The 55375-nt window shown below is 64.0% G+C and carries 55 protein-coding genes and 3 pseudogenes (1 of these 58 only partly in view); 35 read left to right on the top strand and 23 right to left on the bottom strand.

Features of this window, described 5'->3' with window-relative positions; all coding sequences use genetic code 11:
* The first annotated feature begins 47 nt into the window (after window positions 1-47).
* Both ABIA45_RS01815 and ABIA45_RS01810 read left to right on the top strand, forming a co-directional pair.
* The gene (locus tag ABIA45_RS01815) at window positions 48-1334 is read left to right on the top strand and encodes an NRAMP family divalent metal transporter (RefSeq protein WP_404650947.1); all 1287 of its coding nucleotides are present in this window, start codon (window positions 48-50) and stop codon (window positions 1332-1334) included.
* A 139-nt stretch (window positions 1335-1473) separates the two neighbouring features.
* Window positions 1474-2688, top strand: a complete 1215-nt coding sequence (locus ABIA45_RS01810; protein WP_404650946.1) for a mandelate racemase/muconate lactonizing enzyme family protein — start codon at window positions 1474-1476, stop codon at window positions 2686-2688.
* Between the two features lie 183 nt (window positions 2689-2871).
* Here ABIA45_RS01810 and ABIA45_RS01805 read toward each other — a convergent pair whose 3' ends face one another.
* Window positions 2872-3150, bottom strand: coding sequence for a hypothetical protein (locus ABIA45_RS01805; RefSeq protein WP_036007648.1), 279 nt, complete (start codon window positions 3148-3150; stop codon window positions 2872-2874).
* Window positions 3151-3444: 294 nt separating this feature from the next.
* Window positions 3445-3654 carry a hypothetical protein gene (locus ABIA45_RS01800; protein ID WP_036007651.1) on the bottom strand — a complete coding sequence of 70 codons (210 nt, stop codon included), beginning with the start codon at window positions 3652-3654 and terminating at the stop codon, window positions 3445-3447.
* A gap of 332 nt (window positions 3655-3986) precedes the next feature.
* Between ABIA45_RS01800 and ABIA45_RS01795 the strand changes: the two genes are divergently transcribed.
* Window positions 3987-4403: a hypothetical protein gene (locus tag ABIA45_RS01795; protein ID WP_404650945.1), complete on the top strand. Its 417-nt coding sequence runs from the start codon at window positions 3987-3989 to the stop codon at window positions 4401-4403.
* A gap of 263 nt (window positions 4404-4666) precedes the next feature.
* On the opposite strand, the gene rocF is transcribed toward ABIA45_RS01795, so the two are convergent.
* A complete protein-coding gene (rocF, locus tag ABIA45_RS01790) occupies window positions 4667-5644 on the bottom strand; it encodes an arginase (RefSeq protein WP_404539373.1) in 978 nt (325 codons plus the stop codon).
* A 261-nt stretch (window positions 5645-5905) separates the two neighbouring features.
* Here rocF and ABIA45_RS01785 point away from each other — a divergent pair, with 261 nt between their 5' ends.
* The 5 genes from ABIA45_RS01785 to ABIA45_RS01765 all read left to right on the top strand — a co-directional run bounded on the left by ABIA45_RS01785 (window position 5906) and on the right by ABIA45_RS01765 (window position 8424).
* The gene (locus ABIA45_RS01785) at window positions 5906-6166 is read left to right on the top strand and encodes a hypothetical protein (protein WP_036007657.1); all 261 of its coding nucleotides are present in this window, start codon (window positions 5906-5908) and stop codon (window positions 6164-6166) included.
* Between the two features lie 183 nt (window positions 6167-6349).
* Window positions 6350-6610: a hypothetical protein gene (locus ABIA45_RS01780; protein ID WP_271544247.1), complete on the top strand. Its 261-nt coding sequence runs from the start codon at window positions 6350-6352 to the stop codon at window positions 6608-6610.
* 68 nt (window positions 6611-6678) lie between these two features.
* Window positions 6679-7050, top strand: a complete 372-nt coding sequence (locus ABIA45_RS01775; RefSeq protein WP_404650944.1) for a hypothetical protein — start codon at window positions 6679-6681, stop codon at window positions 7048-7050.
* 612 nt (window positions 7051-7662) lie between these two features.
* Window positions 7663-7878: a hypothetical protein gene (locus ABIA45_RS01770; RefSeq protein WP_036046393.1), complete on the top strand. Its 216-nt coding sequence runs from the start codon at window positions 7663-7665 to the stop codon at window positions 7876-7878.
* A 342-nt stretch (window positions 7879-8220) separates the two neighbouring features.
* Window positions 8221-8424, top strand: a complete 204-nt coding sequence (locus tag ABIA45_RS01765; protein ID WP_271544240.1) for a CsbD family protein — start codon at window positions 8221-8223, stop codon at window positions 8422-8424.
* A 54-nt stretch (window positions 8425-8478) separates the two neighbouring features.
* Here ABIA45_RS01765 and ABIA45_RS01760 read toward each other — a convergent pair whose 3' ends face one another.
* Window positions 8479-8604 (bottom strand): hypothetical protein, encoded by a 126-nt coding sequence (locus tag ABIA45_RS01760; protein WP_404650943.1) that lies wholly within the window; start codon window positions 8602-8604, stop codon window positions 8479-8481.
* A gap of 563 nt (window positions 8605-9167) precedes the next feature.
* On the opposite strand from ABIA45_RS01760, the gene ABIA45_RS01755 reads away from it, so the two are divergent.
* Window positions 9168-9410, top strand: a complete 243-nt coding sequence (locus tag ABIA45_RS01755; protein ID WP_051056887.1) for a hypothetical protein — start codon at window positions 9168-9170, stop codon at window positions 9408-9410.
* Between the two features lie 110 nt (window positions 9411-9520).
* Here the strand turns inward: ABIA45_RS01755 and ABIA45_RS01750 are convergent, their stop codons facing one another.
* The 3 genes from ABIA45_RS01750 to ABIA45_RS01740 form a co-directional block, all read right to left on the bottom strand.
* Complete coding sequence (locus ABIA45_RS01750; RefSeq protein ID WP_057028635.1) at window positions 9521-9715, bottom strand: hypothetical protein; 195 nt, start codon at window positions 9713-9715, stop codon at window positions 9521-9523.
* A gap of 502 nt (window positions 9716-10217) precedes the next feature.
* The gene (locus ABIA45_RS01745) at window positions 10218-12959 is read right to left on the bottom strand and encodes an EAL domain-containing protein (protein WP_404650942.1); all 2742 of its coding nucleotides are present in this window, start codon (window positions 12957-12959) and stop codon (window positions 10218-10220) included.
* 44 nt (window positions 12960-13003) lie between these two features.
* The gene (locus ABIA45_RS01740) at window positions 13004-14236 is read right to left on the bottom strand and encodes a FecR domain-containing protein (protein ID WP_404650941.1); all 1233 of its coding nucleotides are present in this window, start codon (window positions 14234-14236) and stop codon (window positions 13004-13006) included.
* A 131-nt stretch (window positions 14237-14367) separates the two neighbouring features.
* On the opposite strand from ABIA45_RS01740, the gene ABIA45_RS01735 reads away from it, so the two are divergent.
* Together ABIA45_RS01735 and ABIA45_RS01730 are read left to right on the top strand one after the other, a co-directional pair.
* Window positions 14368-16164, top strand: coding sequence for a ShlB/FhaC/HecB family hemolysin secretion/activation protein (locus ABIA45_RS01735; RefSeq protein ID WP_404650940.1), 1797 nt, complete (start codon window positions 14368-14370; stop codon window positions 16162-16164).
* A gap of 334 nt (window positions 16165-16498) precedes the next feature.
* Window positions 16499-16816, top strand: coding sequence for a cytochrome c (locus ABIA45_RS01730; protein ID WP_157283860.1), 318 nt, complete (start codon window positions 16499-16501; stop codon window positions 16814-16816).
* 284 nt (window positions 16817-17100) lie between these two features.
* Here ABIA45_RS01730 and ABIA45_RS01725 read toward each other — a convergent pair whose 3' ends face one another.
* Together ABIA45_RS01725 and ABIA45_RS01720 are read right to left on the bottom strand one after the other, a co-directional pair.
* A complete protein-coding gene (locus tag ABIA45_RS01725; protein ID WP_157283861.1) occupies window positions 17101-17442 on the bottom strand; it encodes a phasin in 342 nt (113 codons plus the stop codon).
* Between the two features lie 133 nt (window positions 17443-17575).
* Window positions 17576-17761, bottom strand: a complete 186-nt coding sequence (locus ABIA45_RS01720; RefSeq protein WP_036007684.1) for a hypothetical protein — start codon at window positions 17759-17761, stop codon at window positions 17576-17578.
* A 567-nt stretch (window positions 17762-18328) separates the two neighbouring features.
* Here ABIA45_RS01720 and ABIA45_RS01715 point away from each other — a divergent pair.
* On the top strand, window positions 18329-18685 hold the full coding sequence (locus tag ABIA45_RS01715) for a hypothetical protein (protein WP_157284176.1): 357 nt from the start codon (window positions 18329-18331) through the stop codon (window positions 18683-18685).
* 45 nt (window positions 18686-18730) lie between these two features.
* On the opposite strand, the gene ABIA45_RS01710 is transcribed toward ABIA45_RS01715, so the two are convergent.
* Window positions 18731-19306 carry a hypothetical protein gene (locus ABIA45_RS01710; protein WP_271544220.1) on the bottom strand — a complete coding sequence of 192 codons (576 nt, stop codon included), beginning with the start codon at window positions 19304-19306 and terminating at the stop codon, window positions 18731-18733.
* 45 nt (window positions 19307-19351) lie between these two features.
* Window positions 19352-19888, bottom strand: a complete 537-nt coding sequence (locus ABIA45_RS01705) for a GcrA family cell cycle regulator (RefSeq protein WP_271544218.1) — start codon at window positions 19886-19888, stop codon at window positions 19352-19354.
* A gap of 155 nt (window positions 19889-20043) precedes the next feature.
* Here ABIA45_RS01705 and ABIA45_RS01700 point away from each other — a divergent pair, with 155 nt between their 5' ends.
* Window positions 20044-20652 (top strand): S24 family peptidase, encoded by a 609-nt coding sequence (locus ABIA45_RS01700; protein WP_036045323.1) that lies wholly within the window; start codon window positions 20044-20046, stop codon window positions 20650-20652.
* A 100-nt stretch (window positions 20653-20752) separates the two neighbouring features.
* Entirely contained in the window at window positions 20753-21028 is a 276-nt protein-coding gene (locus ABIA45_RS01695; RefSeq protein ID WP_271544216.1) for a hypothetical protein, read from the top strand.
* A gap of 84 nt (window positions 21029-21112) precedes the next feature.
* Here ABIA45_RS01695 and ABIA45_RS01690 read toward each other — a convergent pair whose 3' ends face one another.
* Window positions 21113-22087 carry a quinone oxidoreductase gene (locus ABIA45_RS01690; RefSeq protein ID WP_275500678.1) on the bottom strand — a complete coding sequence of 325 codons (975 nt, stop codon included), beginning with the start codon at window positions 22085-22087 and terminating at the stop codon, window positions 21113-21115.
* A 223-nt stretch (window positions 22088-22310) separates the two neighbouring features.
* Here ABIA45_RS01690 and ABIA45_RS01685 point away from each other — a divergent pair, with 223 nt between their 5' ends.
* From ABIA45_RS01685 to ABIA45_RS01675, 3 genes are all read left to right on the top strand, one after another.
* Window positions 22311-22511, top strand: a complete 201-nt coding sequence (locus ABIA45_RS01685; RefSeq protein WP_036007702.1) for a hypothetical protein — start codon at window positions 22311-22313, stop codon at window positions 22509-22511.
* A 147-nt stretch (window positions 22512-22658) separates the two neighbouring features.
* On the top strand, window positions 22659-23606 hold the full coding sequence (locus ABIA45_RS01680) for a MoxR family ATPase (RefSeq protein WP_036007771.1): 948 nt from the start codon (window positions 22659-22661) through the stop codon (window positions 23604-23606).
* A 5-nt stretch (window positions 23607-23611) separates the two neighbouring features.
* Window positions 23612-24991, top strand: a complete 1380-nt coding sequence (locus ABIA45_RS01675; RefSeq protein ID WP_157283865.1) for a VWA domain-containing protein — start codon at window positions 23612-23614, stop codon at window positions 24989-24991.
* 19 nt (window positions 24992-25010) lie between these two features.
* Here ABIA45_RS01675 and ABIA45_RS01670 read toward each other — a convergent pair whose 3' ends face one another.
* Complete coding sequence (locus tag ABIA45_RS01670; RefSeq protein ID WP_192893126.1) at window positions 25011-25187, bottom strand: hypothetical protein; 177 nt, start codon at window positions 25185-25187, stop codon at window positions 25011-25013.
* 350 nt (window positions 25188-25537) lie between these two features.
* Between ABIA45_RS01670 and ABIA45_RS01665 the strand changes: the two genes are divergently transcribed.
* The 3 genes and pseudogenes from ABIA45_RS01665 to ABIA45_RS01655 all read left to right on the top strand — a co-directional run.
* Window positions 25538-25759: a hypothetical protein gene (locus tag ABIA45_RS01665; RefSeq protein ID WP_404650939.1), complete on the top strand. Its 222-nt coding sequence runs from the start codon at window positions 25538-25540 to the stop codon at window positions 25757-25759.
* 135 nt (window positions 25760-25894) lie between these two features.
* Window positions 25895-26908: a formamidase gene (locus ABIA45_RS01660; protein ID WP_404650938.1), complete on the top strand. Its 1014-nt coding sequence runs from the start codon at window positions 25895-25897 to the stop codon at window positions 26906-26908.
* A 29-nt stretch (window positions 26909-26937) separates the two neighbouring features.
* A pseudogene (locus tag ABIA45_RS01655) lies at window positions 26938-27075 on the top strand (C4-dicarboxylate transporter DctA); the annotation flags it as partial.
* Between the two features lie 10 nt (window positions 27076-27085).
* On the opposite strand, the gene ABIA45_RS01650 reads toward ABIA45_RS01655, so the two are convergent.
* Both ABIA45_RS01650 and ABIA45_RS01645 read right to left on the bottom strand, forming a co-directional pair.
* Window positions 27086-28459, bottom strand: coding sequence for a hypothetical protein (locus ABIA45_RS01650; protein WP_404650937.1), 1374 nt, complete (start codon window positions 28457-28459; stop codon window positions 27086-27088).
* Window positions 28460-28566: 107 nt separating this feature from the next.
* Complete coding sequence (locus ABIA45_RS01645) at window positions 28567-29823, bottom strand: allantoate amidohydrolase (protein ID WP_404655599.1); 1257 nt, start codon at window positions 29821-29823, stop codon at window positions 28567-28569.
* 397 nt (window positions 29824-30220) lie between these two features.
* On the opposite strand from ABIA45_RS01645, the gene ABIA45_RS01640 reads away from it, so the two are divergent.
* The 10 genes from ABIA45_RS01640 (at window position 30221) to ABIA45_RS01595 (ending at window position 41163) form a co-directional block, all read left to right on the top strand.
* Window positions 30221-31333: a BMP family ABC transporter substrate-binding protein gene (locus tag ABIA45_RS01640; protein WP_404650936.1), complete on the top strand. Its 1113-nt coding sequence runs from the start codon at window positions 30221-30223 to the stop codon at window positions 31331-31333.
* Window positions 31330-32442 carry an ABC transporter permease gene (locus tag ABIA45_RS01635; protein WP_404650935.1) on the top strand — a complete coding sequence of 371 codons (1113 nt, stop codon included), beginning with the start codon at window positions 31330-31332 and terminating at the stop codon, window positions 32440-32442. The genes ABIA45_RS01640 and ABIA45_RS01635 overlap by 4 nt, the downstream gene beginning before the upstream one ends.
* Before the next feature lies 1 nt (window position 32443).
* Complete coding sequence (locus ABIA45_RS01630) at window positions 32444-33370, top strand: ABC transporter permease (RefSeq protein WP_036045297.1); 927 nt, start codon at window positions 32444-32446, stop codon at window positions 33368-33370.
* A gap of 17 nt (window positions 33371-33387) precedes the next feature.
* Window positions 33388-34071: a cysteine hydrolase family protein gene (locus ABIA45_RS01625; RefSeq protein ID WP_063688390.1), complete on the top strand. Its 684-nt coding sequence runs from the start codon at window positions 33388-33390 to the stop codon at window positions 34069-34071.
* Window positions 34068-35600, top strand: coding sequence for an ABC transporter ATP-binding protein (locus ABIA45_RS01620; RefSeq protein WP_225182870.1), 1533 nt, complete (start codon window positions 34068-34070; stop codon window positions 35598-35600). The genes ABIA45_RS01625 and ABIA45_RS01620 overlap by 4 nt, the downstream gene beginning before the upstream one ends.
* Window positions 35601-35611: 11 nt before the next feature.
* On the top strand, window positions 35612-36097 hold the full coding sequence (locus ABIA45_RS01615; RefSeq protein WP_271544196.1) for a nucleoside deaminase: 486 nt from the start codon (window positions 35612-35614) through the stop codon (window positions 36095-36097).
* A gap of 359 nt (window positions 36098-36456) precedes the next feature.
* Window positions 36457-38028: an ABC transporter ATP-binding protein gene (locus tag ABIA45_RS01610; protein WP_404650934.1), complete on the top strand. Its 1572-nt coding sequence runs from the start codon at window positions 36457-36459 to the stop codon at window positions 38026-38028.
* Window positions 38012-39106 carry an ABC transporter permease gene (locus ABIA45_RS01605; RefSeq protein WP_271544192.1) on the top strand — a complete coding sequence of 365 codons (1095 nt, stop codon included), beginning with the start codon at window positions 38012-38014 and terminating at the stop codon, window positions 39104-39106. The genes ABIA45_RS01610 and ABIA45_RS01605 overlap by 17 nt, the downstream gene beginning before the upstream one ends.
* On the top strand, window positions 39093-40010 hold the full coding sequence (locus ABIA45_RS01600; RefSeq protein ID WP_404650933.1) for an ABC transporter permease: 918 nt from the start codon (window positions 39093-39095) through the stop codon (window positions 40008-40010). Before ABIA45_RS01605 ends, ABIA45_RS01600 begins: the two co-directional genes overlap by 14 nt.
* A 76-nt stretch (window positions 40011-40086) precedes the next feature.
* Entirely contained in the window at window positions 40087-41163 is a 1077-nt protein-coding gene (locus ABIA45_RS01595; RefSeq protein WP_404539327.1) for a BMP family ABC transporter substrate-binding protein, read from the top strand.
* Between the two features lie 109 nt (window positions 41164-41272).
* Here ABIA45_RS01595 and ABIA45_RS01590 read toward each other — a convergent pair whose 3' ends face one another.
* Window positions 41273-42622: an 8-oxoguanine deaminase gene (locus ABIA45_RS01590; RefSeq protein WP_404650932.1), complete on the bottom strand. Its 1350-nt coding sequence runs from the start codon at window positions 42620-42622 to the stop codon at window positions 41273-41275.
* A 146-nt stretch (window positions 42623-42768) separates the two neighbouring features.
* Here ABIA45_RS01590 and ABIA45_RS01585 point away from each other — a divergent pair, with 146 nt between their 5' ends.
* The 3 genes from ABIA45_RS01585 to ABIA45_RS01575 are packed head-to-tail and all read left to right on the top strand — an operon-like array spanning window position 42769 to window position 47738.
* Window positions 42769-43596, top strand: coding sequence for an FAD binding domain-containing protein (locus ABIA45_RS01585; protein WP_271544185.1), 828 nt, complete (start codon window positions 42769-42771; stop codon window positions 43594-43596).
* Window positions 43593-46316, top strand: coding sequence for a molybdopterin-dependent oxidoreductase (locus ABIA45_RS01580; RefSeq protein WP_404650931.1), 2724 nt, complete (start codon window positions 43593-43595; stop codon window positions 46314-46316). The genes ABIA45_RS01585 and ABIA45_RS01580 overlap by 4 nt, the downstream gene beginning before the upstream one ends.
* Window positions 46317-46340: 24 nt before the next feature.
* On the top strand, window positions 46341-47738 hold the full coding sequence (locus ABIA45_RS01575; protein ID WP_404650930.1) for a nucleobase:cation symporter-2 family protein: 1398 nt from the start codon (window positions 46341-46343) through the stop codon (window positions 47736-47738).
* 64 nt (window positions 47739-47802) lie between these two features.
* On the opposite strand, the gene uraD is transcribed toward ABIA45_RS01575, so the two are convergent.
* From uraD to ABIA45_RS01555, 4 genes are all read right to left on the bottom strand, one after another.
* Window positions 47803-48690 (bottom strand): 2-oxo-4-hydroxy-4-carboxy-5-ureidoimidazoline decarboxylase, encoded by an 888-nt coding sequence (uraD, locus tag ABIA45_RS01570; RefSeq protein WP_404655598.1) that lies wholly within the window; start codon window positions 48688-48690, stop codon window positions 47803-47805.
* A gap of 4 nt (window positions 48691-48694) precedes the next feature.
* Complete coding sequence (puuE, locus tag ABIA45_RS01565) at window positions 48695-49630, bottom strand: allantoinase PuuE (protein WP_404650929.1); 936 nt, start codon at window positions 49628-49630, stop codon at window positions 48695-48697.
* A complete protein-coding gene (locus ABIA45_RS01560) occupies window positions 49631-50044 on the bottom strand; it encodes a DUF3830 family protein (RefSeq protein ID WP_036045261.1) in 414 nt (137 codons plus the stop codon). It lies immediately after the preceding gene.
* Window positions 50045-51494: 1450 nt separating this feature from the next.
* Window positions 51495-52151, bottom strand: coding sequence for a hypothetical protein (locus ABIA45_RS01555; RefSeq protein WP_404650928.1), 657 nt, complete (start codon window positions 52149-52151; stop codon window positions 51495-51497).
* A 46-nt stretch (window positions 52152-52197) separates the two neighbouring features.
* On the opposite strand from ABIA45_RS01555, the gene ABIA45_RS01550 reads away from it, so the two are divergent.
* Window positions 52198-52449: a DUF2798 domain-containing protein gene (locus tag ABIA45_RS01550; RefSeq protein WP_157283880.1), complete on the top strand. Its 252-nt coding sequence runs from the start codon at window positions 52198-52200 to the stop codon at window positions 52447-52449.
* Window positions 52450-52455: 6 nt separating this feature from the next.
* Here ABIA45_RS01550 and ABIA45_RS01545 read toward each other — a convergent pair whose 3' ends face one another.
* The 3 genes and pseudogenes from ABIA45_RS01545 to ABIA45_RS01535 form a co-directional block, all read right to left on the bottom strand.
* A complete protein-coding gene (locus ABIA45_RS01545; RefSeq protein WP_128263305.1) occupies window positions 52456-54243 on the bottom strand; it encodes a chloride channel protein in 1788 nt (595 codons plus the stop codon).
* 12 nt (window positions 54244-54255) lie between these two features.
* Entirely contained in the window at window positions 54256-54909 is a 654-nt protein-coding gene (locus ABIA45_RS01540) for an L-fuculose-phosphate aldolase (RefSeq protein WP_275511486.1), read from the bottom strand.
* A gap of 140 nt (window positions 54910-55049) precedes the next feature.
* Window positions 55050-55133 (bottom strand): annotated as a pseudogene (locus ABIA45_RS01535) (MarC family protein); the annotation flags it as partial.
* Window positions 55134-55175: 42 nt separating this feature from the next.
* Between ABIA45_RS01535 and ABIA45_RS01530 the strand changes: the two are divergent.
* Window positions 55176-55375: pseudogene (locus ABIA45_RS01530) on the top strand (gamma-glutamyl-gamma-aminobutyrate hydrolase family protein) (its annotated part continues 718 nt past the right edge of the window); the annotation flags it as partial.

The raw sequence follows: 55375 nt of genomic DNA, 5'->3' as shown, positions 1-55375 counted from the left end.
GATTCGCATTTGCTAAAGACGACGTCCGCACCCGTTCGAGCCCGTTCATGAGCGACAGCGCCCTCACCCCGACGAAATCCGCGCCGACGCTGTTGCAACGGCTGGGGCCCGGCCTCATCACCGGAGCTGCCGACGACGATCCGTCGGGTATCGCCACCTATTCGCAGGCCGGCGTGCAATTCGGCTTCGGTCTGTTGTGGACCGTGTTTCTGACCACGCCGTTCATGATCGCGATCCAGCTCGTCAGCGCGCAGATCGGCCGCGTCACCGGCAAGGGGCTCGCCGCCAACGTCATGCGCGTCGCGCCGCGCTGGGCGGTGCTGGCGCTGGTGTCAATGCTGGTCGCCGCGAACACGTTCAACATCGCCGCCGACATCGCCGCGATGGCCGAGGCGCTCTCGCTCGTCATCGGCGGCCTCAACCACGAGCACGCGCTGATCTTCGCGGCCGGCTCGACCCTGCTGCAGGTGTTCGTGCCCTATCGCCGCTATTCGCCGGTGCTGAAATTCCTCACGCTGGCGCTGTTCGCCTATGTCGCGACCGCCTTCACGGTGCAGATTCCCTGGAGCACGGCGCTGCTCGCCGCGGTCTGGCCGAAGCCGAATGTCAGCGCCGACTATCTCCTGATGGTCGTCGCCGTGCTCGGCACCACCATCAGCCCCTACCTGTTCTTCTGGCAGGCCTCTCAGGAGGTCGAGGAGATGAACCAGGGCGAGCGCGACGAGCCGCTTCGCCAGCTCAAGCGCGGCGGCGACCACGAGCTCGACCGCATCAAGACGGACACCATCTCGGGCATGCTGCTCTCGAACTGCATCGCCTTCTTCATCATCCTGACCACCGCATCGGTCCTGCACGCCAACGGCATCACCAATATCGGCTCGGCGACGGAAGCGGCCGAAGCGCTGCGGCCGCTGGCCGGCGATTTCACCTTCGCCCTGTTCGCGGCCGGCATCATCGGCACGGGCCTGCTCGCCATTCCCGTGCTGGCGGGCTCGGCGGCCTATGGCGTTGCCGAGATCTTCGGCTGGCGCGCCACGCTGGAGGCCAAGCCGGACGAAGCGGCCGGCTTCTACACCATCATCGCCGCGGCAACCCTGATCGGCTTCGGCCTCGGCTTCACCGGCATCGACTCGATCAACATGCTGGTGTGGAGCGCGGTGCTCAACGGCATCGTCGCCGTCCCGATCATGGCGATGATGATGCTGATCGTCTCGAACCGCACCATCATGGGCCGCTTCAGGGCCCGCTCCTGGCTGATCGCGCTGGGCTGGCTCGGCACCGCAGTCATGGCGCTCGCCGTCCTCGCCCTGCTTGGCTCGTCCGTGATCGGCTGACGAGAAGCGCCGCTTCGGACGCGCTACCGCGCCGCATCTCTGCATCTTCCCGCCGCCCCGCGCTTGGCTTAACAATGCGGGCCGGGCCCGGCTCAAGATCGGGCGACAAGAAAAGCCCGGCCGGACGACAGGGAGCGACATGACCAAATCATCAAAAGCAACGAGCCTCGAGATCCTCGCCTGCGATGCCGGCTGGAGAAACTATCATTTCGTCAAGCTGACGACCGAGGACGGCATCGTCGGCTGGAGCGAATTCGACGAAGGCTTTGGCTCGCCCGGCGTCGGCGCGGCGATCCAGCGCCTCTCGGCGCGGGTCATCGGGCAGAACGTCTTCCAGCACGAGCGCATCTTTGCCGAATTGTTCGCGGCGACGCGTCCTGCGGCCGGCGGCGTGGTGGCGCAAGCGCTCGGGGCGATCGAGAATGCGCTGCTCGATGCCAAGGCGAAATCGCTCGGCATTCCCTGCTATGAGCTGCTCGGCGGCAAGATCCGCGACCGCGTCAGGGTGTACTGGTCGCATTGCGCTACGTGGCGCATCAACCACCCGTCCTGGTACAAGCCGGCGATCGAAACGCTCGACGGCGTCAAGGCGATGGGGCGCGAGGTGCGCGAGAAGAAGTTCACCGCGCTCAAGACCAACATCTTCTCCTATGACGAGGGCAAGCCGACCGGCTGGCGCCCCGGCTTCGGCTCGCCCTTCGCGCCCGAGATCAACGTCGACCGCAAGATCCTGCGCGACCTGCGCATGCATCTGGAAGCGATCCGCGACGGCGCCGGCCCCGACGTCGACATCCTGCTCGACTGCAACTTCAACGCCAAGACCGAAGGCTACTTGAAGATCCTGCGCACCATTGCCGACCTCGACATGTTCTGGGTCGAGATCGACAGCTTCAATCCGGAAGCGCTCGGCTATATCCGCCAGCAGAGCCCGCACCCGATCTCGTCGTGCGAGACGCTGCTCTCCTTGCGTGAATTCCTGCCCTACTTCCACGCGCAGGCCATGGATGTCGCGATCATCGACACGCCCTGGAACGGGGTCTGGCAGTCGATGAAGATCGCCGCGGCGGCCGAAGCCTTCGAGGTCAACGTCGCCCCTCACAATTTCTACGGCCATCTCTGCTCGATGATGAACGCGCATTTCTGCGCCGCGGTGCCGAACCTGCGCATCATGGAGATCGACATCGATCGTCTGTCCTGGGATCGCGAGCTGTTCACGCACGAGCCGGAGATCGAGAACGGCCATCTCATCATCCCGAACCGGCCCGGCTGGGGCACCGAGCCGAACGAGGAAGCTTTGCGGGCCCATCCGCCGAAGACGAGTGGCGGGCTCCTCAACTACGGCCGCAAGAGCTGAGAAGCTGGAGCATGATCCAGACTCGGAGGGCCGCGTTAGCGCAAAGTGCGTAGCGGTTTTCCGAAAAGATCATGCTCAAACAAGAACCTCAAGCGGAATGGCTTCAGGTCGAGCCGATTGCCGCGGGCTCTCACCTCTCCCGCTTGCGGGAGAGGGGGCGCGCCTCCCTAATCGCATCGCGCTTTAGGGCGTCACGGGATTGACGGTTGGAGACGTCTTCGGCCGCTGCGGCTCGATCGGCGATTTCGGATCGGTCGGGAGCACCAGGGCGCCAGCGGCCCGTGCCGCTTCGCCTGTGGTCGCGTACATCGCGACGTGGGCCGGCTGTGTCTTGGCCCGGCTCCACGGGCCGTGGTCGACGATCAGCATGGCCGCAATCGTCACGCCCGCCACGATCAACGCCATCACGCCGGGGTGACGCAGGGCTCTGGACATGGAGTACGCGAAGCGACCGTTTGCCATCGAAGGGTCCGCAATTTTCCTATCGCAGGTTAATTCGGTTGAGCCCCCTCCGGTTCCCCTCCTGTTGCGGCTCGTAGCGCTGGTCGATGCCGCGCCGGTCGTGGTCTCGCGCGAGGCGACGGGTTGCTGGATGGAGTTCCCGGCTCGGGCACTCCGGGCGCAAGCTCTATCCCTCGCACACGACGCGCAAAACCGTCACGATGGTCGCCGAGATGAGACATGAAATCGCAAGCAGGGTCCAACTCGGCCTCGTGCTCGTGCGGGCCACGCGGACAACGAGCATCTTCATGCACGTCAACATTCATCCCTGGGAAGGCGGTGCAGGTAGGCTATCCCGAAAGAGGCGAGCTCTTCGGTATCGCTTGGGTGCTCTTCCCACCTCCTCTGCAGATGGCGTTCCAGCAGACAGCGCCTTGTGTCGTGGGCGGCGACCTCGGGGTGTCGCGCCCGGTACACCGTCCAGGCGGTGTCCGCGGCGTTCTTCAAGACCATGTCGTCGTCCATGCCTGCTCTCCGGAAATCCGAACCTCGTGGCGTCCCAACTTAAGGACACGCTCCAAAGTTTCCGGTCTTTCCCGGTATTCGACCATTTAATGATTCAAGGCGATTTGATCGGATTCTTTCTCGGCGCGCCGCGCGCCGCTCGGGGCAGTCCCGAACCTCTTGGAGGCACTTGGCCGAACTGATGGGAGCGGCGGGCGTCGCCGTCCAGGCCCGAATTCTCGGTGACGCTGTCCCGACGCCGAGCACCCATTGGCTCTCGCCACCGGACAGCAGCAACCATTGCTTATTCTTCCCGTTATTCCCTAAGGCAATGTGATGTGAGAGGTATGTTGATGAAGAAGATTGCAATGTCAGCCTTGATGGCCGGCGCTCTAGGCCTGAGCTCGATCGCAGCAACGTCTCCCGCCAAAGCCCATTGGCGAGGTTGGGGACCTGGCATCGCCGGCGGCCTGGTCGCAGGCGCCGTCATCGGTGGCCTTGCCTCCTCCGCCTACGGCTGGGGACCCGGCTATGGCTACTATGGCGGACCCCGCTATTACAGTGCCGGTTACTACGGCGGCCCCTACGCCTACGACTACGGATACGACGAGCCCTATCGATGGGGCGGTGGCTACACCACCACCTACTACACGGCGCCCGTTTCCTACGGCTATCGCTATCGGCGCGTCGTGCGCCCCGCCTACGCCTATTACGGTGGGTCCTATCCGGTCGTTCGGCATCACTGGCATCGGCACCACCGCCATTGGTGAGAGCAGCCGATCAGGCGCCCCGAGAGCCGCGCTCGGACATGGGCGCGGCCTTTCGCTTGCAGGCCGGGCTAACGCATCTGAGAGTCTTCCCCGCGGCCATCCTTCGAGACGCCCGCTTTAAGCGGGCTCCTCAGGATGAGGACGGAGTGCGCGGCGGCAGTTTCAACGAGCGCTAATGCCAAATAGCCTCATCCTGAGGAGGCGCGAAAGCGCCGTCTCGAAGGACGAGGCGTGCGCACAGGCCGCCGTCTCAGACGCGCGCTTCACTCGCCTGGTGCGATGGCATTGCTCGGCGTCGGACGGTCGGTGATCTGCTGGCCGAACAGGCTGCCGATCAATTCGACCGCCGTGCGCGCGGTCCGACCGCGTTCGTCCAGGAACGGATTGAGCTCGACGATGTCGACCGATCCGACGACGCCGGAATCGTGCAGCAGCTCCATGATCAGGTGCGCCTCGCGATAAGTGGCGCCACCCGGCACGGTGGTGCCGACGCCCGGCGCCACGGAAGGATCGAGGAAATCGACATCGAAGCTGACATGCAGCACGCCATTGCTGGCCTTGACCCGTTCGATGACGCGGCGGATCAGGACAGCCACGCCGAACTCGTCGATCTGGCGCATGTCGACGATCCGGATCCGGCGCGTGCGCATCAGCTCTTTCTCGAGCTTGTCGATCGAACGCGCACCGAAGAGATCGAGCTTGTCCGGGCCGATCGAGGCGCGTGGATCGTCGCCGAGCAGGCCGTCGAGCCCGGGCTCGCCGCACAGAAACGCGGCTGACATGCCGTGCATGTTCGCGGTGATCGTCGTCTCCGGCGTGTTGTAGTCGGCATGGGCGTCGAGCCAGAGCACGAACAATTCGCGGCCGCGCTCCTGCCAATGCCGCGCCATCGCATTGACCGACCCCATCGACAGCGTGTGGTCGCCGCCGAGAAAGATCGGCAGCGCACCTGATGTCGCGATCTCATAGCCTCTGCGGCTCAGGGCGCGCGTCCAGCGCTGGATTTCGCGGTAGTGATTGGCCTGTTCGGGCGGCCGGTCGGTGAGCTCCCGGACTTCGGCTATGGACAGATCGCCATAATCGACGACCTCGAAATCAAGGCTTTCCAGCAATGTCGCAAGGCCGGCGGTGCGCAGCGCCGCAGGCCCCATCAAGGTGCCGCGCTGCGAAGCCCCCATGTCGATGGGAGCGCCAAGCAAGGCGATGTGCCGGGCTCGATCCGTCATGGTCCGGTCGGTCACGGCTGTCTCCTGACGTCAGCAAGGTTCACTTTAGCCTAACAGAGATTCGCACCCGTCGTTTCCCGGGGAGCCCGCAGGTGGCCGCATATCTTCCGGAACAATATCCCGCGCGCTGAATTGCTCATCCAAGGCCGGCACCCGCCGTCAATCACGGCGCCTGTCGCGGATAGCCAAAGGTCACCAGACCCGCTGTTCAAAACGAGCGCTCGCGCGGATAGCCAAAGGTGCCGGCTTCGATCATCACGCCAGGAGGTCGCGTCCTTGAGCACGGAGATACCGCAATCCTCGTCCCAGCCCGGCATGGCCGAGCGTGCCATCGATACGGCCGCGGACGTCTCCCGCACCATCGGTGAAGTCGCCGGAGGCCTGCACGCAGCGGTCGATCGCCTCACCTCCGCAGTCGAGGAATCGCGCAAGCCCGGCGGGGCACTCGCGACGGTTTCCGCGATCACGCGCGAAGCACCGCTTGCGAGCCTGTTCGTCGCCTTCCTTTTTGGCGTCGCGGTCGCGCGCCGAAGGTAGCTGTTCTGCGACCGCCCCTAGTGAGACCGTCCTCCGTTGACTCGCTCGGCGCTGCGGTTCGGTCCCGGAGCCGATCTGAAGGCACCCCCCCCCGCGGTGGCACTTGCCAACGGAAATCTTCACCTTAAGGGTCAAGCGCTGAGCCCGGTCGCGCACGGCGGGCTTGTACAAGCGGTCGTAGCGATGCCGGCCGTGCTGCTGTTGACGAACCTCAGCCCTCCAGCGTTGGTCATGACAGCGTCGGCGGCCGTGCTGTTGTTTCAAGACGGCCGCATTCATATCGAGAAGATCAGTGCAACGTTTCCTTACCAGCTTAAGGCCGGCGCCACAGAGTTTGGCGCTGGCATCGTCTATGCGGTCGAGAAGGGCTGGCTGATGCTTCACGAAAGCGGAACTTGCGTGAAGCTGCTCGCCCCCGGCGAAGATCTCCTCGCTTCACAATAGGAACATCTCCGTTCCGGATGCTTTCTGGAAATCGACGAGCCGGAGCTGGCGAAGCCGGAGGCGCGACCATGAAGCGCCACGCCATGAGCAAGTATTTCGGAAATGGGACTGGCCACGTACTGCGCCAACACAACAGTGCCGTGCTGCTGTTCAGGTGGCAGGGCAAGCCCGACGGATCGGCCCGCTATGCCGAGCACGTCAACCGCTACGTCCGCAATGGCGTGGAGTATCCCAGCCTTGCCGCCCTGCTCCGCGCCGTCGAGGCCGAACACGTTTCCAAGGAGACGGGATATGTAGCTGGCCCTCAGAACGTCCCTACGCTCTTCTCATTGGCTCAGATCAGACCCACGATGATCAAGACTCCGATCTCAATCATGAGGAGCGTAGCCGTTGCTGCGGAGATGAGAAAGCAATCACCTAGTGACAGGTGCATGATCTAGCTCACAATTTGCCCTAGAAGCGGCCCCTTACATCCTTGGAACAGGGCGGCAGGGCGGGATGATGGGACCGCTTCTAGGAGGTCCTTGACGCGTTCATCCGGCGCCAAGCGGTCCTCATTCTAATCCAACTTTAAATCTCGTCCAGCATTTAATTAATTTAAAATGGCGAATTATATTAATATTTAATTGCGCCACGATTTGAACGATGCAGCCGCTGGGAAAAGGGTTGCTTTACGGTGAGCGATTTATCTGCCCGAGCATGCGAGGGACGCAAGCTGTGGCTGGCCAGCCGCAAGCAAGCCCCCCGAGGGCCTGACTGGATCCAAGACGATGGAATGCTGGCATGCATGACAACGAGCGCGTGCGGCTGCTCTCTCGCAATGGCACCGAGGGACCAGGCGGTACCCCTGGATCGATGAGGCGGCTCTGAAGCATCGCCAGACAAGGAATCCCAGCCCGGCGCCAGCGCAGTGCTCTGCGGGCTCAAGCAGCTTTAATCTGCCCTGCGCATGAGATTGGCTTTGGCCGAAAAGCGGTGGCGAGCGGGAACGTCGGGACGGAGCTGAGGTTGACCGAAAAAGAAGAGATTGGCGGCGCCAGCTGAGCACACTGATGGACAAGACCTTCGTCTATGATGCGTTGAGGCAGATCGAGCGCGATGTAGTTGAAGGAGAACGACGCCTTGCAGAGCAAGAGAGAGCGATCCTTCAGTTGAAGCGGGAAGGAAAGGATACCGCTACTGCTGAAGCAGAGCTGGACACATTGCGCAGAGCCCAGCGTGTTCTTGATCAGGACCGACAACGCCTCCTCTCGCTGTTACAGCCTTGAACGGGTGACGGCATTCGGCGCCGCTGTGCGTTAGAGCATCATCCGGAAAAGTGCGTAGCGGTTTTCCGAGAAGATCATGCTCAAACAATAGCGTGAAGCGCGATGACGATTCATCCTAATGGCATCGCGCTTTGGTGCATCGTGAAAATCGCTCCAGAGCCAAAGCTGACGCGAACCAATGTCCCTCAACGCTGTTGTTTGCGGGAGACCATCGCCCGCCGTTCTGTTGCGGCGCCGATCGCGGATAGCCAAAGGTCAATGCCCGCTTCTCCGAAGCGCTTGCGATAGCTAGCCAAAGCGGCGGTCTCGGCATCTGAAATGAAGTTCTAAGAGGAGGCCACCATGGACTGGAACCGCGTCGAAGGAAATTGGAAGCAGATCAAAGGAAAAGTGAAAGAGCAGTGGGGCAAACTCACGGATGACGACCTAGACACCATTGATGGCAAGCAAGACCAACTTGAGGGTAAGCTCCAGCAGCGTTACGGTTACCAAAAGGATCAAGCCAAAAAAGAGCTCAACGACTGGTTTGGTCGCCAGAAGTGGTAGTAGCCTAAAGCCCGCGGATACCAGCGGGCTTTCTTGTGTGTAGCGATTTGCGCTTCAAAGCTCCTGCGGCTTCTTCAAGTCGCGGGCGGCACCCCTGTCTTCCGACGCGAGACGCGCTTCCTTCCGGTAAGCTGCGATACGCTGCGAGATGCTCCCATCATTGGCAACTTTTTCAGTCATGTCGCGCTCGTAAACTAAAGCCATTTACCGAAATCGGTGACGCTAGGCTTAGGTCGCAGATCAATCCCTAGTCAATTGACAACGGTGTTGGGTGGGTCGAGCTTCATTTCGGCTTGAGTCACAAGCAGCGGGTCGAAGTGAGCACGGCCCCTCGTCCGCTCTGCCGCCGATAGCCGACATACAACAGTCTTGCCTTGTTCGGCTAAGGGGCAACAGCGGAAGTCGCGCTCATTCATCAGCTCGTTGCGAGATAAGTCCTTGGCTCAGATTTCATTTCGCAGCCCGGGGCAATGTGCCAGCACGCCGGTTGATAGAAACGCGGTTCGGGGATGAGAAAAAAGGAGCTTCCGATTTCGGCGCAGCGGAGTTGATACCGCACGGGATCACCACAGTGGTGCCCTGACCTTCGGCCGCCACTGTGGGGCCAAGTCGCTCGGGCGGGGGTCGCATGGCGGTCGGCACGAGACGGAAAGTTCCACTCCGGCGGCCTGCCTGTGACTGCGTCCGTCTAGGCAAATCGCGGAGCGACGCTCCGACGTCGGCTTTCGGGGAGCACACGCATCATGGATGAAATCCTGCGTTGGGTGGCGACAGTCGGCACGATCGGCGCCGGGCTGATCCTAGCTGCCCGGGCCCGGCCACTCATTACCGGCTGGGCCTTCGTCGTGCTGAGCGGTGCATCGGTGATCTGGATCGTCGTCGGCTATCTAACAGCGGAATATGCGCTGATGGTGCAAAACGTGGTGGTGACACTTATCAACGTGTTCGGCGTCTACCGATGGCTGATCTGGAAAGGAAATGTATGAAAGCGTTCTGGCGACCCCGTTGGGCCCCAGCTTCATCCCCATTGCCCCCGGGAGCTGGGGCCATTTTCACATTATGTTTCCGATAAAGAGGACCGACGATTGCGTCGGGCTCAGTTCTTCGTCAACGGCTTCTTTGGGTCCGCCGCGGCAATCTCGATATCAACCGGGGGCAGCTCGCCCGTGCGGTCCTTCAGGTCGGCCGCTCGCTGGATCAATCCCGACGCAACCTGCGGGTCCTTTGTTGTTTTTGCCATTCGCAGCAGCGTTGCTGCCGCCTCGCGGGCGAAGGAGGTGTAACGCGGCACGTCTCTTTATCCCATGAAGGCCCCGTGGGATGAAGCCACAAACTCGTACTGCGTTCCGCCGCTTTGTACAAAAATGCACACAAGGGATAAAAAGGCCTCAGCTCCGGGGCTGGCCGAGCTGAGGCCTTGTGTCGGCATCACGTTGTCGAGGCGCGATCCGGCAGGATCAACTTAGCTCCGGCCATTTGGTTCCCGGTGCTTAGTTCCGTGATTTCAGTTTGGCAAAATACTCATGACCTCGGCCTTCGTCGGCTGTGGGGTCAAAAGCTGCCCTGCGCAACTTCAAGAGATCTCTCCGCTCAGCTTTCGAAAGCAGACCATGCGAGGCCAATCCCCGTGGCGCATTTCCGCGCTCAGATCGCGATGCGAACTCGCGGGAAGCAGGAATGTAGGCCCCGTCACCGGACGCTGAATACCAGATGTTGACCCGCGCGACGGTGCTCGCCAAAACAACCAGCCTCCATTCGGAGTGCTAGTGTCACGCACAGGCCAAAGCCTCCGCTCAGGCGGCGCTGACAGTCTGGAGTTCGGCCGCCAGGAACTGTCTCTCAAACGCCTCGGCGGGCATCGGACGGCCGAAGAAATATCCCTGCCCTTCCTCGCATCCCATGGTGACCAGGAAGTCGGCCGTTGCGCGGTTCTCGATGCCTTCGGCGACGACGGTGAGACCGAGCTGCTTACTGAGGCCGATGGTCGACCCGACGATGGCGGCGTCGTCGGAGTTCGAGAGAAGACCGAAGACGAACGACCGGTCGATCTTGAGGCCGTCGAGCGGAAACTTCTTGAGATAGCTCATGCTCGCATAACCGGTGCCGAAATCATCGAACAGGATCCGGACGCCGAGCTCCTGGATTCGCTTGAACATTTCAAGCACGCGGCGTTCGTCATGCAGCAGGATGTCTTCGGTGACTTCGATCTCGAGCAGCGACGGCGTCAGCCCCGTCGTCTCGAGCAGCGCTGCAACCGAATGCGCAAGGTCGCCGGACTGAAGCTGCGAGGGAGAGAGGTTGATCGCCACGCGCACATCGCTGCCGGACAATTCCCAAGCTCGCGCCTGGCGGCAGGCGGTCTCCATCACCCAGTTCGCAATCCGTTCCGACAGCGCGGAGGTGTTGACGACAGGCATGAATTCGGCCGGCGAGACGTAGCCGCGCACCGGATGCCGCCAGCGGATCAGCGCTTCGGCCCCGACCAGGCTGCCGTCGATCAGACGAACTTGCGGCTGGTAGAACAGCTCGAATTCGCTGCGGTCGGCGGCAAGCGCCAGCTCGCCCTCCAGCCTCAAGCGGGTCTCGAGCTCCTGCCGGATCGCGGCTTCGAATACGACGTGGCCGCCGCGCCTGGTCGCCTTGGCTTTCGTCAGCGCGAGATGGCCGTTGCTCAGGAGGTCATCGGCGTTGCTCCCGCCTTCAGGATAGACGGCGACGCCAACGCTGATCTTGACCCGGTGCTGGCGCGTGCCGGCTGCGAGAGGGGCCTCGAACGCGCGCGCGATTCGCTCGGTCACCGCTGCGACCGGCTCGGTGATCTCTGCGCAATCGATCGCGATGGCAAATTCGTCGCCGCTGAGCCGGGCGACGATCGCCTTGCCACCGACTTCGCTCCGCAGCCGCTCGGCGACCGCGCGCAGCACGAGATCGCCGGCGGAGTGCCCTAGCATGTTGTTGATCTCCTGGAAGCCGTCGAGCCCGAGCACGAGCAACGCGACGCTCGAAGACCGTCGCTCCGCCGCGGCGATCAGATCGGTCAGGCCCATATGCAGCATGTTCCGGTTGGCCAGCCCCGTCAGCGCGTCATGTTCGGCGAGATATCGAATGCGTTCGGCTTCGCGTTTGCGCACCGAAATATCGCGCAGGATGGCACCATATTGAAAGCCGTCGGTTCCCTGCCAGCCCGAGAAGCTCGCCTCGACCGGGAAGGTTTCGCCGTTCTTGCGCCGGCCTTCGAACTCGACGACGACGGCGCCGCCTGGAACCAGGAGCGCCTGGCGCGCGGCGTCGTGCATGGACGGTCTTGCACCGGCGTGTGCCGGCAAAGCGCACAGCGTTTCGAACGGGCGGCCGATGATCTCGGCCGGCATGTAGCCGAAGATCGCGCTCGCGCCGGGATTCCAGACCGTGATGCGGTGATCCTCGTCGGTGCAGACCAGCCCGTCGCCGAGCGACATCGCGATGCGATGAAAGCGGCTCTCGGCGATGCGTCCGAGCAGGCTGCGGAAGTCGATTTCGTCGAGCGCAATCGCGGTCAGGTAAGCGACGATGGCGATGTGGAACAGCGACGTATCGATGACCAGGGGCCATCTTGCCTGCACAAGGATTGCGGCCAGCTCGACCACCGCCCCGGCTGCGATCAGGATTGCGACGCGAAGTCCTGGCGCGATACGGCGCCACGAATACAGCATCAGCAGGCAGATTGCGCCCAGTCCGACCACCATGCCGACATCGGAGGTCCAGCGCAGGGTCCGGTTCTGAAGGATCGATTCAGCGGCGAGCGCCTGGAGGACTGGCCCCGAGATGATACTGCCGTTGGGAACGCTGAAACGGTCGCCGAGCTCGAGCGCCGTGGCGCCAATGATGACCTTCTGGCCTTTCAGCTTGTCGAGCGTGGCGCTATCGCCGCGCAGCACGTCGACATAGGAGACGGCGGGAATGGAGGGTGCGCGAATGCTGAAATCGATCAGAAAGGGCGGTCGCCGATTGGCGTCCTGTCCCGCCAGCACGACGGCCATCGAAGGCATGAAAGCATCGCCGAGCTTCTCGCCGAACGGATAGCGGCGAACCAGCCCGTCGGATTCGATTGCGACATTGACGAGAGCCGGCCACGACTGGTTGCTGAACGACTTCAGCGGCCGGTTGACATGGGCCGGGCCGCCCCTCGGTGTCGGCTGCTTGAAGGATGGCAGGATCGTCGAACCGCCGGCGTCTCGCAATGCCTTGGCGAAGGCCGCGTCGGAGGCGGGATCCGACGGCGTGCTGAAATCGACATCGAAGGCAACGTCCTGCGCGCCTGCCGCTTCCAGCCTTTGCAGCATTTCGGCATGGAGACGCCGCGGCCAGGGCCACACCCCGATCTGGTCGATCGACGGCGCATCGATACCGACCACGACGATGTCGCCGGTGGCCGCACGCGTTTGCCACTTGAATCGAAGATCGGTGAGCGCATTGCGAAGCGCAGCGTGCCAGCCCGTGGACAACACCACCGCGAGCGCGATCACGACAAGAATATGCGGCCGATAGCGTTTCACCCGAGCCCCCCACACCCGCCCCGACGGAAGCGTCCACCTAGAGCTCAGCGTCTGCCGTGCCCATTGCTGCCATTTCCGTGGCCGTGGCCGTTGTTGCCTCTGCCATTGCCGGTGGCGCCGTTGTCGGCATGGCTGCTGTGACCGTGACCGTTGTTGCCGCCGTTACCGCTATTGTTTTGATTGCCGCCGTTGCCGCTGTTGCCGTTGTTGTTACCCGAGTTACCGTTGCCACCGGGATTTCCGTTGTTTGCTCGCGGGGCATCGCTGGATGAGCCGGCTGTCGTTGCGGCGATCGTGGCGTTCGCGCTGGCAGCACCGCTGCTTGCCGCGCCGTTGGATGCAGCCGGGCTCGTCTTGCCATCGTTCCAGACCGTCTGACTGTCGCCCCTGGCATTCGCGTTACGTGCCTGCCCTGGCGGAACGCCGCCGTGCGCAAGGCCGCGCGTCGCCTTGTGGACGTTCAGCTTGACCTCCCCCAGCGCGGCCGAAATGCGCACGACTCCCGCCTTGGGGGCATGCCCGCCGGCCGCCTGCCCCGAGGCCTTGGGTGCGCCGCCCGCCTTGGTGACTTTGTCGATCGGGCCGAGCGCATGGATGGCATGGCCGTTGGTCGCATGGCGCGGCGCCGACAGGCCCGATTTCGGCACTGGGACACGCTCGATCGTGGGCGCGCGGGGCTTGCCCTGCTCGATCGGATTGAGCGTCCCCGCACCGCTGAGGCTGAGACCGGGCTTGCCGTGTTCGAAGACGGTGGCCGCTTGTCCGGGCATCACTTGCGCAATCTGTCCCGTCTTGAAATCGGAGACTTCGACCTGGCCGCGGAGCACGCCGACCTTGGTGCTACCGGCACCGACCGTGACGCTGAACTGCGTTCCCTTGACCACGGCGGCGAGATAGGGCGTCTCGACCTCGAAATGCTTGACGTTGCGCTTCTCGACCTCGAGCAGGATCGAACCCGCCTGCTGGATGATGGTGGTCGACAGGCCGTCCTTCTTCTCGGCCGGCAGGCCCACCACCGAATTGGGAGAGATCAGGATCGTTTCCTCGCCGCGGACGAGGAGTACGCGCCCGTTGCGACCGGTGCGAATGGTATCGCCAGGTTTCAGCGTTCCTTCTGACGTCAACGACACCTGCTGGGCGCCGCTCGTGGCAAGCCAGACCTCGCCCGAGGATTTGCTGACCGACCACACACCGTCGTCCGCCGCGAATGCGCTGGAGGCCGTTCCCAGGATCAGCGCCGCCGCCAGGGCGCGCCGCATTCCAACTCTGCCGAACATGATGATCCTCAGCCCGCGTTTACAGCCAAGCCTGAGGGGTATCCGAAATCACTCAAGATAGGATTATCGGAAAGCGGCCAGCGGAGCGGCCGGATTAACCAATCGTTGACCATAAAAACCTATGAAAAATCATGCGGCTAACGAACCCTTACCGTCCCGTGGCAGATCCTCCGTCGAACTACGGAGACAGCGTCGCTGCGCGCGGTGAGAAGCGGCATCTCCTTACCGCATTGGTATCGGCGGCGGTATTTTTCGCGGCAACTCCAGCGGCATTTGCTCAACAGGCGAACCAGCCGGGCTTCGACCCGCGCCAGCCCGAGAAATATTTTGATAACCAGACCGAGCAGGAATCGCTTGGCCGGCCGCCGGTCCGATTGCCGAGCGCCGGACAGCCCACGACGGGCGGCGATACCAAGCCGCAATTCGTGCTGCGCGGCGTCAGCGTCAGCGGCGCCCACGCGGTTTCCCCTGATCGCATCGCCGCTGTCTACCAGCCTTATCTCGGCCGAAAGGTCTCGCAGGCGGATCTGGCCGCGATCGCAGGCGCCATCAGCGACCTCTACCGCGAAGCCGGCTTTCATCTGAGCCGCGCCATCGTGCCACCACAAGACATCGCCGACGGCCGTGTCCGGATTCAGGTCCTGGAAGGTGCGATCGTGCAGGCCGAGCTGAAGGGCGACGGTGCCGAACAGTTCGGCATAATGCCGATGCTGGCGCCGGTTCTGACCGAACAGCCTTCGCGACTGGCAACGCTCGAACGCCAGCTCTTCCTGATCAATGGCAGGCCGGGCGTCCGGATCACCGACACTGCGCTGGAGGAGATCGGCGGTACGACGGGCCGCTTCCGCCTGACCATCTACTTGAAGACCTGGCACGTCTTCTCCTCGTTCGGCCTCGACAATCTCGGATCCTCGTCGGTCGGTCCCTGGCAGACCTACGCCACCGGCGCGTTCAACTCCTACCTCACGCCTGGCGATACATTGGCGGTCAACCTGTCGACCATCGCCAACGACCCCCGTCAGCTCGGCTTCGCACGCCTGTCGTACGATGCGCCCGTCGGCGTCGACGGTGTCCGCCTGGGTGCTTCCGTGCTGTACAGCGCGGTAAGACCGGGCGATATGCGCCGGCTCGACAGCGACATCACCACGACCGAGGCGTTCGAGCTGCGTGCCGGCGTCGTCCCGTTGCAGTCGCAATCCTCCACGCTCACGCTGACCGCGGCGACGATCTTCAGCAATGTGTCCGAGCATGACCTTTACGGGCCCTGGTACAACGACCACATCAGGACGGCGAGCCTGACCGCCGACTACCGGCTGTTGGATCCTTTTGGCGGTACCAATTTTGCGACTTTGACCTACCGTCAGGGCCTGGACATTTTTGGCGCCTCGCATTTCCAGGACGATCTGTTGTCACGCGACGGCGCCTCCTCGAACTTCTCGGTCCTGAACCTCTGGTTCACGCGCTACCAGACACTCAACGATGTCTGGTCGCTCAAGCTCGGTGCGGCGAGCCAGACGGCATCGCGCCCGCTGTTCACCTCGCAGCAATTCTATCTTGGCGGCGCGGCCTTTGGCCGTGGCTATGGCGCAGCCGAGATCAGCGGCGACAACGGCCTTGCCGGCTCGCTCGAGCTGCGCTTCGACCAGAAGCTCAATTTCCGCTACTGGACCGGCTACCAACTCTATGCCTTTGGCGACGCTGGCGCCGTCTGGAACCACGGTTATCGCCTGAGCGACGGGCTGTCGCTGACATCGGCGGGGGCCGGTGTGCGCTTCTTCCTGCCGGACGACCTCCAGGCCGATTTCGGCGTCGCCGTCCCCTTAAGCTACCGGGCGCCTGACAACGAGCGTCGCAGCCCACGCTTTCTTTTCACGCTGTCGAGCGCGTTCCGGCTCTGCCCCGAACGCGGCAAGGCCGCCTGTCTCTAGCCGCCCCTTGCGCTTGCAGAGCCCAATGATCATGAACCCGGACGACTATTGGCCGGGACGCTTTGCGGCAGATCAAGGTGGCTCCGACACGGCACGGTAAGAAACCACGTGCCGTCGGAGAGACACGTGTCGCACTATACCGGAAGTCTTGGTAGGAAAAGCCTTGTTCCGAAGGGCCTGCTCGCGGCGAGAGTGCCTGCATCCATGCGGCATCTCTATCGTTCGACCCGCAGGCTGCTGCGCTCGATCGTCGCTCGCATCGATCTCTCGCAGTTTCCAGGATCCTGCTGCGGATGAGCACAGCAGCCGCAAGCGAATGCAGAAAGATTGCCCTATGCTCCGGCATGTGAGACGGATTTTCCTGCTGCTTGGACTCGTCTCTGGCGTCGGCTCGTCGTCCGCTCTCGGCGCCGATGCCGGTCACGGCGCCGACCTCGCCAGGCGCTGGTGCGCGAGCTGCCATGTCGTGGCGAACGGACAGGCTCAGGCGAGCGCCGACGTCCCTTCCTTTGCGTCCGTCGCGCGCAGGCCGGATTTCAGTGCGGAAAGGCTCGCATTCTTCCTGCTCGATCCGCACCCGAAGATGCCGAATTTTCCCCTGAGCCGAACCGAAGCCGGCGATATCGCGGCCTACATCGCATCGCTGCGTTAGATGCCTGATCGGCCGCCGAAGGCCGCGCTCGAGCAAACCGTTCAGCGCTTTTCCGAAGTCATGCTTCAGCGATAGTCTGAGCTTCATCCCGGATGGTCACGCCGGGCTGCACGAAGGCTGCAAATGCAAATCCCTGCCGGTGGACCGGCAGGGATCAGCAGAAAGGATGACAGACGGCGAATGAGATCATTCGGTGGCCCATCATGGACCTGCACCGGTATCGAAGCGCGGATCTTCACGTTATACAAGATCAATTTGTGGGCACGCTGTACACAGACCGAAAATCAGGGCTTGCCCTTGCCGGGTTGCATGAGACTGCCGGTCATCTGACGCATGTGATCTCCGGCGCTGGTGAACTGACTACGGAGGAAATCGGATTGGATTCGCATTGCCTCCTGGAGGTCGGTGGCATGCACCAGCTTGCGCGCATGCTCGAAGGCCGACTTCATGTTCTGCTCCGTGAAAGCCAACGCCTGCTTCGACACCTCTGTCCCCGCCCCCGGAACGGACGACATCGATTTGGTCGCCGCTTCAAAGAACATGCCGAAGGCCTTTTCGGCCTGGTCGATGGTCTTCTCGGCCAAGTCACGCAGTTCGGCCGGAACTTCGATTTTCGGTTCGATCATGGTCTCGCTCCTCCCTTTTTCCGTCTGAATACCACATTTGCCTGACCGCCATCCAGCCGCCAGCGCTCCGGCGAACGATGCCGGGGAGCCTGCTCTGGCAGGAAAATGGGCAGGATGGGCGCGCGGCCGGGCTCTAGGATAAGGGGTGCTCGGGAAGAGCTTCGTCGGTGGCGAGATCTTCGACCAGCTTGATCACCTCGAAGCGCTGTCGCGGCGCGAGCTTCAGGAAGGCCCGCAGCAGGCGCAGACTTTCCACGGTGCTGCCTGCAGGCACACCGAGCTTGAGATGCAGCTCAGCCGCGAAATTGAGGTTTTTCATCTCGCACCTATGACAAGCATCGGTCGTGATCCGCTCGAGAACCGAACGCCGCAACAGAACTATGGCGACGAACGTTAGGCCGAAGGGACCCGCCGGGTTGCAGGCTGAACCGCGTCCAAACGACGGCCTCCATCTGGTTGCAACTATGCCAAGCAACAACCCATCCGGCAAGCCCAACCGTGGGTATAGCGATGCTTGGTCTGCATCGCGCCACGGCGTTTCCGGATAACAGGAATATCGATCGCCGTCACCCACCTGCGTCAAGAAGCGTCATCAATCACGCGCACAGCCCTCTTGCTGTCAATCGACACGGGGTTTCGTCGTGCTTCCGACGTGAAATCCACGTTAGCGCGCACGAATTGGCGATTCTTCAGCAAGATGCACGCATTTGTTGAATCGGTCCCGGCGGTTGCGTTAGGCGCGTGAAAGTCGATCTCGCGGCCGGTCCCCGTGAACCGCCGTCCACGCGCGAGCGACCAAGCCGTTGCGGCACGGCCACGCAGACACGGGCGCCATGGCTGAAAACTCTTCGATTGGGCGCACCTCAGCACCAAAAAGGACGACGGCATGCTTTCTCGCTGCGATCTCATCAAGGGCGCCGCAATCGCGCTTCTCACCCTTTCGACACAAGGCGCATGGGCGCAGGAGACCAAGATGAACCTGTTCAAGATCGTCACCGTCAAGGACGAAATCGTCGTCGGACTGTCGGCGGCAGAGCTTCAGGCGCTCGGCGGCAATGATGCGAGCGCCGTTGCACACGCGCTGGCACAGAAGGGCGATCTCACCGTCTGGCAATACAACGTGCATCGTGGCCCCAACGGCGAATTACAGCAGGCACCGACAGCCAAGATCGGGCTGCTGGCCCATGCCTCGCTGCGCGTCGAGCCCTACACCACGCCCTACCAGATCGTCCCTCACCCGTAAGCAATGGGCGGGACGCCGGCGGCCGAGACCGCCGGCGCTCCGCAATCATCCACGTCGGCCCCCGCGCGCCGTTCCCGTGTCCGTCGCGAAGCCGTAGATCAGCGCCAGCCGGTCCAGGCATTCGCGAAAACGCCGCGCGAAGTAATCGTTCCAGCGTTGCGTGCGGACGGCACGACGCTGCCCAACCTGATCCATGGTCAGACCCAGCACCAGCACGTCGTGCACCAGCGCGGCGCCGTCGGTGCCGAGCTCTCGTTCGATCCGGTTGAGCCGCAGCACCGCCTGGCGCTGGCTTTCGGTGACGGGCTCACGCGTGCCCGTCCCATCGACATATTCGCGCGTCGTATCCACCGCCTGCGGGCCGCGTTCCGCCCGCTCCCAATCGTTCTGGAAGGCGCGCCCGCCGCGGTATTGCGCCTCGTCGATCTGATGGTGCGCGTGCAGCCGGCCAAGCGGATCGCCGCGGACCGACCGGATCGCCAGGATCTTCTCGTCGGAATCGAGCGCGTGCGGATTGTCGACCTCCACCTCCGCGATCTCGGCGTTGAACGGCACCTCCCGCGACCGCCGGTCGTAGATCTGCGCCAACTTGTAGGACTTGTTGCGTCGGGCACGAGCCACTCGGATCTCCTTGCAAGACTGAGAGTTGAACGGAGGGCGGCACCGTCAGAGCGCCGAGACCAGCTTCAGCACGACCGGGCCCGCGGCACGGGCCGCCGACGCAGCCTCGGAACGGCGCGTCAGACGGCCATGCGGCGCGCAATAGCTCGAGCCCGGCTGGCGCGGGTGGCCGCAGAAGGTGATCTCCTCACCGTCCTTGTCGCCGCCATAGGGATAGCGGCAGTCGGCCGGCTCGAGCTCGACCAATTGGATCAGGCGCGGCTGGATGCCGACACAGCGCAACTTCACCCGCGCCGCAGGCTTCATGGCGGACTTCGGCGGCAGATTGAGGCTCGGCCACGCCACCCGGCGCGGCGAAAGCAGGGTGGGTTCACCCGGCAAGGGCGGCGCGAGCGCCGGGCTCGTCATCCATTGCGGCACGATGAGCCCGAGCCGCTTGGCGCGGCCGACCACCGCGCTGCGCGTATAAGCCGTTCCAAACCTTGCGTTTATCTGTCTTCCGATCTCCGCATAAGACATGCCTTTGTGAAAATAGTCGCGAAGCGCGTCGGAGTGCTCCGACGGCCAATGGCCCGGTTCCATGCTGCTGTCCTGTGATGCGCCTCCACCCGGGAGGCGAGACGCACATTCCGTTATTCCGAATACAGAGTCAAGCCGTATTTCTGATATTCATAATTGCATCAATTCCGAATTTCGGATTACAAGAGGCGAGACGGTGCGCAATCGAGGGAATCACCATGCTGGACGTAGCAATGATTGAGCGGGGCCTGGAGAAGACGGGCAAGAGCAAGGGCGGCCTGGCTGCGGCCATGGGCGTGCGGCCCGGCGCGGTCTCGGAGATTCTCGGCGGCGAGCGCCTGGTGAAGGCCTCGGAGATAATTCCGATCATGGAATATCTCGAGCTCAATCTCGCGCCGATCATGGGCCGCGTCGGAGCCGGCGCGGTGATCGAGCCGGACTACGAACAGGTTCCGCCGGAAGGTCTCGGCGACGTCGCGTTGCCCTTCCCGATCATGGAAGAGACGATCGCATTCGAGATCGTGGGCGATTCGATGCTGCCCAAATACGAAAGCGGCGACGTGATCGTCGTCTACAAGGACCAGCGCCACCCGCTGTCGAGCTTCTACGGCGAAGAGGCCGTGGTCCGCCTCAAGACGGGCGAGCGCTATCTGAAGACCATCGAGCGGGGCAAATCTCCCTCAGTGGTCAACCTCACGAGCTTCAATGCCAAGCCGATCGTCGGCGTCAAGCTTGACTGGGTCGGGGAGATCTGCCTGTCCATGCCCAAGGGACAGCTTGAGCGGCTGCGCGCGAAGTCGGCGCGGCCGCGCAAGAAGGGCAAATGAGGGCTGCCGCTTCTGATTAATAGAAATCACACTTGACATAATTCCGATTTTCGGAAATAATCTGCGGCGTCCCGTCCACGGGGCGCGGCAGGATCGTTTCATGCAATACTTCGTCGTGATGATCGATTATGGACGGCGGGGCCGCGAGGCGATCGTCGATCCCGAAATCACCCGGCGCGAGGTCATTTCCCGCATCGCCTCGGGTGAGTATCGGAACGTCTCGTTCATCCACGAGATCGTGGAGAACTCGGTCGAGGATGTCACCGAGGCCATCCTGGCCGAGGCGGCCCTCCCACAGATCGAGCCCGAGGACGTCGATCTCCAGGCAATTCGCCTCGATCACGTCCGCGATCTGCGCAAGCACGAGAGGATGTGACGCAGGCCCACAGCATGATCCGGACCTGAAGGGCCGCGTTAGCGCAAAGTGTGCAGCGGAGCTCGCGCCACCGCCCCGTCGGCACTACACCAGGAGAACAGTCGATCCCGTGGTCTTGCGTGCCGCAAGATCGGCATGCGCCTTGGCGGCGTCCTTCAGCGGGTAGGTCTGGTGCACCTCGATCTTGACCGCTCCGGACTTGACGACGTCGAACAGCTCGCCCGCCATCGCCACCAGATTTTCGCGCTTGGCGGCGTAGGTAAACAGCGTCGGACGCGTGACGTAGAGTGAGCCCTTCTGGGCGAGCAGGCCAAGATTAAGCGGCTCAACCGCGCCGGAGGACTGGCCGAACAGCGCGGCGACGCCGAGCGGAGCGAGGCAATCCAGCGATTTCAGGAACGTGTCCTTGCCGACGGAATCATACACCACCGGCACCTTCTTGCCGCCGGTGATCTCGTCGACCCGCTTCACGAAATCTTCCCTTGTATAGATGATGACATGGTCGCAGCCATGCGCGTTTGCCAGCTTCGCCTTCTCGTCGTTGCTGACGGTGCCGATCACGGTCGCGCCGAGATGCTTCGCCCACTGGCTCAAGATCAGGCCGACACCGCCGGCGGCCGCATGCAGCAGGATGGTATCGCCGGCCTTCACCCGATAGGTCTGGCGGATCAGATATTGCGTGGTGAGCCCCTTGAGCATCATCGCCGCCGCTGTCTTGTCGTCGACGCCGTCGGGCAATTTCAACAGCCGGTCGGCGGGGATCAGCCGCGCCTCCGCATAGGCCCCGAGCGGCGAGGCGCCGTAAGCGACGCGATCGCCCGGCTTCAGATCGGTGACGCCAGGCCCAACCTCCTCGACGACGCCAGCCGCCTCGCTGCCGAGCCCGCTCGGCAGTTGCGCCGGATAGAGGCCGGAACGGTTATAGATGTCGACGAAATTGAGGCCGACCGCGGTGTGGCGGATGCGCGCCTCGCCGGGCCCAGGTTTGCCGACGCTGACCTCCTCCCAGACCAGGACTTCCGGACCGCCGGTTTTGTGAAAGCGAATGGCATGCGTCATGGGCGTGCTCCTTTATCGTTGAAATGAGTCCGAACACCGGATCGGCCTGTGAAATAGGCATTTGGTCCGCCCGTTACAGTATAGAAGTCGTAACAAGAATGTCACAGCGAACGACAAACAGCCGCCGTTCCACTTCCATTCGAAAGAGTTGATGAGGGCCCCGCGGCGACCGGGAGTAGCCTTTGCGCGGGGTTTGATGGGTCGCCTGCGAAGGAGAGCCGAGATGCCAGCTTACGTTCAGCATCATCAGGACGTCGAAATCGCGCCAGTGAATTGCCCCACCTGTATGGGGTTCCTGCCGATGTATGTGCGCGAGGTCGAGCCGCATTGGAGCCTTGCCAAGATCGACTTCGTCTATGAATGCGCCGATTGCGGCGCCGAGCTGAGGCAAACGATCCGCAAGCCGGAGTTGCTGCGGCACTGATCGCGCCAACAGCGAAGCGCTCAACTATTTGCGCTTAGCGGAAAAAACGCCGTTCACGCGGGTCGGATGTCTCCCAAACGTGGCTTGTTCTTTGCCTGGAACGCAGGCAGAACAAGCCTCAAGCAAGACCTTTGGGAGCGCCCTTTCGTGGCTGATCAGAAGGCCTCGACCTCGATCGAGGCAGTGGAGAGCGGCCTCGCCGCGCAGGGCTACATCGCGAGCCGGCAGATCGCGACTGCCGTCTATTTGTCGCAGCAGATCGAGAAGCCGATCCTGGTCGAGGGCCCCGCGGGCGTCGGCAAGACGGAGCTCGCCAAGGCGATTGCGGCTTGGCGCGGCATGAAGATGATCCGCCTGCAATGCTATGAGGGCCTCGACGAGGCCAAGGCGCTCTACGAGTGGAAATACGCCAAGCAGCTTCTCTACACGCAGATCCTCAAGGACAAGCTCGGCGAGGTTCTCGGCGGCGCGCAGACGCTGCATGCCGCGCTCGACCAGCTCCACGATTTCGGCGACGTGTTCTTCTCCAAGGAATTCGTCGAGCCGCGGCCGCTGCTCCAGGCGCTTGAGCAGCCGGGCGGCTGCGTGCTCCTGATCGACGAGATCGACAAGTCGGACGCCGAATTCGAATCGCTGCTGCTGGAAATCCTGTCCGACTTCCAGGTCACCATCCCCGAGCTCGGAACCGTCTCGGCGATCACGCCGCCGACGGTGATCCTCACCTCCAACAGCGAGCGCGACCTCGGCGATGCCCTGAAGCGACGCTGCCTGCATCTGCATATCGGCTTTCCCGAGCAGCGGCTCGAGGAGCGCATCGTCGAAAGCCGCGTGCCCGGCATCTCGCAGACGCTGCGCCGGCAGATGGTCGGCTTCATCCACGAGATCCGCTCGCTGGATCTGAAGAAGCTGCCCTCGGTCAGCGAGACCATCGACTGGGCGCGTGTGCTGGTGCTGCTCCAGGCTTCCGAACTCGATACTGAGATCGTCAAGGACACGCTCAACGTGCTCCTGAAATACGAAGCCGACATCGAGGCCGCGACGCCGCAGGTGACGACCTTCATTGCCAAGGCGGCCCGGTCCAACGTCTTCGGTTGACGCCGATGCGCGAAAATCTCCATCGCTTCTTTCGGGCGGCACGCGGCGCTGGCGTTCACGTCTCGCCGGCCGAAAGCATCGATGCGATGCGCGCCGTCGCGCAGGTCGGCATCTCTGATCGTGCCGTGCTGCGCGATGCGCTGCTGCTGACGCTCGCCAAGTCGCAGGACGAGAAGCTCGCGCTCGGCGACTGCTTTGATCTGTTCTTCAGCCAGCCGGAGCCGCGGCAGGATCAGCCTGAGGCTGCCGGCGAAGATCATGCTGCGCAAGGCGAGGATCAGCCGCCCTCCGCCGGCTCGGCGAGCGAGGCGGGCGAAGGTCAGCCTTCCCAGGGCCTGGGTCCCTTGGCGCAGATGCTATTGTCGCAGGATCGCAACGCGATCGCTGCCGCGATTGCCAGTGCCTCCGGCGCGGCCTCCCTGTCCGACATCCGCTACTCCACCCAGCGCGGCATATTCTCCAGCCGCATCCTCGACGCAATGGGCCTCCAGCGCTTGCGCGACGATCTCGACCAGCTGACCGCGACCAATCCGTCGCTGGCCGAGCGCCTGCGCGCCGCGCTCGATGCCTTGCGCGAAGCCGTGCGCGACACGGTCTCGCAAGGGCTTGCACTTTATGCCCGCGAGGAGGCCGAGAACCTCCGCAACGAGATCCTGCGCAACGCGCCGCTTGCCCGCATCGAGCGTCGCCAGGTCGCCGAGATGCGTGCCCTCATCCGCCAGATCGCACGCCGGCTGCGCGAGCGCTATTCCAAGCCGCGCAAGCGCCAGCGCCGCGGCCATCTCGACGTTCGCCGAACGCTCCGCCGCAACGCGGCCTGGGGCGGCGTGCCCTTCCTCACGGCATGGAAGCGCAAGCATCGCGACCGGCCGAAGATCGTCGCGCTGTGCGACGTCTCGGGCTCTGTTGCGCAAGTCTCGGACTTCTTCCTGCTGCTGATCCACTCGCTGCACGAGGTGGTCGACGACGTCCGCTCCTTCGCCTTCTCCTCACACCTGATCGAAGTCAGCGAGATCCTGGAGACGAAGTCGCCGGAGGAAGCGATGTCCGAGATCATGTCCAAGGTCGGTTTCGGCTCGTCGGATTACGGCTCCTCGCTGGTCGATTTCGAGAAGGAGTTCATGAGCGCGCTGACGCCGCAGACCACGGTGATCGTGCTCGGCGATGCCCGCAGCAACAATCTCGACCCACGCGCCGACATTTTGCGCCGGATCTCCGAGCGTTCGAAGCGGTTGGTCTGGCTCAATCCCGAGGGGCGGCTCGCCTGGGGCTTTGGCGATTCCGAGATGCCGCGTTACGCAACTTTTTGCAGCGTCGTGCGCCAATGCGCCACCGCGCAACAGCTCGAACGCGCTGTTTCCGATATTGTGGCGACTTATCAATAGGCAATAACAGCCACCTCCGTCAGGCGGCGTTCAGCTCGGCCTGATTGCACTCCCGAAAGTGACGCGCGATTTCGTCGAGAGCGCGCTGCTCCCATTCTTCTGCCTGCGCCAGCCAGAACGGCCGGCGCTTCGAATCGAGCGCCGCGCGCTCTCGGCAAAGGAATTCCTGACTGCGAATTTCCACCAGCCTGTTCATGCACTCCACTCCTGCCGTGTGAAGCCATTCCCCGCCGGCCAAGGTAACAGAGTCCTCAACCTCCCGCCTCATCATTTCCGTGCATATCGCGACGCCAAATAGGACAGTGATGCTTGCCGTGCACTGCGGCAGCTCGCATCGCAACATCAATTGCAGATCATCAATTAGTGATCGGAGATCGTGACGGTATTTTGCACGAACGACGTTAACTCTTGTGGCGCAACGAAGTGCCGAAATTTGTGAAGAGATGTTCTAAACAGCTGACCGAATTCCCGACTCATTGTCGTCGCATGGTCTTCATGCGGCGCCGCTAACAGGGGCACGCGAACCGGACGATCGGCTGAGGCGACATGAGCAACGATTTCGACTTTGATCTGTCAACCGACCAGTGGGAAGCGCTAAAGGCGCTTCGCAACCCGGTGTCGAACGGTCGCCTCGCGAAGGCTTATCTCGTCGAAAGCCTCGCCAAGCTCGGCCTCGTTGACGTGAATGACGGCGTACCTGCGATCACATCCACAGGACGCAAGGTGCTGGTACGCGGCTCATGCCGGCTGCTGGATCTCGTGGCGTGACGAGATGGCCTGCTGCCGCGTAACTGCGCCATCGCCTGAAAAATAATCTTTAGCTCTTCATCGAAATCGGATTTGCTTCTTGCGACACGATCCGGCGCGCAACGACGCTGCGCCAGACAGGCAAGGGAGCCGATCATGAACGGGCTTGGCGGGCTGAACAAATCCCCCAACGGTGTGGTTATCGGACTTGTGCAGCTGCAGCTGCCTAGCGTGGTGAGCGCGGCCGATCTCGCCAGGCAGACCGAGCGCATCGTCTGGATGGTCGGCAAGGCCCGCCGCAATCTCTCCACTATGGATCTGGTGGTCTTCCCCGAATACTCGCTGCACGGCCTGTCGATGGACACCAATCCGGAGATCATGTGTCGGCTGGACGGACCGGAGGTTGCGGCCTTCAAGCAGGCCTGTGTCGACAACGAGATCTGGGGCTGCTTCTCCATCATGGAGTTTAACCCGCATGGCAATCCCTACAACTCGGGTCTGATCATCGACGATCACGGCGAGATCAAGCTCTACTATCGCAAACTTCATCCCTGGATTCCGGTCGAGCCGTGGGAGCCTGGCGACATCGGCATTCCCGTGATCGAGGGTCCGAAGGGCGCGAAGATCGCGCTGATCATCTGCCATGACGGCATGTTCCCGGAGATGGCACGGGAATGCGCCTACAAAGGCGCGGAGATCATGATCCGCACCGCCGGCTACACCGCGCCGATCCGCGAAGCCTGGCGCTTCACCAACCAGGCCAATTCGTTTCAGAATCTGATGATCACCGCAAATGTCTGCATGTGTGGCTCGGACGGCTCGTTCGATTCCATGGGCGAAGGCATGATCGTCAATTTCGACGGCACCGTGCTGGCGCATGGTACGACCGGCCGTGCCGACGAGATCATCACCGCAGAGGTCCGGCCGGATCTCGTGCGCGAAGCCCGCATCAACTGGGGCGTCGAAAACAACATCTACCAGCTCTGGCACCGCGGTTATGTCGCGGTGAAGGGCGGCGCGATGGACTGCCCCTACACCTTCATGCAGGACATGGTCGCCGGCACCTTCCGACTGCCGTGGGAAAATCAGGTCAAGGTCACCGACGGCACCTCGTGCGGCTTCCCGGCCCCGACGCGGATGTTCGGCAAGACGGCGAAGGCGGCGGAATAACCCGGTTTCTCGGGTGAAACCGCGACAATCTGGCCTGCGCGCTCGGCAACCTCGTCGGCAATTGCGTCGCAACCGTCGTGGTCGCGGCCTGGGAAGGCGATCTCGACCGCGCCAAGGCGGCCAAGGTGCTGGAGGGCGGCGAGGTAGTGGACGTGACCGCTGAATAGTGGTCGCGGATCAATCGTTCCACCGGAGGAGTGGCGTGCCGTAGGCCCTCCTCCAGACCGACAGAAAGCGCGGAAACCACGAGTGGGCCACGGCACCCTTATAGGCCCAGGTGCGATACTTCAGACCCTGCTCCGAGATCAGCTCCTGATAGCCGCCATGGAGTTCGGTCGCGGCGCGAATGTCCTTCAGGATTCCTTGCGCGCAGGCCCGATAGGTATCGCCACCCGAGAACTCATCGTAATCCAGCATGCGGTCGGCAAATTCGACGTTGAACGTCGGCCAGGAGGAACGCCCCTGATAGGCGGGAGCTGCAATCTTGTGGATCATCTTGGTCCGCGGGTTGTCCGCCGAGACCAGGAAGTGGAACGTGCTCGGAATGCGAAACCGTGGCTCGGCGATGATCAGATCCGTCGTGGCCGCGAACAGCGCGCGCTCGCTCGCCTCGCTCATATCCCAGAAGCCGCGGTGCACGCTGACGAAATCCAATGCGACCGACGATGCCGGTGAGCTCGCCGGGCCGTCCAGGGAATGCCTGATGTAGCCGTTCTTGCCGAAGAGGCGGAGCAGATCCCTCTTGTACTGCGCGAGGTCGCGCCCGAGCAGCCGCTTCAGCTCGTTCTCGCCGACGATCCCGAGCTGCACGCCCCACACAAAGGTCGTGTAGACGCAGGCATTGGTGACGAAACGCCGGCGCTCGGCGCGGGTATCCGTCGCCGCGGAACGCCGGCCGCTGGCGTCGCACAGCAAATATCTGGTGCCGTCAGCGTCGAAGGACTCCAGCTCGCTCGCAAGCTTCAGGATCGCGCGCTTCAGGTCTCCGCCATATTCGGCCAGCAACAAGCGGCCTGCGTGCGCGCATTGCGACATCGCAAGGTAGGACGACGCCCTCTCCCCGGCAGAGATCATCTGCTGCAGACCGGCGAGAATGCCGAGCAGCGTATCCGAGGGTCGCGAAAAATAGTTCACGCCGAGATACCGGCCGCGCCCGGCCGGTACGATGGTCGTGGTGACCACGTCGGCGCGAACGGCCTCCAGCAGCAGGCGCACGCTCTTTTCGAGCAGGCGCACCCGCCGCACCGCGTCCTGCGCATCCATGATGGTTTCAGGATCGAGAACGTCGGGATAGAACCAGGCGAAGTCGCGGGGGTAATAGGCGGAGGCGTGCGGTGCGCCGGTGACGAGGAAGGCCTCGGTCACCGAAAAGGCGCTGTCCATCGAGTGCCGATAGAGGTCCTCGATCGCCGACAACGAATGATGCGATTGTCTCAGGAATCGATCACCGAGGAAATTGACCGCCTGAAGGGCGTTGGCGACGAAGGTCGCAGCCATCCCCTGATAGAATCGGTTTTCACGATGTGATGGAAAAGAGATGTCGCTGTTCATGTCCGTCAATCGGCTGATTGTCTCGTGACCCTCGTGATGATGGCCACCATCTTAAACATGACTGATTCGTATCTCTACCCGGTGACTTGCGGGTCCGTGACGCTCGCCTAGGCCTTACGCGGCCCGAAATTCTCGATCACCCGCAGCAGCACACGCGCGCCGGCATCGGCATCGGCGAGCGCGACATGCTCGTCCGGGTGATGGCTGATGCCGCCGCGGCAGCGGACGAAGATCATGCCGACATCGGCAATGTCGATCATCGCCATGCCGTCGTGCCCTGCCCCGCTCGGCAGCTCGAACACGGAGAAGCCTTCGGCTTCGATCGCCTGCGCGATCTGCTGCTTGAGCCAGGGCGCGCAGGGCGCGGTGCGGTTCTCGTGGGTAACGTCGAGCTGAAGCGCCAGCTGTCGCCGCTTGGCGATCGCCTCGATCTGGCCGACGACATCGGCCACCGCGCGCTTGCGATGCATGTCGGTCGGCGCGCGCATGTCGATGGTGAAGGATACCTCACCCGGAATGACGTTGGTCGCGCCGGGCCTCGCCTGGATGTAGCCGACGGTGCCGACGAGGCCGCCCTCGTCGGTGCGGCAAAATTGCTCGATCACATTGATGCATTCGGCCGCACCGGCGAGCGCGTCACGGCGCAGCGCCATCGGCACGGTGCCGGCGTGACCGGCCATACCCGAGAGCCGGGCTGCAAGGCGCGTGGCCCCGGCAATGGCGGTGACGACGCCCACGGGCAGGTTCTGCGCTTCCAGCACCGGCCCCTGCTCGATGTGCAATTCGAGATAAGCAAGCAGCTCGCGCCGCGCGCGGGCGGCCGCACCGATATGGTCGGGATCGAGGCCGAACTGCACGAGCGCCTCGCGCATCGACACGCCGTCGCGGTCGCGCGTATTCAGCACGCTCTCATCGAAGGTGCCGGCCACCGCACGGCTGCCGAGCAAGGTCGAAGCGAACCGCACCCCCTCCTCGTCGGCAAAGCCGATCACCTCGATCGCAAATGGCAGGCGCTTGCCGCGGCGGTTGAGATCGGCGACGCAAGAGATCGCCGTGATCACACCCAGCGGTCCATCCCATTTGCCGGCATCGCGCACGGTGTCGTAATGCGAGCCGAGCATCAGGCAGGGCATGCCCGGCCGGTCGCCTTCGTACCGTCCGCAGACATTGCCGATGGCATCGAGATGGGCGCTCATGCCGGCCTCGCGCATCCACCCCATGATGAGGTCCGCGGCCTTGCGCAGCTCCTTGCTGAGGAAGATGCGGGTGAGCTTCACGGGGTCTTCCGAGATCGCGCCGAGCTCGTTGATCCGGCGAACGATCTCATTGCCGAGCGATGCATCGTGAACGGTACCAGCGCCCATCTCGGCGAGCTTTCCATCTTCTGAGGACACGGCGGTCCTGACGACAATCGATACAGGTTCGGTGCCAGCGGACATCCTCCGGCGCCGTCCCAGTCAGCGCGTGGTTAGCATGAATGCGCCTTGCCGGCCGACCGTCCGACGCGGATCATGCACATGCACGAGCAGGTTCTGGCTGCTCAACTCCGCTGCATACAATGCTTTGATATTGCCTAGAAATTAGTCTGCCATTTTCCTCGCCACGTTCAGAGCACACATTATCCCATACTTATTTCAAGTACTTATAACGAATTGCACGCTTCATAGTCTCTGGCACGAAGCTTGCGACATCTGATCCCGGCTCCGCCAAGCCGGCGCAGCCGTGAGATCAAGGCGGGGCATCCGCCAAGGGGAGCGAGCAATGAATTCTGGCAGGATTTCACGACGTCATGTGTTGCAGGGCGGCGCGGCCCTCACCCTCGGCGCGGCAGCGGGCCTCCGCCCGGCCTTCGCAGCCGAGACCACCATCGGCTTCATCTATGTCGGCTCGCGCGACGACTACGGCTACAACCAGGCACACGCGCAGGGCGCGGCGGCGCTGAAGAAGATTCCCGGCCTCAAGGTGGTCGAGGAGGAGAAGGTACCGGAGACCGACGCGGTCGAGAAGACGATCGAGTCCATGATCAATCTCGATGGCGCCACCCTGCTCTTCCCGACCTCGTTCGGGTACTACAATCCGCACATGATCAAGATGGCCAACAAGTACCCGAAGCTCCGCTTCGAGCATTGCGGCGGCCTCTGGAGCGAGAAGGACCCCAAGAACGCCGGCAGCTATTTCGGCTATATCGACGAGGCTCAGTACATCTCCGGCATCGTCGCCGCCCTGACATCGAAGAGCAGCAAGCTCGGCTTTGTCGCGGCCAAGCCGATCCCTCAAGTGCTGCGCAACATCAACGCCTTCACGCTTGGCGCCAAGTCCGTCAATCCAAAGGCCACCACGCAGGTGATCTTCACCGGCGACTGGTCGATGCCGGTCAAGGAGGCCGAAGCCACCAACAGCCTGATCGATCAGGGCGTGGACGTGCTCACCTGCCACGTCGATGGGCCCAAGACCATGGTCGAGAACGCGGCGCGGCGCGGCGCCTTCGTCTGCGGCTATCACACCAACCAGTCGGCGCTGGCACCCAAGGCCTATCTCACCGGCGCGGAGTGGAACTGGGAAGCGCTCTATCCGAAGTTCGTCAAGATGATCGCCTCCGGCGAAGGCATCCCGAATTTCTACCGCGGCGGCCTGAAGGAAGAGATCGTCAAGACCTCGCCCTATGGCGAAGCGGTCTCGGCCGAAGCGCGCAAAGCGGCCGACGAGGCCAAGGCAAAATTCCTGTCGGCAGAAGGCTTCGCCATCTTCAAGGGTGGGCTGGTCGACAACAAGGGCAAGACGGTGATCCCCGCCGGCACCAACCGCGGCCAGAAGGATCCTGAACTGGAGAAGATGGACTACCTCGTCGAGGGCGTTCTCGGAGCCACTTCGTGACGACGGAAGCGGCGGATTCCACAGACGCGGTCGGGACAGTCGCCCCGGCCGCCGATCCCGGTTTCCTCCAGCGTCACGGCGGCACGATCGAATATGTCCTGATCCCGGGCGCGGCGCTGGTCGGCGCGCTCGCGGTGTTCGGCATCTTCGTCGCGATGTTCGGCAAGAATCCGCTCGATCTCTATTTCTACATGTATTACGGCGCGTTCGGCACCTGGTTCTCCTGGCAGAACACGCTGACGCGCGCAGCGCCCCTGATCCTCACCGCACTCTGTACTGCGCTGCCGGCGCAGCTCGGCATGGTCATCATCGGCGGCGAAGGCGCGCTGCTGATCGGCGCGTTGTCGGCAACCAGCGCCGCACTCGCGCTTCAGGGCATGCCGCCGCTCATCGTCCAGGTCGCCATGGTCTGCGCCGGCGTGATCGGCGGCGGGCTGTGGATCATGCTCTCCGGCGGCTTGCGGCAATATCGCGGCGTCAACGAGACCATCTCGAGCCTGCTGCTCGTCTACATCGCGCTCGCGATCCTCAACCATCTCGTCGAGGGGCTGATGCGCGATCCCGCCAGCCTCAACAAGCCGTCCACCCGCGAGATCGGCGCCGCCAACATGATCGGCTCCATTCCTGGCACCGACGTGCATTGGGGCCTCGTGTTCGGCCTGATCGCTGCGATCGCCTCCTACATCCTGATCTATCACACTGTGTTCGGCTTCGCCGCGCGCGTGGCGGGCGGCAACATCCGTGCTGCGAAGATCGTCGGTCTCGGCGTCGACAAGCTGATCCTGACCGTCTGCTTCCTTGCCGGCGGCGCGGCTGGCCTCGCCGGCATGGTCGAGGTCGCCGCCGTGCAGGGACGCACCAACGCCAACCTCGCCGCTGGCTACGGCTTCACCGGCATTCTCGTCGCCTTTCTGGCGCGGCAAAATCCGCTCGCCATCATCCCCGTCGCGATCCTGCTCGGTGGCATCAGCGCCAGCGGCGGCCTGCTGCAACGCCGCTTGGGGCTGCCCGATGCGTCCGTGCTGGTGCTGCAGGGCATCATCTTCGTCTTCGTGCTCGCCAGCGATGCGCTCTACGGCCGCATCGGATTCCTGAAGGGAAAATCCTGAGATGGCAGACGGATCGATCGGCCTCTGGACCGTCCCGCTCGCCGTCCTCGGCGGCGCCATTCGCGTCTCCACCCCATTCCTGTTCGTGAGCCTGGGCGAATGCATCACCGAGCGTGCGGGCCGCATCAATCTCGGGCTCGAAGGCACGCTGGTGATGGGCGCGATGAGCGCCTATGGCATCTCCTATCTCACCGGCTCTCCGTGGCTCGGCGTGCTTGCCGCCGGCATCACCGGCGCGCTGCTGGGTGCGCTGCATGCCGGCATCTGCTCGCTGCCGCGCGTGAATGACGTTGCCGTCGGCATTGCCTTGATGCTGTTCGGCACTGGCCTTGCGTTCTATCTCGGCAAGCCGCTGATCGAGCCGACAGCGCCGCGGTTGCCCGCCATCGACTTCGGCTGGTGGAGCGACATCCCGCAAGTCCAGGCAGCGCTGCGCATCAACGTGCTGTTCCTGATCGGCGTGGCGCTGGCGCCGATCCTCTATTGGGCCTTCCGCACCACCCGCTGGGGCTTGCTCATCCGCACCGCCGGCGAGAGCGCGGATGCCGCACGCGCGATGGGCCATTCCGTGCTGCTGATCCGCCTGCGCGCCACCATGGCCGGTGGTTTCCTCGCGGGCATCGGCGGCTCGTTTCTGTCCCTGTTCTACCCCGGAAGCTGGAACGAGGGCCTTTCCTCGGGCCAGGGCATCACCGCCGTGGCCCTCGTGATCTTCGCGCGCTGGGATCCCCTGCTCTGCCTGTGGGCCTCGCTCGCCTTCGGCGGCGCAGCGGCGCTGGGTCCGGCGCTGCAATCGGTCGGCGTCACCTCCGGCTATCACCTCTTCAACGCCGCGCCCTACATCCTGACGCTGGCGATCATGATCATCACCTGCTCGCCGAAGCGGACGCTGACCGGCGCGCCCGCCGAACTCTCGATCACACGGTAACACGCACGAGGTCGTCCATGCCCGAGCGCTACATCAAGTCCGAGCCCTATGCCTGGCCCTACAATGGTGATCTCCGCCCCGAGAACACCGCGCTGATTATCATCGACATGCAGACCGATTTCTGCGGGGTCGGCGGCTATGTCGACAAGATGGGCTACGACCTCTCGCTGACACGGGCACCGATCGAGCCGATCAAGCGGCTGCTCGCAGCGATGCGAAGCCAAGGCTTCCATATCATCCATACCCGCGAAGGCCACCGCCCGGATCTCTCCGACCTGCCCGCCAACAAGCGCTGGCGCTCGCGCCAGATCGGCGCCGGCATCGGCGATCCCGGCCCGTGCGGACGCATCCTGGTGCGCGGCGAGCCCGGCTGGGATATCATCGAGGAGCTGGCGCCGCTGCCGGGCGAGCCGATCATCGACAAGCCCGGCAAGGGCTCGTTCTGCGCCACCGATCTGGAGCTGATCCTGCGCGTGCGCGGCATCGAGAACATCGTGCTGACCGGGATCACGACCGACGTCTGCGTCCACACCACGATGCGCGAGGCCAACGACCGCGGCTTCGAATGCGTCCTGCTGCACGATTGCTGCGGCGCGACCGACAAGAGCAACCACGACCATGCGCTGAAGATGATCAAGATGCAGGGCGGCGTATTCGGCGCGGTCTCGACCTCGGATGCCTTCATCGGAGCGATTTCGTGATCATCGGCGAAACGCCACCGCCCTCGGGCGCCTTCGGCGTCGACGCCGTCGCCATGACCATGCGCTTCGGCGACTTCCTGGCGCTGGACAATGTCGAGCTGAAGGTGCGGCCGGGCTCGTTCCACGCCCTGCTCGGCGAGAATGGCGCCGGCAAATCCACCCTCGTCAAATGCATCATGGGCTACTACCACGCGACCGAAGGCGACATCATCGTCGGCGGCCGCGAGCAGGCGATCGCCAACCCGAAGGATGCCCACGCGCTCGGCCTCGGCATGGTCTACCAGCATTTTACGCTGGTGCCGGCGATGACGGTTGCCGAAAACCTCGTGCTGGCGCGCGATGACGTGCCGGCCGTGGTGAACTGGCCGAACGAGATGAAGGAGCTGGAGGCGTTCTTGGGCAGCATGCCCTTCAAGGTACCGCTCTCCGCAAAGGTCTCCGACATCTCTGCCGGCGAACGGCAGAAGTGCGAGATCCTCAAGCAGCTCTATCTGAAGCGGCGCTTCCTGATCCTGGACGAGCCGACCTCGGTGCTGACCCCGGCGGAAGCCGACGAGGTGCTCGGCATGCTCCGCGACATGGTTGTGAAGGGCGAGCTGACCATCCTGATGATCACGCACAAGTTCCGCGAGGTCATGGCGTTTGCCGATGACGTCACCATCCTGCGCCGCGGCAAGCTCGCCGGTGCCGGCAAGGTTTCCGAGCTGACGCCGGACGCGATGGCCCGCACCATGATCGGTGCCGAGGAGTTGACGGTGCAGCCGCCGCGCACCGGCGAAGCCGGTCAGGCCAGGCTGGAGCTGCAAAAGCTCCGCGCCCTGGACGATGCGGGCGCCGTTGCCGTGCACGATGTCTCGCTCACCGTTCGCGCCGGCGAGATCGTCGGCATCGCCGGCGTTTCCGGGAATGGCCAGCGCCAGCTCGTCGAGGTGCTGGCCGGCCAGCGCGAGGCCGAGAGCGGGGAGGTGCGCGTCGCCGGCGATCTCTATCACGCAAGCCGCGAGGAGATGCGGCGGCACAGGATGTCGCTGCTGCCCGAGGAGCCGCTGAAGAACGCCTGCGTCGGCGGCATGAGCGTCGCCGACAACATCGCCTTTCGAGAATTCGACCGCGCACCCTTTGCAAGTGGCGGCTGGTGGCTCAATCGTAGCGCCTTCCGGAGCGACGCCAGGAAGAAGATCGGCCAGTACAAGATCAAGACCCGCACGCCCGATACGCCGATCTCGGCGCTGTCGGGCGGCAACGTGCAGCGGGCTGTACTGGCCCGCGAGCTCGGCGGCGACGTCGAGGTGCTGATCGCCGCCAATCCGTGCTTCGGCCTCGATTTCGCGGCGGTGGCGCAGATCCATGCCGAGATCATGGCCGCGCGCAACCGCGGCGCCGCCGTCCTGCTCGTCAGCGAGGACCTCGACGAGCTGCTCGAACTGTCGGATAGGCTCGTGGTGATGTTCCACGGCGAATTCGTGTATGAAGCGCGGACCAGCGAAGCCGATCTCACGGTGGTCGGCCGCCACATGGCGGGGCACTGAACGGAGGATCGATGGGCGATGCATCAGGGCGGGACGAGCACTTTCTGCGCCTGTCTTTCGCGGTCGCCGGCCGTTCCCTCACCCATGGCAACCACCCCTTCGGCTGCATTGTCGTCGATGCGGACGGCAAGGTGCTGATCGAGACTGAGAACGGCTACATGCCGGATCGCGACGGCACCGCGCATGCCGAGCGGCTCGCAGCCACCCAGGCCTGCCGTACGCTCGATCGCGAGGTGCTGGCGAAGGCCACGCTCTATTCCTCAGCCGAACCCTGCGCGATGTGTGCCGGCGCGATCTACTGGGCCGGTATCGGCCGTGTCGTCTATGGCCTCAGCGAGCATCGCCTGCGCGGCATCACCGGCAACCATCCGGAAAATCCGACGCTCAACCTGCCATGCCGCGAGGTTTTTGCCAGCGGCCAGCGGCCGACGGAGGTCGTCGGGCCGCTGCTCGAAGACGAAGCCGAAGCGCTGCATGTCGGCGTTTGGACGGAGTAGCAGCACATCCCAAAGGGGACGACACCGTGGAGTGCCGCATTGAGGCAGCCATTGCGGCCGCTGCGCTCCGCGCGATGGACGACCGACGCGTCCATTGCTCAACATGGCGTCAGGTCTGCACAGCGGGTTCCGATTTGCCTTGGACCGTCACAAATTAGCAACAGCCCCCGGCCGGCAGACGCAATCGCCCCGCCCACGAGGTGCTGTTTGCGGGGTTTGATCGCTCGAAAATCGACGACGAGCGCTGGGCCGAGAGCCTGCCGACGCGTTGAGCAAGGGATGATGCTTTTTCACATCTTACGCCGGGGTTCAAACTGGCCCAGTATTGAGGCACTTCACCCATGCAAGCGCATCAGCGAATGTTAGATCCGACGCCCGACGGCCAGCATTGCGGCGAGTCCCCGCTCCTGAGGACCATCGGCCTCAGGAAACGTTATGGCGATTTCCTCGCCAACGATTGCATCGATATCGAGATCCGCCCGAGGGAAATCCACGCGCTGCTGGGCGAGAACGGCGCCGGCAAGTCGACGCTGGTCAAGGCGATCTACGGACTGATCCAGCCCAGCGCCGGCGAGATTCGCTGGCAGGGCGAGCGGATCGTGCTGTCCGGTCCGTCCGAAGCGCGCAGCCGCGGCATCGGCATGGTGTTCCAGCACTTCTCGCTGTTCGACAATCTCACGGTTGCCGAGAACGTCGCGCTCGGCCTCGACGGCAAGGAATCCTTCAAGGACATGTCGGCCCGGCTGGAACAGGTGTCGAAGACTTACGGTCTGCCGCTCGATCCCAGGCGTGAGGTGTGGCAACTCTCCGTCGGCGAGCGTCAGCGCATCGAGATCGTCCGCGCCCTGATGCAGGATCCGAAATTCCTGATCCTGGACGAGCCCACCGCGGTGCTGACGCCGCAGGAGGCTGACCAGCTCTTCATCGTGCTGGATCGCCTCAAGGCCGAGGGCCGCGCCATCCTCTATATCAGCCACAAGCTGGAGGAGGTGAAGCGGCTCTGCGACACCGCGACGATCCTGCGCGGCGGCAGGAAGGTCGATACCTGCAACCCGCGGCTCGAAACCGCCGCCTCACTTGCGCGGATGATGGTCGGCGGCGAGGTCAAGGAGGTGAAGGGCGCATCCGGCCGCAAGACCACCGTGCCGCGGCTCGTCGTCAACGATCTCTCGCTGGCTCCCGTCGAAGCGCACGGCGTGCGGCTCGAGCACATCTCATTCGAGCTGAAGGGCGGCGAGATTCTCGGCATCGCCGGCGTCGCCGGTAACGGCCAGGACGAATTGTTCGCAGCGCTCTCCGGCGAGCGTCTCGCGAAGAACCCCGGAACGGTGGTGATCGAGGGCATCGCCGCCGGTCACCTTTCGATCACCCAGCGGCGCAAGCTGGGGGCGGCTTTCGTTCCCGAGGAGCGGCTCGGCCACGGCACCGCGCCGCGGATGAGACTGTCGGAGAACGCGCTGCTCACCGGCCATGCCGCCAGCGGCATGGTCCATCGCGGCTTCATCGATACGGCGGCCACGCTGAGAACGGTCGACCGCGCCACCGAAACCTTCGACGTCCGCAAGGCCAAGCGCGATCCCGAGGCCGCCAGCCTGTCCGGCGGCAATCTGCAGAAGTTCATCGTGGGACGCGAGATCCTGCGCAATCCCGCGGTACTGGTGGTGAGCCAGCCGACCTGGGGCGTCGATGCCGGCGCCGCCGCCGTCATCCGTCAGGCGCTGCTTGATCTCGCCACCGCGGGCGCCGCGGTCCTCGTGACCAGCCAGGATCTCGACGAGCTCGCCGAGATTGCCGACCGCATCGCCGTGATGTTCCACGGCAAGCTGTCGGCTCCGCTCTCGGCACGCGAAGCAAGCCGCGAGAAGCTGGGCCTTCTGATGGGCGGCAGCAGCCTGCAGCCAAAGGAGATCGCGCATGCAGCTGGTGCTTGAGAAGCGTTCCGAGCGCTCCGGCACGATCGCGCTGGTGTCCCCCCTGATCGCGATTGGCCTCACGATCGTGACCATGGTCATCCTGTTCGCGATCCTCGGCAAGAATCCACTGCTTGCCCTGCACGCCTATTTCATTGCGCCCCTCACCGACGGCTATTCGCTCCAGGAGATCGCGGTGAAGGCGACGCCGCTGGTGATGATCGCGATCGGCCTGTCGCTGTGCTATCTCGCCAACGCCTGGAACATCGGCGCCGAAGGGCAATTCCTGATCGGCGCAGTCGCGGGAAGCTGGATCGCGGTGAAGACGCAAGGTACTGATGCCGGCGCCTGGGTGCTGCCGGCTATGCTCGTCCTCGCCGCCGCTGCGGGCGCGCTCTATGCGCTGATCCCGGCGATCTGCAAGGTGAAATTCGGCGCCAGCGAGATCCTGACCAGCCTGATGCTGGTCTATGTCGCCGACCTCTTCCTCGACTATCTCGTGCGCGGCCCCTGGCGCGATCCGCACGGCTTCAATTTCCCGACCACGGCCGAGTTCGATCCGGTCGCGACCGTGCCGTTGCTGATCGAAGGCGGCCGGCTGCATCTCGGCTCGATCATCGCCCTGCTCGTCGTCGCAGCAGCCGCGATCCTGCTCGGGCGCACCATCAAGGGTTTCGAGATCCGCGTGGTCGGCGCTGCGCCGCGCGCCGCGCGGTTCGGCGGCTTCAACGCCAACCAGCTCATCATCCTGACCTTCGCCGTCTCCGGGGCGCTGGCCGGGCTTGCTGGCATCATCGAGGTGGCGGGTCCAGTCGGGCATCTCCAGCCCGGCATCTCGCCAGGCTACGGCTTTACCGCGATCATCGTCGCTTTCCTCGGCCGGCTGAACCCGCTTGGAATATTAATTGCAGGCCTCTTCCTCGCGTTGACCTTTATCGGCGGCGAGCAGGCGCAGATCGCGATGAAGATTCCGCTGGACGTCACCAAGGTCTTTCAGGGCATTCTGCTGTTTTACGTGCTCGCCTGCGACTCCCTCATTCTCTACCGCTTCAAGCTGGTGTTCCCGAACCGAAAGGTGGTGGCCCGTGGAGCTGGTTGAGGCCATCATCCTGGCGGTGCTTGCCGCATCGACGCCGCTGTTGATTGCGGCGACCGGCGAGCTCGTGGCCGAGCGTTCCGGCGTGCTCAATCTCGGCGTCGAGGGCATGATGATCGTCGGCGCGGCCTGTGGCTTTGCCGGCGCGTGGCTGACCGGATCGATCTTGATCGGCGCGCTGTTCGGCATCGTCGCGGGCACGCTGATGTCGCTCGTCTTCGCGCTGATGGCACTCGGGCTCGCCGTCAACCAGGTCGCAACCGGCCTCGCGCTGACCATCTTGGGTGTTGGCCTCTCGGGTCTGATCGGCGCCGGCTTCGTCGGCGAGCGCATCACGCCGGCCGTGCACCTCTCTATTCCCGTCCTGACGGATATTCCGCTGATCGGCCGCGTGCTGTTCGGCGAGAATGGCTTCGTCTATTTCTCGATCGCGCTGATCGTCGCGGTGTGGTGGTTCCTGTACCGCACCCGGGCAGGCTTGATCCTCCGCGCCTGCGGCGACAATCACGTTTCCGCGCATGCGCTCGGCTATCCCGTCCTGCGCATCCGCACCCTCGCCGTGATGTTCGGCGGCGCCTGCGCGGGTCTTGCGGGCGCCTATCTGCCGCTCGCTTATACGCCGTTCTTCATTCCGGGCATGACCGCAGGCCGCGGTTGGATCGCACTGGCGCTGGTGGTGTTCTCGTCCTGGCGGCCGGGCCGGCTCGTCATCGGCGCCTATCTGTTCGGCGCGGTGACGATCCTGCAACTGCATGCGCAAGGATGGGGCGTCGGCATTCCCTCGCAATTCATGTCGGCACTGCCTTATCTCGCGACGGTCATCGTGCTGGTCCTGCTCTCCCGCGCGCGCACGGGCGGCTCAACCGCACCGGCCGCGCTCGGCACGGTGTTCGTGCCCGACCGTTGAATTTCGTTTCGGCAGTGTGCACGATGGGGCGCGCATGCTGCGGATCGTGGCTTCCCCCGAAGTTTGGAGATCGATGATGAGGAAATCACTTCTTGCACTGGCTGCCGGGCTCTTGCTCGCTGCGAGCGTCAGTGCGGCCTCCGCCGCCGACAAGCTGAAAGTCGGTTTCGTTTATCTCGGTCCGATCGGAGACCTCGGCTGGACCTATCAGCACGACCTCGGTCGCCAGGCGCTGGTGAAAGAATTGGGCGACAAGATCGAGACCACTTATCTCGAGAACGTGCCCGAAGGCCCGGACTCCGAGCGAGCGATCGAGCAGCTCGTCCGCGCCGGCAACAAACTGATCTTCACCACATCGTTCGGCTACATGGATCCGACGCTGAAGGTCGCCAAGAAATATCCGAACGTGCATTTCGAGCACGCCACCGGCTACAAGCGCAACCCGAACATGTCGACCTATTCGGCGAAATGGTATCAGGGCCGCTACATTCAAGGCCTGATTGCGGCGAAGATGTCGAAGTCGGGCGTGCTCGGCTATATCGGCTCGTTCCCGATTCCGGAGGTCGTCTCCGGCATCAACGCGACGATACTGGCGGCGCAGACCATCAACCCGAACATCAAGGTCAAGATTATCTGGGCCAACACCTGGTTCGACCCAGGCAAGGAGGCCGACGCCGCCAAGGCGCTGATCGACCAGGGTGCCGACGTCATCATGCAGCACACGGATTCGCCGGCCGCCATGCAAATCGCCAGCGAACGCGGCAAACTGGCCTTCGGCCAGGATTCCGAAATGATCCAGTTCGGGCCAAAGGCCCAGCTGACCTCGATCATCAACAACTGGGGCCCCTACTACATTCAGCGCGTCAAGGCCGAGCTCGCCGGCACCTGGAAGTCCGAGGACACCTGGGGTGGCCTCGACAGCCAAATGTTCACCATGGCGCCCTACACCAACATGCCCGACGATGTGAAAAAAATGGCTGAGGATGCCCAGGCCGCGATCACCGCGGGCAAGCTGCATCCGTTCAAATGCCCGATCGTTGGGCAGGACGGCAAGCCGGTCGAATGCAAGGGCGGCGGTCACCTGGATGACGGCCAGATCCTCGGCATGAATTTCTACGTGAAAGGCATCGACGACAAGCTGCCGGGCAAGTAGCACGCTTCTTGCATTGACTAAATCACCTGCTCCTCCCGGAGGAGGTTCGGAGGGGGTGGCCAGAAGCACCCGGCACTTGTGGCTGCCCCCTCTTTCTCTATTTCGCCCGCTATCCAGCCTGCATGGCCCGCGCCGCGGAACTGTGGCGGCAGATGAGGTCTGCCACATCGGAACCCGGGATCGCACCGTCGATCACCGCCCATTTTCCAGCCACCATCACCCGGTCGGCGCGATGCGCCCCGCACAGCACGAGCGCGGCGAGCGGATCGCCGTGGCCCGAGAAGCGCAGCTCGTCGAGCCGGAACAGCGCAAGATCGGCGGCCTTGCCAACGGCGATGTCGCCGAGTTCCGGCCGGCCCACACATGCCGCCGAGCCCTTGGTGGCCCAGCGCAGCGCATCCTTGTGGCTGACCTTCGTGACGCCATAACGCGCGCGTTGCAGCAGGAACGCGGCCCGCACCTCCTGCATCAGGTTGGATCCGTCGTTGGAGGCCGAGCCGTCGACACCAATGCCGATCCCGACGCCGGCCTCTTCCATGTCGCACACCGGGCAACAGCCCGACGCGAGCAGCTGGTTGCTGCACGCACAATGGCTGACGGTCGTGCCGGCCTTGCCAAGCCGTCTCATCTCGTCCGGATTGAAGAAAATTCCGTGGGCGAGCCAGGTGCGCGCATTGAGCCAACCGCATTGCTCGAGATAGTCGAGCGGACGGCAGCCATACATCCGCTGGCAGAAGCTGTTCTCGTCCTCGGTTTCGGCGAGATGGGTGTGCAGGCGCAAATCGAGCTTGTCGGCGAGATCGGCCGTGGCGCGCATCAGCGACGTCGTCACCGAGAACGGCGAGCATGGCGCGAGCGCAATCTGCACCATCGCATCCGCGCCGCGCTGGTGATGCTTGGCGACCACGCGGGCGCTATCGGCGAGAATGGTGTCCTCGTCCTGCACAACGCTGTCGGGCGGCAAGCCGCCGTCGCGCTGCGACAGGTTCATCGAGCCGCGCGTGAGCAGCACGCGCATGCCGAGGCGCTTCGCCACCGCCACCTCGATATCGACGGCGTCTTCGAGTCCGGGCGGGAAGACGTAGTGGTGATCCGTCGTGGTGGTGCAGCCGGAGAGCAACAGCTCGGACATCGCCACGGTGACGCCGAGCTCGAGCGCTTCCGGCGTCAGCTTCGCCCACACCGGATAGAGCGCCTGGAGCCAGGGGAACAGCTCGCGGTCCATCGCGGCCGGCAGCGCCCGCGTCAGCGTCTGGTAGAAGTGGTGATGGGTATTGATCAGGCCCGGCAGCACGACGTGTTCGCCCGCATCGAACACTGCGACATCGGCGGTTGCGGGCACACCGCCAGCCGGCACGAGCTCGACGATTCGGCCGCCCTTCACGACAATGCCGCGCTCGGCCCCGTCGGCGAGGATGGCCAGGGGATCCCTGATCCAGGTCGAACTTGCCTCAGTCATGATCCTGCTTCTCCTCACCCACGCTGACGGCGGACCTGCAAGGCCGAGGACGATTGCGTCCTTGCTTCGACTTGTTGTTGCCACTTGGCTCCCGTCTTGCAACACTTCGCTCGGACCATTCAACCGTCGGAAGCGTTGGCGCAGCCATGGACTTGAATACCATCACAGCCGTCGCCCATCCGCAAACGCGCGCGCAGCTGCCCGTTTGGACGGCAGGTGATGCTTGGCTCGCGGGCGGCACCTGGCTGTTCTCGGAGCCGCAAACGCATCTGACGCGACTGATCGATCTCACCGATCTGAAATGGCCGGCACTTGCGATCACAGAGAGCCACCTCTCGATCGCCGCCACTTGCACCATCGCAGAGCTCGATGGACTCGCCTGCCCCTCCGATTGGCTCGCAGCGCCGCTGATCAACCAGTGTTGCCGGGCCTTCCTTGCCTCGTTCAAGATCTGGAAGACGGCGACCGTCGGCGGCAATCTCTGCATGTCGTTGCCGGCGGGACCGATGATCTCGCTGACGTCGGCACTCGACGGCGTCTGCACCATCTGGAAGGCCGGCGGCGGTGAACAGAGGCTTCCGGTCACCGAATTCGTCACTGGCAACCAGCGCAATCGCCTGACGCCAGGCGACCTGCTCCGGCAGATCGACATCCCGCTTCCCGCGCTGAAGCGCCGTACGGCCTTCCGCCAGATCTCGCTGGCGCCGGTCGGCCGCTCGGCGGCGCTGCTGATCGGCAGTCTCGAAGCCGACGATACGCTGACACTCACGGTCACCGCGTCGACGGTGCGGCCAATCCAGTTGCGCTTCCCCAAAGCCCCGGACGCAAGCGCGTTGCGCGCCGCGCTCATGCAGGAGATTACCGATGATCTGTACCACACGGACATCCATGGCGCGCCACTCTGGCGCAAGCACATGACGCTGCGCCTGGCCGAGGACATTCGCGGCGAGCTGCTGGGAGCGATAACCGCATGAGTCTGGAGGTCAATGGCGAGGCATTTTCCCAGGAGCCGCGCGCCGGCCAGTGCCTGCGCACGTTCCTGCGCGAGCTTGGCCATTTCGGCGTGAAGAAAGGCTGCGATGCCGGCGACTGCGGCGCCTGCACCGTGCTGCTGGACGGCGAGCCGGTGCACAGCTGCCTGATCCCGGCGTTCCGGGCCGAGGGCCGCAGCGTGACCACGATCGAAGGCCTTGGCGGCGATCACGGCACGCATCCGATGCAGCAGGCCTTCCTCGATGCGCAGGGCTTTCAATGCGGATTCTGCACCGCCGGCATGATCCTGACCTGCGCCTCGCTGAACCAGGCGCAGCGCACCGATCTCGGCACGGCGCTGAAAGGCAATATCTGCCGCTGCACCGGTTATCGGTCGATCGAGGACGCGATCCTCGGCAAGACCAATGTCGAGGCGAGCGTCGAGGCCGGCGCCGCCTTCGGCCGCAGCCTGCCCGCCCCCGCAGGCCCCGACGTGGTCCGCGGCACGGCACGCTACACCTTCGACACCGCAATCGATGGTCTGCTGCACATCAAGCTGCTGCGCTCGCCGCATGCGCACGCCAGGATCGTCGCGATTGACAAGTCTGACGCGCTGAGCATTCCCGGCGTGCACGCTGTGCTGACGCATGAGGATGCGCCGTCCGTCCTGATCTCGACGGCGCGGCATGAGAAAGACTGGATGGACCCCGAGGATACCCGCGTCCTCGACGATGTCGTCCGGTTCATCGGCCAGAAGGTCGCCGCCGTCGTCGCCGAGACCGAAGCCGCCGCCGAGGCGGCGTGCCGCAAGCTGAAAGTCAGTTACGAGGTCCTGCCGGCGCTGATCGATCCCGAGCTGGCGATGGCCCCGGGTGCGCCGGTCATCCATCCCGACCGCACCACTGCGAACCGCGTTGCCGATGCCCAGCGCAATCTGGTCGCGGAGACGCATGGCGAGTTCGGCGATGTCGCATCGGCCCTCGCCACATCTGCCGCCACCTATGAGGCCACTTTCCACAGTCACCGTGTGCAGCACGCTGCGCTCGAGACCCATGGTGGCCTTGCCTGGCTCGATGATTCCGGCGTGCTCAACGTCCGCACCTCGACGCAAGTGCCGTTCCTGACCCGGCGTGCGCTGTCGGACATCTTCCAGCTCCCCATGGACAAGGTCCGCGTGTTCTGCGAACGCGTCGGCGGCGGGTTCGGCGGCAAGCAGGAGATGTTCGTCGAGGACATCCTGGCGCTTGCCGCGCTGAAGACTGGGCGGCCGGTCAAGCTGGAGCTGACACGCGAGGAGCAGTTCATCGCGACCTCGACGCGGCATCCGATGCGGATCCAAGTCAAAGCCGGCGCTGATGCGGGCGGCAAGCTCACTGCGCTCCAGCTCGACGTGCTCTCCAACACCGGTGCCTACGGCAATCATGCCGGCCCCGTGATGTTCCACGCGCTGGCCGAGTCCATCGCCGTCTACAATTGCCCGAACAAGCGGGTCGACGGCGTCGCCGTCTACACCAACACCGTGCCGGCAGGCGCGTTTCGCGGCTACGGCCTGCCGCAGGCGCTGATCGCGGTGGAAGCGGCGATCGACGAATTGGCGAGGCAGCTCGGAATCAGTCCCTACGAGATGCGCCGACGCAATATCGTGAGGCCCGGCGATCCCATGCTGTCTCCGCCGCCCTCCGAATATCACGACGTGCTCTACGGCTCCTACGGGCTCGACCAGTGCCTTGATCTCGTCGAGCGCGCGATGCAGGCCGATACCCCGCAGCCGGAGCTGTCGCCGGATTGGCTGATTGGCGACGGCATCGCGCTGACCATGATCGACACCGTGCCGCCGGCCGGCCACTTCGCCGATGCGACGATCGCGCTCAACGGCGACGGAGGCTTCGACCTCACCGTCGGCACGGCCGAGTTCGGCAACGGCACCAGCACCGTGCATCGCCAGATCGCGGCGACCACGCTGGCGACCACCGTCGACAAGATTCGTCTGCGCCAGTCCGACACCGCCCATGGCGGCCACGACACCGGCGCGTATGGCAGCGCCGGCACCTTCGTTGCGGGCAAGGCGACGCATGCGGCAGCCGTGCAGCTTGCGAGCGAGCTGAAGGCGGCAGCCGCCGGGGCCTGGCTGTGCGATGTGGAGACTTGCGCGCTCGATGCGGACTCCGTCGTCAGCGGCGTCCGCCGCATGCCTTTTGCGGAGCTGGCGAAGCTCGCCCGCGAGCGCGGCCGGCCGTTCGCAGGCAGCGGCACGTCCGGCGGCACGCCGCGATCGGTCGGGTTTAACGTGCAGGGCTTTCGCGTCGCGGTGAACAAGGCGACCGGCGAGCTCCGGATTCTCAGGAGCGTGCACGCCGCGGACGCCGGCATCGTCGCCAATCCCATGCAGTGCCGCGGTCAGGTCGAAGGCGGCGTGGCGCAGGCGCTCGGCGCTGCGCTCTACGAGGAGATGGTGATCGATGCGAGTGGGCGTGTCACCAATCCGAAATTCCGCGACTACCACCTGCCCTCTTTCGCCGACGTCCCGCGCACGGAGGTCTTCTTCGCCGAGACGTCCGACACGATCGGCCCGCTCGGCGCGAAGTCGATGAGCGAGAGCCCGTACAATCCGGTCGCCGCCGCGCTCGGCAACGCGATCGCGGATGCCACCGGCATTCGCTTCACCGCGCCGCCCTTCAAGCCGGACCGGCTGTTTCCGGCGCTCCATGGCAAATTTGGCTAGACGCACGTTTCGGGGGATACATCCATGAGCAACGACGTCCATCCCGTCGACGAGGTCCTGCCGGTCCCGCGCCTGCTCGCGCTCGGGCTCCAGCACGTCCTGGTGATGTATGCCGGCGCGGTCGCGGTCCCCCTCATCATCGGCCGCGCGCTGAAGCTGCCGCCGGAGGACGTCGCCTTCCTGATCAGCGCCGACCTGTTCGCCTGCGGACTTGTGACGCTGGTCCAGTGCCTCGGCTTCCCCGGCGTCGGCATCCGCCTGCCCGTGATGATGGGCGTGACCTTTGCGTCGGTCGGCCCGATGCTGTCGATGGCGGCTTCACCGGACATCGGCCTGCTCGGCATCTACGGCTCCGTGATCGCCGCCGGTCTGTTCGGCATCGTCGTTGCGCCGTTCGTCAGCCGGCTGCTGCCGCTGTTTCCTCCCGTCGTCACCGGCACCATCATTCTCATCATCGGCATCTCCCTGATGCGCGTCGGCATCAACTGGGCCGGAGGCGGCCTGCCGACGTTGACGAAGGTGGTCGACGGCGTTTCCGGCAGCTTTCCCAATCCGGCCTATGGGCAATTGCAGGGGCTCGGCATCTCGCTGTTCGTGCTGCTCTTCATCCTCGGCCTGATCAAATGGGGCAGCGGGTTTCTTGCCAACGTCGCCGTGCTGCTCGGCATCATCGCCGGCGCGGTGCTCGCGAGCATTCTGGGCGTGATGCATTTCGACAAGGTCGCCGCCGCCTCCTGGGGCGCACTCGTGATTCCCTTCCGCTTCGGCATGCCGCAATTCCACCTGGTGCCTGTCATCACCATGTGCATCGTCATGATCGTGGTGATGATCGAATCGCTCGGTATGTTCCTGGCGCTCGGCGAGATCACCGGCAAGGCCGTCGACCGCGAAGCCTTGAGCCGCGGCTTGCGCGCCGACGGGCTCGGCACGCTGCTCGGCGGCATCTTCAACACGTTTCCCTATACCTCGTTTTCGCAGAATGTCGGCCTCGTCTCGGTCACGGCCGTGCGCTCGCGCTGGGTGACGGTGACGGGCGGCTGCATCCTGCTCGTGCTCGGGCTCTTGCCGAAGCTCGCTGCGCTGGTGGAGGCGGTGCCGCTGGTCGTGCTCGGCGGCGCCGGCCTCGTGATGTTCGGCATGGTGGCGGCCACCGGCGCGCGCATCCTGGCCTCGGTCGATTTCCGCAACAACCGCTACAATCTCTTCATTGTCGCGATCTCGATCGGCTTTGGACTGATCCCGCTCGTTGCTCCCGGTTTTTTCCGCAATCTGCCGCACAATCTGCACCCGCTGCTGGAGTCCGGCATTCTGCTCTGCGCGGTCGTGTCGGTGCTGCTCAATGCCTTCTTCAACGGATTGAGCGGTGGCGCTGCCGCGGAGGCCGACGCGGCGTCGGCCGCCGCATCGGCACAGCATGTCTAAAGCGCGATGCGACTAGGATGAATCGTCGTCGTGCTTTAGGTTGTTATTTGAGCATGATCATGCTCTAGCTGCCGCGATAGGTCGAGTAGCTCCAGGGCGTGACCAGCAGCGGCACGTGGTAATGGCTTTCCGGCTCGCTGATCGCAAAGCGCAGCGGGATCTCGTCGAGGAACGGCGGATCGGACAGCGGCACGTTACGCGCGGCGTAATATTTGGCGACGCTGAAGCGCAGCTCGTAGCAGCCGATCGGCAGCGGACGGCCGCCGATCAGCGGCTGGTCGGTGCGGCCATCGGCATTGGTCACCGTGCGCGCGATGACGCGGTTCTCGCCAAGGCTCGCGAGCTCCACGAGCACGATCGGGATGCTAGGTGCGGGCTTGCCGATCTGGTTGTCCAGCACATGGGTCGAGAGCCGGCCGTGCACCTTCAGCCTGTCGTCGGCGGCGACCAGCTGGTCAAGCCGCAGCGCCGAGATGCGGCCGATCTCCTCGATCGCACGCCTTGTCTCGGTCTTGGCGATGTTGAGCAGCCGCGCCTCGAAGTCGCGCAGCACGGAATCCTTGGTGTGACGGCGCACACAAACGATGTAGGGGAAGCCGAACTTGTCGCGGTAGGCGTTGTTGGCCCGCTCGAACGCGGAATATTCGGCATCCGACAGCCGGTCGAGCCCAGCGCTGTTCTGCTCGTCGGTCGATTCCGCGGTGAGGCCCGCGGCGCGCTGCGTCTTGTTGGCGAGATCGGGATGCGCCCGGATCAGCGCCAGCTGCACGTCAGGCTCGGCACTCTGGATCGCGGCCATCAGCGCGGCGTGCAGCTCGTTGATGCCGGCGAACGGCCGCTTTGCCGCGAGCTGCTCGGCGATCCACGGCGAATATTCGACGACGTTGGCGAGCGCCGCGACGAAGTCGGCCGTGCTTGCAGCGTTGAGATCGGCGAGCGAAATCTGCGACATCATCTCACCCGATCTCGAATGCGTCGGCGGCAAGATGGGCGTGCTTCTCGTGCCAGTGCTGCGCGATCTGCAACCGGGTCGGCACCCAGACGCGCTCGTGCTTGCCGATATAGTCGAGGAAGCGGATCAGGCCCGCTGCGCGGCCCGGCCGGCCGGCGAGGCGGCAATGCAGGCCGACTGACATCATCTTCGGCGCGGTTTCGCCTTCCGCATAGAGGACGTCGAAGGCGTCCTTCAGATAAGTATAGAACTGCTCGCCCTCGGCAAATCCTTGCGGGTTGATGAACCGCATGTCGTTGGCATCGAGCGTATAGGGAATGATGAGCTGCTTGCCGCTGGCGCCCTTGACCCAATAGGGCAGATCGTCGGCATAGGAGTCGCAGAGATAGAGGAAGCCGCCCTCCTCCATCAAGAGACGGTTGGTGTTGATCGAGGAGCGCCCGGTGTACCAGCCGAGCGGACGTGCGCCGGTCGCCTCGGTATGCACGCGGATGGCCTCGGCGATCTCGGCGCGCTCCTGCGCCTCGGTCATGTCCTTGTGCTCGATCCATTTCAGGCTGTGGCTGGCGATATCCCAGCCCGCCTCCTTCATCGCAGCGACAATCTCGGGATTGCGCTTGAGCGCGGTGGCGACGCCGAACACCGTGGTCGGCCAGTTCCGCTCGTTGAACATCCGCCACAGCCGCCAGAAGCCGGCGCGCGAGCCATATTCGAACATGGATTCGATGTTGGCGTGGCGCTGGCCGGGCCAGGGCTGTGCGCCGAGCACGTCGGACAGGAAGGCTTCCGAGGCGCGGTCGCCGTGCAGGATGTTGTTCTCGCCACCTTCCTCGAAATTGACGACGAACTGCACCGCGACCCGTGCGTCGCCAGGCCATTGCGGATGCGGTGGGTTGCGGCCGTAGCCGCAGAGATCGCGCGGGTAGCGGGACTCGGTCACTCAGACTTCCTCGAAGCGGATCGGCAGCGCGCCCTTCCACAGCACGCTCTTGCCCAGCGTTGCGAGGTTCTCCAGGCCCGAGGTCAGCGTGATGAAATGGTTGCCGGCGAGTTGGCCCATCTTGCTCGCGAAGTGCACGCCGCCATAGGCCAGCAGGATCTCGGTTTCGCTGATGCCGCCGGGATAGAGGATGATCTGGCCGGGGGCGGGATAACTGGTGTGGTTCTCGTAGCCGACGCCGAAGTCGAGGTCGCCGAGCGGCATCCACACGCCCTCGCCGCTCCAGCGCACATGGATGATGTGGCTTTCGAACGGCAGCGCCTTGCGGAAGGCGGCGACGGTCTTGGGCGCCGCCTGCTCCTCGAAACGGGCATCGAAGGTGAAATCGCCGGCGCGGATAACGAGTTTGCTCATCTCATCTCTCTGGATCGGGGGGCGATGCGCCCCGCGGGGAACTTTCAGCAAAAAGCACTCCCGACCGTTTCGCGCAAGTGGCGCGGGAGGCTCTCGTATGAGTTGGGCACGCCACCCGGCCTGCCCGATCGCCTGAAAGCTCGGTGCCATTGAACCGGATTGCAGGAGGTGAGTCCACCGGCAGAATTGCCGGGCAAAGGGGCGCCGGCGCCAACGACGTCTGGCGCGCTCCAGCGCGACAATGCAGCTCTCCCGTGTCCCGGACAAGCTGCAGCGCGCAAGCGTTGCGGCGCAGAGCCGGGACCTAGGTAACGCGGCAATTGCGGATAGATGGGCCCCGGCTCGGCAGCGCATCGTCGAACCGGACGATGCTTCGCATCGCCGGGGGGACGCTGCGCTGCGTCCGGGGCACGAGAGAGTGTAGCGCTCGCACTCTCCTCCTCGTCGTTGCGAGGAGCCCTTGCGACGAAGCAATCCAGATTCCCGCCGCGGAAAGATTCTGGATTGCTTCCGCCTTCGCCAAAGGCTTCGGCGGACAAGTCGCTGCGCTCGCAATGACGGAGTGTGAGGCGACGCTGCGTTCTCCAAGTAACACTTGTCGTTCCCTACGAAGGCGGGCGATGACAGCGAGGGGGCTACAGACGTGCGTACTCGGCCTCGCGGCGCATTTCGCCCGAGCTTTGCTTGGTCACTTCACCCTCTTACCCAAGAGGGCGCAGGGAAGGCCGGGTGCCGGCGGCACCCGCGGTCCGCTGCGCGAAAAGCACACGCAGGAAGAACCGCACAGCAGCATACAGGTGAAGCCCAACACACGGCCTTCCCTGCGCGATGGTCGGACGGCTTATGCCGCGCTCTCCCGGTAGCCGAGTTCCCTCTGGCCTCCCTCACTCCCGCGAAAGTCACCGGCACCGCGCCGGTTGACGCCAATGCCGCATTCGCCAGAGCTTGACCGTAGCAACGACGGCCAGGACCACACGGTTTTACCGTACGCGCGGTCCGTTGGCGCCGCAGGGTTCGACGGCGTTGTGCACGTTGCCATCGAAATGCCGGCGCGACGAACCTGACAGCGCCGCTCGTCCGTACGAAGCTTAGGGCTCACGGAGAGCAATCCGCCCTGCCCTCAGCTCTCGTACACGACGCTGCCGCGTCCACCGCAAGCCCGGCTCGCGACAATGACGACCTCATGATCGCCCCTCGAGATTGAGCCGGGATGGGCGACACATACGTCATTTCCGAATTTCGGTAAATCGGAATATTTTTATGCGGGCAGGTTGACAGAGAAGCGAAACACCCTGCTCTCGTAGCCCGGATGGAGCGCGAGCGTAATCCGGGACAATTTCGAGACGCCGGGCGCCGGCCCCGGATTACGCTTCGCTCCATCCGGGCTACGGTAGATGGGATTCAAACGCTCCCCGGCTCGTACAATCCGGGGCTTCCGGGCTCCGGCCGCTCAGTATGGTGCGTAACGATAGCCCGGATCGTAGTAGTAGCCGGAACCGCCGTAGTAACCAGGGCCGCCGTAGTAACGCGGGCCATAGCCATAATAATAGCGGTTTTCATAATATTCGCGGCGGCGGCTCTCGGCGATCGCGCCTCCGATCAGACCTGCGGCCATGCCCATGAAGGCGAGACCCGCGGCATTCGGCCCGCGTCGATGATAATGGCGACGCCGGTGTGCGCTGAAATCGGTGACGTCGGAGGCAGCCTGGCCGGCAACGGCCGCATTGACGGCCGCCTTGACGGCCGGGCTTCCGGCCGAAGCCGCTGCAGACGGGGATGCGGAAGCCGCAATCAGGGCGAGGCCTGCGAGCGCGACCACGATCGTGTTGCGGCCGGCTGCGGAAATCACGGGTCCAATACTCATGTTCGAATTTCCTCTGTTCTCGCCCAAAGAAACATAAGCAAACGATCTATAATCCGCAAACCACTGAAATGGTTTCATGATCGCGGCGATCTGCCACGCTTTGAACGATTGTAAATCCTGAACGATCAGACCCAGCTTGAACCAGCCAACCTGAGCGGTTAATGAACAGCCGCGCCGTTTTCGGCCGCCGTAAGCGTTTACGTGAACCAACGCATCAACCGACGCCGTCGGGATCGATGCCATTTTCCAGGTTCAACGAGATCGACGCGTCCTTTCCTAGAGAAACCAGATGATTGTGGTTCGCAAACTACCGGCGCGCTATGCGCCGATCGTGACGCCATTCGTGCTGTCCATCCTCATGACGGCGGTGGTATCGGTCATTTCGACGCTGCGGAGCCTGGGGGCAACGCCGGCGTTCCTGGCGACCTGGCCGGGCGCCTGGGGACTGTCCTGGCTCGTCGCCTTCCCGACCCTGCTCGTGGTCTTGCCGCTGGTCCGCCGGGTCGTGGCCTGGCTCGTCGAGGCGCCACCCGGCCGGTAACCTCGCCTACGACAGCGCCCCCAGCACGCCTCTTGTCGCCTTGTCGATTTCCTCGACATAGCGGCGGCGGGCGAAGCTCTCGGTGAGGAAGCCGACAACCTTGCGGCTGTCGGTGGAATCGACCACCGCCAGCATCTCCGCCTCGGCTTCGTCGAACACCGCCATCGCCGACTTCACGTTCATTTCCGGGATCAGCACGATGTCGATCAGGCGGGCGAGCTCGATCACCTGGATGTCGTCGGCGATGGTGTCGAGGTCGCTGGAGAACAAATCGGGCAGCAGGACGAGGCCGATATATTCGTCAGCATTGTTGACGATGACGATTCCCGGCCGCGAGCCGAGCGCGAACTCGCGGCGCGCGGCGGCGATCGTCGTGGTCGAGGGCACCTTGCCGACGTCCGAGCGCATCAGGCGCTCGACCGTGAGATTGCGCAGCCAGCCGACGTCGTTGGCGCTGCGGATGGTCTCGCCGCGCAGATGCAGGCGCCATGTCGAGAACGAATGGCCGAACATGAAGCGCACGCAGATCGAGGTCACGATGCAGCCGGCCAGCACCACGGCGGTGACGTCGACGTTACGTGTCATCTCGAGCACGAGGAACGACATCGTGAGGGGGCCGCCGACGATGGCGACGCCGAGCGTCGCCATGCCCGTCAACATCGCCACCAGCGGATCGATCGCGAAGTTCGGGCTGATGAGCAGCAGCACCGCGGCAAAGAACTTTCCGATCAGGCTGCCGACGAACAGCGAGGCGAAGAACAGGCCGCCGCGAAAGCCGGAGGCGAGCGAGATCAGGCAGGCCGTCACCTTCAAGGCGATGATCAGCGCGATCAGGCCGATCGTCATGTCGTGGAAGAGATCGAGCACCATGGCGCCATGGCCGGCCGCGAGAACCTGCGGCGTGATGATGGCGAACCCGCCGACGATGAGCCCGCCGATCACAGGACGCAGCCAGACCGGCATCCAGGCGAACAGCCGCTCGAACATCGGCGAGGAGCGCATCACGGCGATGCCGACGCCGCTGGTGATGAGGGCGAGCCCGATCAGTGCCAGATATTGCTCGACGCCGACGGCGCTGACCTTCGGTATCTCCAGCGAGTATGGCGCGCCGCCCAGCCATTGCGCGGTCAAGGCGCCCGCGAGGGAGGCGGCGAGGATCGGCGCGGCACTGCCTACGGCATAGACGCCGACGATCAGCTCGCAGGCATAGAAGGCGCCGGTGATTGGCGCGCCGAACGCCGCCGCGATCGCCGCCGCGGCCCCGCAGCCGACCATCAGGCGCAGATCGTTGCGGCGGAGATTGAAGAATTTGCCGATCAGCGAGGCGATGCCCGAACCGATCTGGGTGTAGCCCGCCTCGAGGCCGACGGAGGCGCCGCAGCCGTTCGAGATCAGGGTCTGGCCTGCGACCACCCCGCTGTCGCGCATCGACAGATTGCCGCCCCGCAGCGCGTTGGCCTCGATCGGATCGACCGCGTTCGATATCTTCATGCGCCGCCGCGACCATTCCATGATTCCGAGCGCCAGCCCGCCGAGCGCAGGCGCGATCAGTGCCGCCCATGGGCTGACGCTCGCGTGGGCCGACAGGTGGACGTCAATGGGAATGCCGTAGATCACGACATGCGCGATCTGCGCGATGTGGGCCATCAGCGTCACGACCGCGCCCGCGAGCGTGCCGATCACGAGCGCCAGCGGGATCAGGTAGAACTCGTTGCTGCGCAGCAGGGCGCGCAGCCGAACCATGGTGCGGTTCGTCTTCTTGCGATCGACGAGATGTTTGATCCGCACTAACACCGTTTCGCCGCCCTACCCTTCCGACAGGCCGTAGCCGGCCATGCGCTGACGGACCCGCTCGATTTCCTCGCTCGGGAGCAGCGGCGGTTGTCCGATCTGCAGACAGCCGTGATATTGCCGCGCCAGCGTCTCGACCTCGACCGCCAGCCACATCGCCTTGTCCAAGGTCTTGCCGATCGCGATCATGCCGTGATGATCGAGCAGGCAGGCGAGGCGGCCCTCCAGCGCCCGCACCGCATGCTCGGACAGCTCCGCCGTTCCGAACGTCGCGTAGGGCGCGCAGCGGATGCTGTCGCCGCCCGCCGCCGCGATCATGTAATGCACGGGCGGGATTTCCATGCCCATGATCGCCAGGATGGTGCAATAGGTCGGATGGGCATGCACGACGGCGTTGACGTCGGGCCGCGACTTCAGGATATCGCGATGAAAGCGCCATTCGCTCGACGGCTTCTGGTCGGGCGCGTGCGAGCCGTCCATGGCCATGAAGACGATCTGGTCCAGACGCATGGCCTCATAGGGCACGCTGGTCGGCGTGACCAGGAGGCCGTCCACATGCCGGACGCTGATATTGCCCGATGTGCCCTGGTTGATGCCGAGCGCGTTCATGCGCCGGCAGGCGTCGATAATGGCCTGTCTCTTGCCGAGCTCGTCCGCTGTCATCGACATGTCGATTTCCTGTCGAGGGCTTATTGGACCGAGTTACGTCAAAGCAACATGACAGTGCAAGCGAAAGCGTTCCAGATCCCGTGACACTCCGACCGAACGGGATAGCGACAGGTTAACAGATTGTCGCAGCTACCAGGGCAGGCGGTCCGGACCGCCGCGACCCCGTTGATGACGAACTGCACGGAATAGGCGGCGAGCAGCATGCCGAGGACGCGCGAGAGCAATAACAAAAGTTAAGGCTGGTGCGGAGGCAATGAGATCGAGCGGTGCAATCGCGAAGCAACCATTCCCGACGATTGCCGTTTCACTGTGCATCGATACGCGAACAGAAGCAGCCGAAGCAATTGCACGAGCCCCGTTCCAGAATTGATCCGCACGATCCCGTTGCCTGCAGCGGTTGGGCGCTTCGATTGGGGACAAACGTCAGAGAGCTCAAGGCGGCGATTCATCAATTCGGCAGCGCAGC

Source organism: Bradyrhizobium sp. USDA 336, from assembly GCF_044908355.1.
Taxonomy (GTDB): domain Bacteria; phylum Pseudomonadota; class Alphaproteobacteria; order Rhizobiales; family Xanthobacteraceae; genus Bradyrhizobium; species Bradyrhizobium yuanmingense.
This window is presented reverse-complemented; position numbering and strand designations above follow the sequence as displayed.

Bases quoted from the DNA above. Each gene is read 5' to 3' on its own strand.
- ABIA45_RS01815 (WP_404650947.1), top strand. From the start codon at position 48: ATGAGCGACAGCGCCCTCACCCCGACGAAATCCGCGCCGACGCTGTTG.
- ABIA45_RS01810 (WP_404650946.1), top strand. From the start codon at position 1,474: ATGACCAAATCATCAAAAGCAACGAGCCTCGAGATCCTCGCCTGCGAT.
- ABIA45_RS01805 (WP_036007648.1), bottom strand. From the start codon at position 3,150: ATGGCAAACGGTCGCTTCGCGTACTCCATGTCCAGAGCCCTGCGTCAC.
- ABIA45_RS01800 (WP_036007651.1), bottom strand. From the start codon at position 3,654: ATGGACGACGACATGGTCTTGAAGAACGCCGCGGACACCGCCTGGACG.
- ABIA45_RS01795 (WP_404650945.1), top strand. From the start codon at position 3,987: ATGAAGAAGATTGCAATGTCAGCCTTGATGGCCGGCGCTCTAGGCCTG.
- ABIA45_RS01780 (WP_271544247.1), top strand. From the start codon at position 6,350: ATGCCGGCCGTGCTGCTGTTGACGAACCTCAGCCCTCCAGCGTTGGTC.
- ABIA45_RS01775 (WP_404650944.1), top strand. From the start codon at position 6,679: ATGAAGCGCCACGCCATGAGCAAGTATTTCGGAAATGGGACTGGCCAC.
- ABIA45_RS01770 (WP_036046393.1), top strand. From the start codon at position 7,663: ATGGACAAGACCTTCGTCTATGATGCGTTGAGGCAGATCGAGCGCGAT.
- ABIA45_RS01765 (WP_271544240.1), top strand. From the start codon at position 8,221: ATGGACTGGAACCGCGTCGAAGGAAATTGGAAGCAGATCAAAGGAAAA.
- ABIA45_RS01760 (WP_404650943.1), bottom strand. From the start codon at position 8,604: ATGACTGAAAAAGTTGCCAATGATGGGAGCATCTCGCAGCGTATCGCA.
- ABIA45_RS01755 (WP_051056887.1), top strand. From the start codon at position 9,168: ATGGATGAAATCCTGCGTTGGGTGGCGACAGTCGGCACGATCGGCGCC.
- ABIA45_RS01740 (WP_404650941.1), bottom strand. From the start codon at position 14,236: ATGTTCGGCAGAGTTGGAATGCGGCGCGCCCTGGCGGCGGCGCTGATC.
- ABIA45_RS01735 (WP_404650940.1), top strand. From the start codon at position 14,368: ATGCGGCTAACGAACCCTTACCGTCCCGTGGCAGATCCTCCGTCGAAC.
- ABIA45_RS01730 (WP_157283860.1), top strand. From the start codon at position 16,499: ATGCTCCGGCATGTGAGACGGATTTTCCTGCTGCTTGGACTCGTCTCT.
- ABIA45_RS01725 (WP_157283861.1), bottom strand. From the start codon at position 17,442: ATGATCGAACCGAAAATCGAAGTTCCGGCCGAACTGCGTGACTTGGCC.
- ABIA45_RS01720 (WP_036007684.1), bottom strand. From the start codon at position 17,761: ATGAAAAACCTCAATTTCGCGGCTGAGCTGCATCTCAAGCTCGGTGTG.
- ABIA45_RS01715 (WP_157284176.1), top strand. From the start codon at position 18,329: ATGCTTTCTCGCTGCGATCTCATCAAGGGCGCCGCAATCGCGCTTCTC.
- ABIA45_RS01705 (WP_271544218.1), bottom strand. From the start codon at position 19,888: ATGGAACCGGGCCATTGGCCGTCGGAGCACTCCGACGCGCTTCGCGAC.
- ABIA45_RS01700 (WP_036045323.1), top strand. From the start codon at position 20,044: ATGCTGGACGTAGCAATGATTGAGCGGGGCCTGGAGAAGACGGGCAAG.
- ABIA45_RS01695 (WP_271544216.1), top strand. From the start codon at position 20,753: ATGCAATACTTCGTCGTGATGATCGATTATGGACGGCGGGGCCGCGAG.
- ABIA45_RS01690 (WP_275500678.1), bottom strand. From the start codon at position 22,087: ATGACGCATGCCATTCGCTTTCACAAAACCGGCGGTCCGGAAGTCCTG.
- ABIA45_RS01685 (WP_036007702.1), top strand. From the start codon at position 22,311: ATGCCAGCTTACGTTCAGCATCATCAGGACGTCGAAATCGCGCCAGTG.
- ABIA45_RS01675 (WP_157283865.1), top strand. From the start codon at position 23,612: ATGCGCGAAAATCTCCATCGCTTCTTTCGGGCGGCACGCGGCGCTGGC.
- ABIA45_RS01670 (WP_192893126.1), bottom strand. From the start codon at position 25,187: ATGAACAGGCTGGTGGAAATTCGCAGTCAGGAATTCCTTTGCCGAGAG.
- ABIA45_RS01665 (WP_404650939.1), top strand. From the start codon at position 25,538: ATGAGCAACGATTTCGACTTTGATCTGTCAACCGACCAGTGGGAAGCG.
- ABIA45_RS01660 (WP_404650938.1), top strand. From the start codon at position 25,895: ATGAACGGGCTTGGCGGGCTGAACAAATCCCCCAACGGTGTGGTTATC.
- ABIA45_RS01650 (WP_404650937.1), bottom strand. From the start codon at position 28,459: ATGAACAGCGACATCTCTTTTCCATCACATCGTGAAAACCGATTCTAT.
- ABIA45_RS01645 (WP_404655599.1), bottom strand. From the start codon at position 29,823: ATGGGCGCTGGTACCGTTCACGATGCATCGCTCGGCAATGAGATCGTT.
- ABIA45_RS01640 (WP_404650936.1), top strand. From the start codon at position 30,221: ATGAATTCTGGCAGGATTTCACGACGTCATGTGTTGCAGGGCGGCGCG.
- ABIA45_RS01630 (WP_036045297.1), top strand. From the start codon at position 32,444: ATGGCAGACGGATCGATCGGCCTCTGGACCGTCCCGCTCGCCGTCCTC.
- ABIA45_RS01625 (WP_063688390.1), top strand. From the start codon at position 33,388: ATGCCCGAGCGCTACATCAAGTCCGAGCCCTATGCCTGGCCCTACAAT.
- ABIA45_RS01615 (WP_271544196.1), top strand. From the start codon at position 35,612: ATGGGCGATGCATCAGGGCGGGACGAGCACTTTCTGCGCCTGTCTTTC.
- ABIA45_RS01610 (WP_404650934.1), top strand. From the start codon at position 36,457: ATGTTAGATCCGACGCCCGACGGCCAGCATTGCGGCGAGTCCCCGCTC.
- ABIA45_RS01605 (WP_271544192.1), top strand. From the start codon at position 38,012: ATGCAGCTGGTGCTTGAGAAGCGTTCCGAGCGCTCCGGCACGATCGCG.
- ABIA45_RS01595 (WP_404539327.1), top strand. From the start codon at position 40,087: ATGAGGAAATCACTTCTTGCACTGGCTGCCGGGCTCTTGCTCGCTGCG.
- ABIA45_RS01590 (WP_404650932.1), bottom strand. From the start codon at position 42,622: ATGACTGAGGCAAGTTCGACCTGGATCAGGGATCCCCTGGCCATCCTC.
- ABIA45_RS01585 (WP_271544185.1), top strand. From the start codon at position 42,769: ATGGACTTGAATACCATCACAGCCGTCGCCCATCCGCAAACGCGCGCG.
- ABIA45_RS01580 (WP_404650931.1), top strand. From the start codon at position 43,593: ATGAGTCTGGAGGTCAATGGCGAGGCATTTTCCCAGGAGCCGCGCGCC.
- ABIA45_RS01575 (WP_404650930.1), top strand. From the start codon at position 46,341: ATGAGCAACGACGTCCATCCCGTCGACGAGGTCCTGCCGGTCCCGCGC.
- uraD (WP_404655598.1), bottom strand. From the start codon at position 48,690: ATGTCGCAGATTTCGCTCGCCGATCTCAACGCTGCAAGCACGGCCGAC.
- ABIA45_RS01560 (WP_036045261.1), bottom strand. From the start codon at position 50,044: ATGAGCAAACTCGTTATCCGCGCCGGCGATTTCACCTTCGATGCCCGT.
- ABIA45_RS01555 (WP_404650928.1), bottom strand. From the start codon at position 52,151: ATGGCATCGATCCCGACGGCGTCGGTTGATGCGTTGGTTCACGTAAAC.
- ABIA45_RS01550 (WP_157283880.1), top strand. From the start codon at position 52,198: ATGATTGTGGTTCGCAAACTACCGGCGCGCTATGCGCCGATCGTGACG.
- ABIA45_RS01540 (WP_275511486.1), bottom strand. From the start codon at position 54,909: ATGTCGATGACAGCGGACGAGCTCGGCAAGAGACAGGCCATTATCGAC.